Below are 57,304 nucleotides of genomic sequence, written 5' to 3'. Positions count from 1 at the left end.
CGGTGCCGTCGAGCCCCGCGTCGGCCAGGGCCTTCTTGCCCTCGGCGACCTTGGCCTCGAAGTTCTTCTTTGCGGTGGCGGCCTTGTCGGTGGTGCCGGTGGCCTCGGCGATGAGGTCGAGGTTGGTGAACATCTGGCCGATCTGGTCGGAGGCGTCCGCCGACTTGATCTCCAGTACGGGGGCGATCTTCCGCAGTTGCTTCACGGCCGCGTCCGGCAGGTCGGAGCTGGCCACGATGAGGTCGGGGGAGAGCGAGGCGATGGTGTCCATGCTCGGCTCGCCGCGCGTGCCGATGTCCTTCGGCTCGTTCTTCAGCGGGACGGCGGTGTCCCAGGTCTTGTAGCCCTTGACGTCGGCGACGCCGACGGGGTCGACGCCGAGGGTGAGGAGACTCTCGACCTCGTTCCACTCGGTGGCGACGACCTTATTCGCGGGGCCGTCGAGCTTCACCTTCGCGCCGGTGGAGTCGGTGAGGGTGATGGCCTCGGAGGCCTTCCCCTTCGAGCTGTCGGCGGCCGGCTCGGTGGTGCCGCAGGCGGCGAGGGTGAGCGCCGCGGCGGTGGTGGTGGCCGCGGTGAGCAGGAGACGTCTCATGAGGTGGTGCCGAGCCTTTCGCTTCGGGTGGTGCGGGTGTGGTGCCGGCCGATCGGGCGGGTCCGTAGCCGGCCGGTGTGGGGGTCTGTGTCGACGTCGATCCGGATGCCGTAGACGGCGGTCAGCCGCTCGGGGGTCAGGACGTCCTCGGGGCTGCCGTCGGCGACGATCCGGCCCGCTTCGAGCAGCGTGATCCGGTCGGCGACGGCCGCGGCCTGGTCGAGGTCGTGCAGCACGACTCCGACGGCGATCCGGTGGTCGTCCGCCAGGTCGCGGACGAGGTCGAGGAGCTCGACCTGGTAGCGCAGGTCGAGATAGGTCGTCGGCTCGTCCAGCAGCAGGACGCCGGTCTCCTGCGCGAGGCAGCTCGCGAGCCACACGCGCTGCAGCTGGCCGCCGGACAGGTGGTCGGCGGAGCGGTCGGCGAGGTCCGTGAGGCCGGTGAGTGCGAGTGCCCGCCCGACGGCGGCCGGGGCGTCCTGGTCGGGGCGGCCGAAACGGCCCCGGTGGGGGTAGCGGCCGAACTCGACGAGGTCGCGCACGGTCAGTCCGCCGGGCGTGGGGCGACCCTGTGTCAGCAGGGCCACATGGCGTGCGAACTGCCGGGCGGTCAGGGCGAGGCCGTCGGTCTCCGCGTCGATCCTGAGCTCGGCGCGGCGGGCCCGCTGGAGCCGGGCGATCGTCCGCAGCAGCGTGGACTTGCCGCTGCCGTTGGGGCCGACCAGGACGGTCACCTCACCGGGCCGCAGCGTGATCGCCGCGTCGTGCACGACGTCCGTGCCGTCGTACGACACGGTCACGCCCGTGGCCGACAGTTGGTGCCCGCGCAGGCGCGGCCCGGCCGTTTCCTCACCAGATCTCACGTGGCGAAGGTTAGCCTAACCTAATATCGCCTTGACAAGGGGGGCGGCGGGGGGTGGCCACCGGACTCACGGTCGGACGACGCCCGGCGCCCGGCGTGCTCGTCAGTCGTCGCCGGTCGTCCGGTCCATCAGCGCGCTGTACGCCAGTTGCAGCGTGTCCGCACCGGCCAGGGCGGTGAGGGTGCCCATGGCCGTACGGGTCGCCCGTGGCCACAGTGCCTGGCCGGCGGTCAGGGCGGAGGCGACCCACACGCTCATGCAGAACGGGCAGGTGGCGAGTTCGCCCACGGTGTGCCTGCCGTGCTCGGCCTGCGCCTCCTCGTGCAGCTCGGCGGGCCCCTGCGGACCGACGTACCGGGTGAACGGCGCGCGCAGCGGACTGGTCACCGACGCCTTGCTGAGCAGCCGGCTGAGCCGGAAGGTGGCCACCGAGGTCAGGACCACGTCCCACGGCTCGGGCCGCTCCGGCAGCGTGCGCCCGCTGCGTCGTACCGCCGTGGTCCAGGCGGCCGTGTACGCCGCGAAGCCCGTCATGGCCGCGAGGTAGCCGCCGAGCGGACGGTCGTGCCCCGCCGCGTAGGCGCGGCCGGTGCGCCGGAGTGCTCCGTGCAGCCGCCGCACAAGGTGTCTGTCAGTCATGGTCGCCGCGCCCATGGGCCGCCCCCGATCACGTTCCGTTCCCTCGCGGGGCAGGCTCCCCGCCGTCCTGATGACGCAGCCGTACCTCGACAGGGCCGTCTGTCGACCCGGCGGTCCCGGACTCCCGCTCCAGGCGGTCCGGCGGCCACACGACACGGTTCTGCCGCATCAGCCGGCGAGGCGGGGGTGCGTTCATGCGCCGCCGGGTCCCCACCGCCACCGGCGGCAAACGGCCCGGGTCGGGTGACATGCCTGGTCGTCGTCCCGCGGTGGACCGGTGCGAAACCGGCCGTCCTCGCCCGGGCAACCGGCACCCGCGCCCGCCGAGGGCTCGCGTTTCCCCGCAGGGGCGGCGGGCACTCGCCGCGCCATGAGACCAGGACGCCGCCCACTGATCGCCGACAGCTCCCTCGCCCTCCTCGTCAAGGGATACGCATGGCTGCCCGGCCGCAGGCGCCGCACCACCGCCCCGCTCGTGCGCACCCGGCTCATGGGACGGCCGGCCGTCGCCCTGCACGGCCCCGAGGCGGTGCGCTTCTTCTACGACGAGCGGAACGTGGAGCGCCGGTCGGCGCTGCCCGGGCCGGTGCTGAGCACCCTGTTCGGGCACGGCGCCGTGCACACCCTGGACGGGCCGGACCACCGCGTGCGCAAGGAACTGTTCCTGTCCCTGCTCACCGGGGCCGAGGCGGTCGCCGGCCTGGTGGACCGCGTCACCGCCGCGTGGGACGAGGCGGTGGAGTCCTGGCCCGGCCGCCGGGTCGTGCTGTTCGACGAGACGAGCCGCGTGCTCACCCGCGGCGTGTGCCAGTGGGCCGGCATCGTCGTCGAGGACGTCGGACCACTGGCCCGGGACCTGGTCGCCATGGTCGACGGCTTTGCCACGCCCGGGCCGCGTCACCTGCGGGCCCGCCGGGCACGGGCCCGCTGCGAGACCTGGCTGGGACGTCTGGTCGAGGACGTGCGGACGGGGAACGCCACCGCGCCGGCCGGGTCGGTGCTGGAAGGGGTCGTCCGGCACCGGGACGCCGACGGACGGCTCCTCGACCCGCACACGGCAGCCGTCGAACTGCTCAACGTCATCCGCCCGACCGTCGCGGTGTGCTGGTTCGTCACCTACGCCGGTCACGCACTGCGCCTGAGGCCGGATCTGCGGGACCGCCTGACCGGCGACGACCCCGCCCACGCCGTGGCGTTCGCCCACGAGCTGCGGCGCTTCTACCCCTTCGCGCCGTTCGTCGGCGGCCGGGCCCTCACCGATCTGGAGTGGCGCGGCGAACCGATCCCGTCCGGCACGCTGGTCCTGCTCGACCTCTACGGGCAGAACCACGATCCCGCCCTCTGGGAGAGGCCGTACACCTTCGAACCCCGGCGGTTCCTCGAGCGGCCGCCGGAGGGCGACGAACTGGTCCCCCAGGGCGGCGGCGACCGGACCACCGGCCACCGCTGCCCCGGGGAGGACATCACGATCGCCCTGCTGCGCGCCCTCGTACCGCGACTGGCCCGCCTCCGGTACGAGGTGCCCGACCAGGACCTGCGCATCCCGCTGAACCGCATGCCCGCCCGGGTCCGCAGCGGCTTCGTCATGGACGCCGTCCGGTCGCCGGCGCCCGCCCGGGCCGCCACACCTGCGGCATCCTGAGGCCGGCGGGATCCGCCCGCCGGCCGAGGCTCCGTCCGGCCCGTCGAGCCCGGTTACCATGGCCCCTTCGGATTCTGCCCCCCCCGTGGAGCCTGGACCATGCTGAGAGAGGTCACCGCGACCCGCTACGTCGAACCCCTGCGGTCCGGCGGGTCCGTCCCCGGAGTCGTGGAGGCGGACGACCTCGGCATGTACGTCGTCAAGTTCACCGGCTCCGCGCAGGGCCGCAAGGCACTCGTGGCCGAGGTGATCGTCGGGGAACTGGCCCGCGCCCTCGGCCTGCGCTTCCCCGAGCTGGTCCTGGTGCACTTCGACCCGGCCATCGCCGACGACGAGCCGCACCAGGAGGTGCGGGGCCTGCACGCGGCCAGCGCGGGCGTCAACCTCGGCATGGACTACCTGCCGGGCGCCCGGGACTTCACACCGGAGATCGCCCGGGTCTTCCCCGTCGACCCGCTGGAGGCGGGCAGGATCGTCTGGCTCGACGCGCTGACCGTGAACGTCGACCGCACGGCCCACAGCTCCAACCTGATGCTCTGGCCCACCCTCGGCGTCACGCCCCCGCGCCTGTGGCTGATCGACCACGGCGCCGCCCTCGTCTTCCACCACCGCTGGGACGGCTCCGACCCGGAGAAGGCCTACGACTTCAGGCACCACGCCCTCGGCCATCACGGCCCCGACGTCCGGGCCGCCGACGCCGAACTGGCACCCCGGGTCACCGCGGAACTGCTGCGGCGGATCCTCGCCGAGGTCCCGGACGCGTGGCTGGCGGACGAGCCGGGCTTCGCCACCGCCGACGAGGTGCGCGCGGCCTATGAGACCTACCTCCACGCGCGCGTGCGGGCCTCCGCGGCCTGGCTGCCCACCGACTTCCCCAGCCGGGAGGAGCTCGCAGCCGAGGAGGCCCTGAGGACGGCGAAGAACCAGCAGGGACGCCCCGCGTGGCTCAGGCAGGTCCCCGACCTGCACGGCAAGCCCGCCGCTCAGCAGGATTGGTCGGTGCACCTCGGATGACGGATGTTCAGCGCGTCGAGATCGAACTGGAGGGGGACTCCCCGGGCGGCTCGCGGCGGGTCGAGATCGAGTACTGCACCCGGTGCCGCTGGCTGCCCCGCGCGGCCTGGCTGGCGCAGGAACTGCTCACCACCTTCGAGGCCGAACTGACGGAACTGGCCCTGAAACCCGGTACGGGCGGGGTGTTCGTCGTCCGCGTCGGCGATGAAGTCGTCTGGGACCGGCGCACGCAGGGCTTCCCGGAGCCCACGGCCGTGAAGAAGGCCGTACGCGACCGAGTGGCCCCGGGGAAGTCCCTGGGCCACTCGGAGAGGCCGTCCGCGGACTGAGTCAGCCCTTGAGCTGCTCGTACGCCGGGAGCGTCAGGAAGTCGGCGTAGTCCTCGTCGAGGGAGACCTTCAGCAGCAGGTCGTGCGCCTGCTGCCAGTTGCCGGCCGCGAAGGCCTCGGCGCCGATCTCGGCCCTGATGTTCGCCAGTTCCTCGGCGGCGACGCTGCGGGCCAGCTCGGCGGTGACCTGCTCGCCGTTGTCGAGGACGACCTCCGCGTTGATCCACTGCCAGATCTGGGAGCGGGAGATCTCGGCGGTGGCCGCGTCCTCCATCAGGTTGAAGATGGCGACGGCGCCCATGCCGCGCAGCCAGGCCTCGATGTAACGGATGCCGACCTGGACGGCGTTGACCAGACCCGCGTACGTCGGCTTCGCGTCCAGCGAGTCGACGGCGATGAGGTCGGCTGCCTTGACGTCGACGTCCTCACGCAGCCGGTCCTTCTGGTTCGGCTTGTCGCCGAGTACCTTGTCGAAGGACTCCATGGCGATCGGCACCAGGTCGGGGTGGGCGACCCAGGAGCCGTCGAAACCGTCGTTCGCCTCGCGGTCCTTGTCGGCGCGGACCTTCTCGAAGGCGACCTTGTTGACCTCTGCGTCCCGGCGGGACGGGATGAAGGCCGCCATGCCGCCGATGGCGTGCGCGCCGCGCTTGTGACAGGTGCGGACGAGCAGTTCGGTGTAGGCACGCATGAACGGGGCGGTCATGGTCACCGCGTTGCGGTCCGGCAGCACGAACCTGGCGCCGCCGTCACGGAAGTTCTTGACAATGGAGAACAGGTAGTCCCAGCGGCCCGCGTTCAGCCCGGAGGCGTGGTCGCGCAGCTCGTAGAGGATCTCCTCCATCTCGTACGCGGCGGTGATCGTCTCGATGAGGACGGTCGCGCGGACCGTGCCCTGCGGGATGCCGCAGTACTCCTGCGCGAAGACGAACACCTCGTTCCACAGGCGGGCCTCCAGGTGGGACTCCGTCTTGGGGAGGTAGAAGTACGGCCCCTTGCCGAGGTCCAGCAGGCGCTGGGCGTTGTGGAAGAAGTACAGGCCGAAGTCGACGAGGGCGCCGGGCACCGGGGCGCCGTCGGCGTCGACGAGGTGACGCTCGTTCAGGTGCCAGCCACGAGGGCGCATCACGACCGTGGCGAGCTCCTCGTTCGCCTTCAGCGCGTACGACTTGCCCGACCCCGGGTCGGTGAAGTCGATGTTCCGGGTGTAGGCGTCGCTCAGGTTGACCTGCCCGAGGACCACGTTCTCCCAGGTGGGCGCGGAGGCGTCCTCGAAGTCCGCGAGCCACACCCGGGCGCCGGAGTTCAGGGCGTTGATGGTCATCTTGCGGTCGGTGGGACCGGTGATCTCGACCCGGCGGTCGTTCAGGGCGTCCGGGGCCGGGGCGACCCTCCAGGAGTCGTCGGCGCGGATCGCGGCGGTTTCCGGGAGGAAGTCGAGGGTGGAGGTGCGGGCGATCTCGGCACGGCGCTCGGCGCGGCGGGCGAGGAGCTCGTCACGCCGGGGCGTGAACCGCCGGTGCAGCTCGGCCACGAAGGCGAGCGCCGCTTCGGTCAGGACCTCCTCCTGCCGGGGCAGGGGCTCGGCGTCGACGATGGCCAGCGGGGACGGCGCTGGAGCGGACATGAACGGTCACTTCCTTCAGCGAGCTGTGAAGACGAGCCGGCGTGCTCGGCACCGGGTGCCAGTCTTCCCGAATACGGCGTTCCGCGCCCTGAGAGCCCTCGGGCGCTTCTGAACAGTGGATACTAGTTTCCTCATGGTGGAAGTTCAATCGTCTGTTGATGTCGAGATTCTCTGAGTCGAGGCAAGGTGGCGCTGCGTGCCACCCCGTTCACTCCAGGTGGACCAGGTCGGCTTCGGTGTCGATGTCGAAGGGCCGGGCCACGTCCCCGCACTCCACGAGGCGTACGGCCGACCGGTGCTCCCTCAGATAGGTGCGTGCCCCCCGGTCTCCCGTCGCAGTCGCGGCGATCCCCGCCCAGTGGGCGGCGCCGAACAGCACCGGGTGGCCGCGCACGCCGTCGTACGCGGCGGAGGCGAGCGTCTCCTCGCCCCGGTAGGCCGTCAGCACGCGGGTCACCGCCTCGGGCCCGATGCCGGGCTGGTCCACCAGGGACACCAGGGCGGCCCGGGCGGGCGTGCCCGCGAGCGAGTCGAGCCCGGCGCGCAGCGAACTCCCCATCCCCTGCTCCCAGTCGGGGTTGTCGACCAGGACGCAGCCCGGCAGCGAGGCGCGGGCGCGCACGTCTTCGGCCCGTGCGCCGAGGACCACATGGACGGTTGCGCAGCCGCCCTCCCGCAGCACTCGCACCGCATGCTCGACGAGGGGCCGTCCCCGGTGGGTCAGCAGAGCCTTGGGCCGTCCGCCGAGCCGCCGCCCGCCACCGGCCGCGAGCAGCAGGCCCGCAACCGCCCCCGTCCCGTCCGTCGTCTCCCGTGTCGTCATGGCTCCTGCATACCGCACGCCCCGTACAGGGGTGCGACGGCGCGGGGCGCGGGTCGGACAGGCGTGCGCTCCGGGCCAGAGAGTCACGCAGCGAAACAAGTCGATGACGCAATGGACTGGCGCCCGGTGGTCCGCGTCGTTTACTGTCGCCCGCACCGACCGGCCGGGCACCCGACTGCCGCCCGGTGTGGGGGACTTCGCGTCGGAAGGGCATGTGCACGACGAGGTGCGAGGGGGAGGACTGTGTTGCGGAGCGTCGAGCAGAAGCGGCAGGGGCCCGTGGCCGGCGGTGGTGAGGACCCACGCGTGACGGAGCTGTGCTCCGCCGTGTCCCGGTTACGCCGCCGACTGGCCGCCCATCCCGGCGAGTTCGCCGACCGGACCATCGCCGAGGAGGAACTCGCCGCGATGGCCGCCATGGCCGCGGACGGCATCCCCGAGATCCCCCGCCTGCGCCGCTCCCTCCTGCTGGTCGCGGGCGCGATCGGTTCGGTGAGCGCCCTGTCCGCGGAGCTGGCGGACGTGCGGCGGGCGGCGGATCTCTTCGGGAGTCCGGTGCGGGGGCAGGGCTAGGGGGCTGCTGACGGATCTCCGCGACGCCACGGAGATCCGTCAGAAGCCCCCTGGGGGCCTGTCACGAAAGAGGCGTCGCCGCCCGGCGGCAGGCGCCGCGGCACCTTCACGGCCGCTTTCGCAACAGGCCTCAGGATGTTCGGGACCCCGGAGCCGGTGCGGTCACGCGGGGCTCTGGCTGGCGAGCGCCTCGGACAGTTCCCCCGCGACCTGCTGGAGCACCGGCACGATCTTGTCCGTCGCCGCCTCGGTCACCCGCCCCGCCGGACCGGAGATGGAGATGGCCGCCGCGGTGGGGGAGTCGGGCACCGGGACCGCGAGGCAGCGGACCCCGATCTCCTGCTCGTTGTCGTCGATGGCGTAACCCTGCCGGCGCACGTCCTCCAGGGCTGCGAGGAAGCCGTCGGGCGTCGTGATCGTCTTCTCCGTCGCGGCGGGCATGCCGGTGCGGGAGAGCAGCGCCCGCACCTCCTCCGGCGGGAAGTCGGCGAGCAGGGCCTTGCCCACGCCCGTGGAGTGCGGCAGCACCCGCCGGCCGACCTCGGTGAACATACGCATCGAGTGCTTCGACGGCACCTGCGCCACGTAGACGATCTCGTCCCCGTCCAGCAGCGCCATGTTCGCCGTCTCGCCGGTCTCCTCGACCAGGCGCGCGAGATACGGCCGCGCCCAGGTGCCCAGCAGCCGGGACGCCGACTCGCCGAGGCGGATCAGACGCGGGCCGAGCGCATAGCGGCGGTTGGGCTGCTGACGTACGTACCCGCAGGCCACCAGCGTGCGCATCAGGCGGTGGATGGTCGGCAGGGGCAGGCCGCTGCTCGCGGACAGCTCGCTCAGGCCCACCTCCCCGCCCGCGTCCGCCATCCGTTCGAGCAGGTCGAAGGCGCGCTCCAGGGACTGGACGCCGCCGTTGGCGGAGGACCGGGCGGAGTCGGTGGTGCTGGCGCTGGACGTCGGCACGGCGCGTTCCTTTCGGGGCGGGCGGGAAGGGCAGAAGCCTACCCGGCGGGCGGTTGACTCCCCGTTCGTACGTAGCTACGTTCTGCTTGTTGGAAGTTTAATTCCGCTTTGTGGAAACGTCTAGGGGTGTTCGCCTGGAGGGCGCCGCAGCCCAGTGTGCCCTTGACGACGCGAAAGAGGGAGTGAAGACTCCTTCAACAGAAAGTTGAATTCCGTTACGCGGAAGTGGCTGGAAGTAAGGGGTCCGGGTGTCCGACGCTGAACTGGTGCTGCGCTCGACGCGAGTCATCACCCCCGAGGGAACGCGGGCCGCATCCGTCGCGGTGGCCGGCGGCACGATCACGGCCGTCCTCCCGCACGACGCGCCGGTACCGCGGGGCGCCCGCCTGGAGGACCTGGGCGACCACGTCCTGCTGCCCGGCCTGGTCGACACGCACGTGCACGTCAACGACCCCGGCCGCACCGAGTGGGAGGGCTTCTGGACCGCCACCCGCGCCGCGGCGGCCGGCGGCATCACGACCCTCGTCGACATGCCCCTCAACTCCCTCCCGCCGACCACGACCGTCCCGCACCTGCGCACCAAGCAGCAGGTCGCCGCCGACAAGGCGCACATCGACGTCGGCTTCTGGGGTGGCGCCCTGCCCGACAACGTCAAGGAGCTCCGCCCGCTCCACGAGGCCGGCGTGTTCGGCTTCAAGGCTTTCCTGTCACCGTCCGGTGTGGACGAGTTCCCGCACCTGGACCGGGACTCCCTCGCCCGCACCATGGCCGAGATCGCCGCCTTCGACGGCCTGCTCATCGTGCACGCCGAGGACCCCCACCGCCTGGCCTCCGCCCCGCAGCAGCCGGGCCCGAAGTACGCCGACTTCCTCGCCTCCCGCCCCCGGGACGCCGAGGACACCGCCATCGCCCGGCTCATCCGCGAGGCGAAGGCCCTCGACGCGCGCGTGCACGTGCTGCACCTTTCCTCCAGCGACGCCCTGCCGATGATCGCCCGGGCGCGGGCGGAGGGCGTCCGCATCACCGTGGAGACCTGCCCCCACTACCTGACCCTCACCGCCGAGGAAGTCCCCGACGGCGCCAGCGAGTTCAAGTGCTGCCCGCCCATCCGCGAGGCAGCCAACCAGGACCTGCTCTGGCAGGCCCTCGCCGACGGCACCGTCGACTGTGTCGTCACCGACCACTCCCCGTCCACGGCCGACCTGAAGACCGACGACTTCGCGACGGCCTGGGGCGGCATCTCCGGACTCCAGCTGAGCCTGGCCGCGGTGTGGACGGAGGCCCGCAGGCGCGGTCACGGTCTGGAGGACGTGGTGCGCTGGATGTCCGCGCGCACCTCCGAACTGGTCGGCCTCGACGACCGCAAGGGCGCCATCGCCGTGGGCCGCGACGCCGACTTCGCCGTCCTCGACCCCGACGAGACCTTCACCGTCGACCCGGTCGCCCTCCAGCACCGCAACCGCGTCACGGCGTACACGGGGAAGACCCTGCACGGCGTCGTGAAGTCCACCTGGCTGCGCGGGCAGCGCATCGTCGCCGACGGCGAGTTCACCGAACCGAAGGGGCGGCTCCTCACCCGGACCCACTGAATCCCACACCGGACCTCGAAAGGCAGATCTGATCACCGTGACGGCGATTCCCAGCTTCACCGGCGACGCGAACCCCTACGGAGGCGGCGACCCGTACGCGGACTACCGCACCGCCGACTTCCCCTTCACCCAGTACACCGACCTCGCCGACCGGCGGCTCGGGGCCGGTGTCATCGCCGCTAACGACGAGTTCTTCGCCCAGCGCGAGAACCTGCTGGTGCCCGGGCCCGCCGTGTTCGACCCCGAGCACTTCGGGCACAAGGGCAAGATCATGGATGGCTGGGAGACCCGCCGCCGGCGGGGTGCCTCCGCCGACCACCCCTGGCCGGCCACGGACGACCACGACTGGGCGCTGGTCCGCCTCGGCGCCCCGGGCGTGATCCGCGGGATCGTGGTCGACACCGCGCACTTCCGCGGCAACTACCCGCAGGCGGTGTCCGTCGAGGGCACCTGCGTGCAGGGCTCCCCGTCGCCGGAGGAACTCCTCGGGGGCGACGTGAAGTGGACGACCCTCGTCCCGCGCACCGCGGTCGGCGGCCACGCGGCGAACGGTTTCGCCGTCGCCGTCGAGCAGTGCTTCACGCACCTCAGGGTCAATCAGCACCCCGACGGCGGCATCGCCCGCCTGCGCGTCCACGGCGAGGTCGTCCCCGACCCCGCGTGGCTGGAGGCGCTCGGCACCTTCGACGTCGTCGCCCTGGAGAACGGCGGCCGGGCCGAGGACGCCTCCAACCGCTTCTACTCGCCCGCCTCCAACACCATCCAGCCGGGCCGCTCACTGAAGATGGACGACGGCTGGGAGACCCGCCGCCGTCGCGACCAGGGCCACGACTGGATCCGCTACCGGCTCGCCGCCCAGGCGCAGATCCGCGCCCTGGAGATCGACACCGCCTACCTCAAGGGCAACAGTGCCGGCTGGGCCTCGGTGTCCGTCAAGGACGGCGAGGACGGCGAATGGCGGGAGATCCTGCCCCGCACCCGCCTCCAGCCCGACACCAACCACCGCTTCGTCCTGCCGGAGCCGGCCGTCGGCACGCACGCGCGGGTGGACATCTTCCCGGACGGCGGCATCTCCAGGCTCCGCCTGTTCGGCTCCCTCACCGAGGAGGGCACGAGCCGACTGGCGGCCCGCCACCAGGAACTGGGTGGCTGACGCGCCGGCCCGGACCCGCGGGCGCACCGGCCGGACAGCAGCGGTGCGCCCCGCGTCCCGCGCGGGCTCACGGTTCCGGGCGCGGCTCACATCGGGGTTGCCCGGGGCGCACCGCCCGGACAGCAGTAGTGCGTCCTGGGTCCCGCGCGGGCTCATGGCTCTGGGCGCGGCTCACATCGGGGTTGCCCGGGGCGCACCGCCCGGACAGCAGCGGTGCGTCCCGCGTCCCACGCCGCGTCAGGGCCTCACGCGGCGTGGCCTCCGTCCACCGCGAACTCGGCTCCCGTGACGTAGGTCGCCGCCGCCAGGTAGGCGACCATCGACGCCACCTCCTCCGCCGTTCCGAACCGTCCCAGCGCCGTCATCGCCGCCTGGCCCGCCGCGAACGGCCCGTCCGCCGGGTTCATGTCCGTGTCGATCGGGCCGGGATGGACCAGGTTCGCCGTAATCCCGCGCCCGCCCAGCTCCCGGGCCAGCGCCCGGGTCAGACCGGCCAGGGCCGCCTTGCTCGTCGTGTACAGCGTCCCGCCGGGCCCGGGCACCCGCTGGGCCATGCAACTGCCGATCGTGATGATCCGCCCGCCCTCGGACAGCCGCGCGGCGGCGGCCTGGGAGGCCAGGAAGACGGCGCGCACATTGATGTCGAGGACCCGGTCGACGTCCGCGAGCGTCAGGGTGTCCAGCGGCCCGAGCACCCCGACGCCGGCGTTGTTGACCAGGACGTCGAGCCCGCCCAGCGCGTCCGCCGCCGCGTGCACCACCTCCGCCGCCTCCTCGGCCCGCGCGGCGTCCGCGCGCAGCGCCACCGCCCGGCGCCCCAGCGCCTCCACGGCCCGTACGACGTCCCGGGCCGCCTCCTTGCCGTTCACATAACCGACGGCGACGTCCGCGCCCTCCCGGGCCAGCCGGACCGCTGTCGCCGCGCCGATTCCGCGGCTCCCGCCGGTCACGAGAGCCACCTTGCCGTGCAGGGTTCCTTGAGAAGTCATGGGTTCATCCCACCGGCCGCGCGGCACCGGCGCTGGCGGCGAACGGACGTCGAGGTCCCCGGCCCGGAGCACATCCGGAACCTTTCCCTCCGTCTCTTCCGTTCTCCGGTCGTGACACTTCAGCAAGAGATCGTCGGCAACGCCATGCAGATGGCAGTCGTCAGCCTCCAGCCCGGTCAGACGGTGTACTGCGAGGCCGGGAAGTTCCTGTTCAAGACCACGAACGTGACCATGGAGACCCGCCTGGGCGGCCCGTCGGGCGGCGGGCAGCCCCAGCCCGGCGGCAGCGGCTCCGGCGGGATGGGCGGGCTGCTGCGTCAGGCCATGGGTACGGCCATGCAGGCGGGCCAGCGCGTCCTGGCGGGAGAGTCGCTGGCCTTCCAGTACTTCACCACCGGGGGCGGCGAGGGCACCGTCGGCTTCGCGGGCGTCCTGCCCGGGGAGATGCGCGCACTGGAACTGGACGGCACGCGCGCGTGGTTCGCGGAGAAGGACGCCTTCGTGGCCGCCGAGTCCACCGTCGACTTCGGCATCGCCTTCCAGGGCGGCCGTACCGGCAGGAGCGGCGGCGAGGGCTTCGTCCTGGAGAAGTTCACCGGGCGCGGCACAGTGATCATCGCGGGAGCGGGAAACTTCATCGACCTGAACCCGGCCGACTTCGGCGGTCGCGTCGAGGTCGACACCGGCTGCGTCGTCGCCTTCGAGGAGGGCATCCGGTACGGCGTCCAGCGCGTCGGCGGCCTCGACCGCCAGGGCCTGATGAACGCCGTCTTCGGCGGCGAGGGCCTGTCGTTGGCCACCCTGGAGGGCAACGGCCGCGTCATCCTGCAGTCCCTCACGATCGAGAGCCTCGCCAACGCCCTGAGGAAGGCCCAGGGCGGCGACAAGCAGGGGCCGACGGGAGGCTTGTTCTCGACGAACGCCCAGTGAGCGGGCGTACGGCCGGGCGATTCGGGGCGCCTTTCCGCACGGCGGCGGCGCCCCCGTCCGCTGTCTGCCGACGCTCGACCTCGTCGGCATCCTTCAGGGTGAACTCCCCGCGAACAGACGGGGCTTCACAGGAAATTCTCCTGGCTTGTCATTGACATGCCAGCGTCTACGCGCGTCATCATGAACGTCATGAATTTCCCCCCACGCGCCTCGCGGCTCGGCGCAGCAGCCGCCCTCCTGTCCACCCTCCTCGTCGGCGGAACCGTCTCCGCCACCACGGCCGACGCCGCCCCCACCGCCGTCGGTGACATCTGCTACAGCGACCTGCCGTCCCAGGCCCACGACACGCTCGACCTGATCGAGCAGGGCGGCCCCTACCCGTTCGACCAGGACGGCACCGTCTTCCAGAACCGGGAGGGCGTCCTGCCGGGCAAGTCGTCCGGCTACTACCACGAGTACACGGTCATCACCCCGGGCTCCTCCACCCGCGGTGCCCGGCGCATCGTCACCGGTGAGCAGAACCAGGAGGACTACTACACGGCCGACCACTACGAGTCGTTCGACCTGGTCGACCACGGCTGCTGAGCCCCGGCGCGACCCGGGGGCCGGACGTCCGCAGGCGTATCAGACGGACTTCCGGCTCCCGGCCGCCGCGAACAGGGCGACCCCCAGCACGAGCAGCGCGACACTCGCGTAGATCTCGTAGCCGTCGAGGAACCCCAGGCGCTGTACCAGGCCCCAGTTCCAGCCGGTTAACTCGTGCACCAGGCCCGCCACGCCCTGGACCAGGGCGAGGAAGCCGAGAATCTCCAGTACCTGTTTCATGCCGGCAGCCTCGTCCCGCGCACCCCCCACGCACATCGGCCGCGGGAGCGTCGCACGGCGACGGAAGTTCCCCCTGCCGCGCGGCGGCGGCATCGAAAGTATGCGTCGTGACGACTTCGGTCGGCGATCCCGCCCGAGCACGGGTGGGAGGGGCGCCGACTGCGTAGATTGGTCGCTCGTGACGGGTGACGACGTGGGGCACGCCTCCCCGGTGCCGGTGGGGGAGACACCCGCCCTGTTCACCGGACGCAGATGGTTCTTCCCGTCGGCCCTCTTGCACGAACTCGACCCCGACGCCGCACGGGCCGGGCGGCGGCCCCGGCGCACCGCCCGCGACTGGGTCGTCGACTTCTCCTGCTTCCTGCTGGCCGTACTGGTGGGCGCGATGGCCGCCGACGCCCTCGCCGACAACCCGCACGTGTCGAACGAACTCGCCGTCGTCGATCAGGTGGCGGGCGCACTGGCCTGTGCGGCCATCTGGCTGCGGCGCCGCTGGCCGCTGGGGCTGGCCGTGGCGCTGACCCCGGTCGGCTTCCTCTCGGACACCTCGGGCGGCGCGGGCCTCATCGCCCTGTTCACGCTCGCCGTGCACCGCCCCTTCCGCTCCGTGGCCTGGGTGGGCGGCGTCAACATGGCGCTGGCGCCGCTCTACTACTGGATACGCCCCGATGCGGACCTCCCCTACCTGGTGACCGTGCCCTTCGTCGAGGTGCTCACCGCGGCGACCGTCGGCTGGGGCATGTTCGTACGGGCCAAGCGGCAGCTCATGCTGAGCCTGCGGGACCGGGCCCGGCGCGCCGAGACCGAGGCGTTGCTGCGGGCCGAGCGGGCCCAGCGGCTCGCCCGCGAGGCCATCGCACGGGAGATGCACGACGTGCTCGCCCACCGGCTCACCCTGCTGAGCGTGCACGCCGGCGCCCTGGAGTTCCGGCCCGACGCGCCTCCGGCACAGACGGCGCGGGCGGCGGGCGTGATCCGGGAGAGCGCGCACGAGGCGCTCCAGGACCTGCGGGAGATCATCGGTGTGCTGCGGGCGGGCGAGGCCGACGACACGGGCCGGCCGCAGCCGACCCTCGCGGCGCTGGACACCCTGGTCGCCGAGTCCCGCCAGGGCGGCATGAAGGTCTCCCTCGACCACCGCGTCGAGAACCCCGCCGGCGTCCCGTCCTCGGTCGGCCGCACCGCCTACCGGATCGCCCAGGAGGGCCTGACCAACGCGCGCAAGCACGCCCCCGGAACTGAGGTCACGGTGACCGTCACCGGCACACCGGGCACCGGGCTCAGCGTCCGCGTGCACAACCCGCCCCCCGAGGGCGAGGTGCCACCCGTCCCCGGCTCAGGGCAGGGACTGATCGGCCTCACGGAGCGGGCGACCCTGGCCGGAGGCCGGCTGGAGCACGGCCCCACCCCGCAGGGCGGGTTCGAGGTGCGGGCGTGGCTGCCGTGGGGGTGAGCACCCGGCCGCCCCTTTCCTGCCCGCCCCCCTTCCCGTCCGGCCGCTCCCTTCCCGTCCGGGGCCCTTCCTCCCCGTCCGGGACCCTTCCTGTCCGTCCGGCCCCTTCCCGTTCGGGGCCCTTCCTGTCTGTCCGGCCCCTTCCCGTTCGGGACCCTTCCCGTCCGGGGCCCTTCCTGTCCGTCCGGCACCTTCCGTTCGGGCCCGCCGCCCGGCCCGGCCGTGATTACGTAACGCTCATGACTGCGATCAGACTGCTCCTCGTCGACGACGATCCGCTGGTGCGGGCCGGGTTGTCCTTCATGATGGGCGGCGCCGACGACATCGAGATCGTCGGCGAGGCCGCCGACGGAGCCGAGGCGGAGACCCTCGTCGACCGCACCCGCCCGGACGTCGTGCTCATGGACATCCGGATGCCGACGGTGGACGGTCTCACGGCGACGGAGCGGCTGCGCACCCGCGAGGACGCCCCGCAGGTGGTGGTGCTCACCACCTTCCACGCCGACGAGCAGGTGCTGCGCGCGCTGCGCGCCGGCGCCGCCGGGTTCGTCCTCAAGGACACCCCGCCGGCCGAGATCGTGGCGGCGGTGCGCCGGGTCGCGGCCGGGGACCCGGTCCTGTCGCCCACGGTCACCCGTCAGCTGATGCGGCACGCCGTCGGCAACGCCGCCGACACGCGCCGCACCCGCGCGCGCGAACGCATGACCGTCCTCAACGACCGTGAGCGCGAGGTCGCCGTCGCCGTCGGCCGGGGCCTGGCCAACGCCGAGATCGCGGCAACCCTCTACATGAGCGTCCCCACCGTGAAGACGCACGTCTCACGCATCCTGGCCAAGCTCGACCTCAACAACCGCGTGCAGATCGCGCTGCTCGCGTACGACGCGGGGCTCCTGGAGGAGGAACCGGAGGAGCACTGACCGGCGGACCCGGGCGTCAGGCGAACGCCGGAGAGGGCCCGCCGGGGATCTCGGCGAGGTGCACCGGCCTGCGCTCGCGCCGCGACAGCTCGCACGCCTCGGCGATCCGCAGCGCCTGCAGCGCCTCGCGACCGTCGCAGGGATTGGCCCGCTCGCCCCGGACCACCTCGACGAACGCGTTCAGCTCCGCCTCGTAGGCGGGGCCGAACCGCTCAAGGAACCCCGTCCACGGCTTGTCCGCGGCCGGCGGCCCGGTCGGCTCGGTGGACGCGATCGGCGTACGGTCGTCCAGGCCGACCACGATCTGGTCGAGCTCCCCGGCGAGCTCCATCCGCACGTCGTAGCCGGCCCCGTTCATCCGGGTCCCGGTGAGCGTCGCGAGCGTGCCGTCGTCCAGGGTGAGGAGCGCCGCGGCGGTGTCGACGTCGCCCGCCTCGCGGAACATCCGGGGGCCGGCGTCCGACCCGGCGGCGTAGACGTCCGTCACCTCCCGGCCGGTCACCCAGCGCAGGACGTCGAAGTCGTGGATCAGCGTGTCCCGGTACAGCCCGCCGGACAGCGGCAGCCACGCGGCGTCCGGCGGCGCCTGGTCGCTGGTCAGCGCCCGCACGGTGTGCAGCCGCCCCAGCCGGCCGGACCGAACGGCCTCGCGCGCACCCGTGTACCCGGCGTCGAAGCGGCGCTGGAAGCCCATCTGGAGAACCGTCCCGGCCGCCTCGACCTCGGTGATCGCGCTCAGGCTGCCCGGCAGGTCCAGTGCGATGGGCTTCTCGCAGAACACCGGCAGACCCGAGCGTGCTGCCCGACCGATCAGTTCGGCGTGGGCCGACGTGGCCGTCGTGATGACCACGGCGTCCACCCCCCAGCGGAAGATCTCCTCCACGCCGGGCGCCGCCGTCTCGCCCAGCCGGTGCGCCAGTTCCTGGGCCCTGGCCGGGTCCGCGTCCGTCAGGATCAGGGAGCCGACGTCGCGATGCCGACTGAGCGTGTTCGCGTGGATGGTGCCGATGCGGCCCGTACCGATGACGCCGATGCGCATGAGAACAAAGTGCGTGCACAGCCCGCCGCTGTCAATCTGTATGTCCGGACAATCTGACTACACGACTTCCCGTCAACAACGCACGGGGCTACGCTCGGCCCGTGCCGAAACCAGAAGTGGACCCGACCGTGCAGCTCGAGCTGAGCGTGGACCGCAGCTCTCCCGTGCCGTTGTACTTCCAGCTGTCCCAGCAGCTGGAGGCCGCGATCGAGCACGGCACGCTGACCCCCGGCAGCCTGCTGGGCAACGAGATCGAACTCGCCGCCCGGCTCGGCCTGTCCCGGCCGACCGTCCGCCAGGCGATCCAGTCGCTCGTCGACAAGGGCCTGCTCGTACGCCGCCGCGGCGTGGGCACCCAGGTCGTGCACAGCCAGGTCAAACGCCCGCTGGAGCTCAGCAGCCTCTACGACGACCTGGAGGCGGCGGGCCAGCGCCCGGCCACCAGGGTCCTCGTCAACAAGCTGGTCCCCGCCTCAGCCGAGGTCGCCGCGGCACTCGGCGTCGCCGAGGACAGCGACGTCCACCGCGTCGAACGCCTCCGTCTCGCCCACGGCGAGCCCATGGCCTACCTGTGCAACTTCCTGCCCCCCGGCCTCATCGACCTCGACACCGACCAGCTGGAAACGACCGGCCTCTACCGGCTGATGCGCGCGGCGGGCATCACCCTGCACAGCGCCCGCCAGTCGATCGGCGCCCGGGCGGCGACGGCGGAGGAGGCGGAGCGCCTCGCCGAGGAGACGGGCGCGCCGCTGCTGACCATGCAACGGGTGACGTTCGACGACACCGGTCGAGCAGTGGAATACGGCACACACACGTACCGCCCGACGCGCTATTCGTTCGAGTTCCAGTTGCTGGTACGCACCTGATTTTTCAGGGGCGCGGGGGACTGCGCGAGCAACCAACCATTCCCCGGTACTCGGCAACGATCCGCGCCACCCCGCCCCTGCCCCGCTCCGCACACGGCCCCGCCGTGAGGCAGAATCGGCGGCGATGAGCACCTACCGCGACTTCACCGCCCCCATCGGCTCCCGCCGTGCCACGGCGCTCCGCACCGTCGGCACCCGGGAGCGCCGCTCGCACCTGACGGCCCCCCGCGTGCCCACGGTCGGCATCGACATCGGCGGTACGAAGGTGATGGCGGGCGTCGTCGACGCAGACGGCAACATCCTGGAGATGCTCCGCACGGAGACCCCGGACAAGTCCAAGAGTCCCAAGGTCGTCGAGGACACCATCGCCGAGCTGGTCCTGGACCTCTCCGACCGGCACGACGTGCACGCCGTCGGCATCGGCGCGGCCGGCTGGGTGGACGCCGACCGCAACCGGGTGCTGTTCGCCCCCCACCTGTCCTGGCGCAACGAACCGCTGCGCGACCGCCTCTCGGGCCGGCTCTCCGTCCCCGTCCTCGTGGACAACGACGCCAACACCGCCGCCTGGGCCGAGTGGCGTTTCGGCGCCGGAAGCGGCGAGGACCACCTCGTCATGATCACCCTCGGCACCGGCATCGGCGGCGCGATCCTGGAGGACGGCCAGGTCAAGCGCGGCAAGTACGGCGTCGCCGGCGAGTTCGGCCACATGCAGGTCGTGCCCGGCGGCCACCGCTGCCCGTGCGGCAACCGCGGCTGCTGGGAGCAGTACAGCTCCGGGAACGCCCTGGTCCGCGAGGCCCGCGAGCTGGCCGCCGCCGACTCGCCGGTCGCCTACGGGATCATCGAGCACGTCAAGGGCAGCATCGGCGACATCACCGGCCCGATGATCACCGAGCTGGCCCGCGAGGGCGACGCCATGTGCATCGAGCTGCTCCAGGACATCGGCCAGTGGCTCGGCGTCGGCATCGCCAACCTCGCGGCCGCACTCGACCCCTCCTGCTTCGTGATCGGCGGTGGCGTCTCGGCCGCCGACGACCTGCTGATCGGCCCGGCCCGGGACGCCTTCAAGCGGCACCTCACCGGCCGCGGCTACCGCCCGGAGGCCCGCATCGTCCGGGCCCAGCTCGGCCCCGAGGCCGGCATGGTCGGCGCCGCCGACCTCGCCCGGCTGGTCGCCCGCCGCTTCCGCCGCGCCAAGCGCCGCCGCGTGGAGCGCTACGAGCGCCTCGAGCGGTACGCGCAGTCGCTCCGCAGTACCCAGGAGACGCCGTGACCGCCTCCCTGCCCCACCAGGGCCCCTGGCCCGACGGACCGGACCGTCCGGTCGAGGACCGCCGCCACATGATCCGCCGCAGGTCCCTCACCCTGCTGATCATCGTGCTGCTCATCGGCATCCCGGCCGGCTACCTCGTGATCTCCGCGAACCAGAGCCGTGACAGCGGCAAGGACAAGGAGGCGAAGTACTCGGCGACCGGCCTCACCGCGGGCTGGCCCTCCAAGCTCCAGCGCCGCATCTACCAGGTGCCCGTCCCGCACCCGGCGTGGCACGTGGCGTACTACGAGACCAACAACTGGAAGACCAGCCGCCTCTACACCCAGTTCGAGACCAACGCGGCCGGCCTGGACGCCTATCTGACCGGCCTCGGGGTGACGCGCAAGGACCTGAAGCAGGGTGACGTCACCATCGGCGCCCGCGACCGCGGGATCACCGGCTGGAAGTTCGCCCCGAACGACTCCTGGTACGGCTTCGTCCACCGGCAGAAGAACCCGGCACCCACCCACGACGTGGTCGTCGACCTGTCCAACCCGGCCTACCCCTGGGTGTACGTGGTCTCCCGGACCGTGCCCTGACCCTGCCGGGCCGTGCGCCGGGGCTGCCCTGGCCGTGTCCCGGCCCTCCCGGACCCCTGCTCCGGACCCGACGCCGGGGCCGATTGTCAGACCCCGCCCGTAGAGTCGGAGACAACTGATCCGACACACGGGGCGGGAGGTGGCAGGACGTATGGGAGAGGCGGCTCCGATGGCCGAGCGGGCGCGGGAGACGACGGTCCCGGTCCGGCTCCCGGCCGTCTTCCTGCCCGCACCCCTCCCGCGCGAGGGGCGCATCGCCTTCTGGGACCCCGAGGGCGGCCCCCTCCCAGGGGACGCGGAAGGCACTGCGGACGCCGATGACACCGAGCTGACCGTCGTACGACGGCACGGCCCCACCGGGGTACGGCGGCGCACCACCCCCGCGCTGACCCTTCCGCTCGACGCCGCCCTGCCGCTCCTCGTGCGCGCCCGGCACGATCCCGCGGCCCACCCCGCCACGGCCTGCTGGGGCGCTGCCGCCCTGCACGCCTTGCGGCTGACCGCCCGCGGCCGGCTGCTGCCCGGCCTGACCGCCACGGGCCACGACGCCTGGCGCGCCGGCCCCCTCGACCCGGACGACGTCGCACACCTGCGCGCGGTGGCCGCGGCCCTGCCCCACGAGGGCCATGCCGTGCCGCTGCCCGGCCCCGGCCCGATCCGGCTGCCCGACCCGGAAGCGCTGGTGCGGGCCTTCCTCGACGCCGTGGCCGACACCCTGCCCCGCACCCCGGCCGCACCCCACACCTCCGGTCGGCCCTTCGCCGCCCGCGAGGCCCAGCATCTGCCCACCGCCCACGACTGGGCCGCCGAAGTCGCCGCCGGGATGGACGCCGGCGTCCGCATCTCGCTCCGCCTGGACCTTTCGGCGTACGACCTGTTCGACGACGCCTCCGACGGGGGTGCCCGCAGCGCGGGCGCCGCGATCGTCCAGGTGCACAGCCTCGCCGACCCCACCCTCGTGGCCGACGCGGCGGCCCTGTGGGCGGGTGCGGCCGACGACGCCTTCGGCCCCCGCGCGCGCGTGGACGCGGCCCTCGCCGTCCGCCGCGCGGCCCGCGTCTGGCCTCCGCTGGACCGGCTCGCCGACCAGGACGTGCCCGATGTGCTGGCCCTGACCGAGGACGAGGTCACCGACCTGCTGGGCATCGCGGCGACCCGGCTCGCCGCGGCGGGGGTCGCGGTGCACTGGCCGCGGGACCTCGCACAGGACCTGTCCGCAGCGGCGGTGGTCCGTCCGGCCCCCGGCTCGGCGACCGACGGCACCGGCTTCTTCGAGAGCGAGGACCTCCTCCAGTTCCGCTGGCAGCTGGCGCTCGGCGGCGATCCGCTCACCGACACCGAGATGGACGCCCTCGCCGAGGCCCACCGCCCGGTCGTCCGGCTGCGTGACCAGTGGGTGCTGGTCGACCCGGCGCTGGTCCGCAAAGCCCGCAAACGGGACCTGGGCCTGCTGGACCCGGTCGACGCGCTGTCCGTCGCCCTCACCGGCACCGCCGACGTGGACGGCGAGACGGTCCCGGCCGTCCCGGTGGGCGCGCTGGCGGCCCTGCGCGACCGCCTGACCGCGGGGATCCGGCCCGCCGAGCCACCCCCGGAGCTTCAGGCGACCCTCCGGGACTACCAGCTCCGGGGCCTTGCCTGGCTCGAGTCGATGACCTCCCTCGGTCTCGGCGGCTGTCTCGCCGACGACATGGGCCTCGGCAAGACGGTCACCCTCATCGCCCTGCACCTGAAGCGGGCCCGCAGCGAACCCACCCTGGTCGTGTGCCCCGCCTCCCTGCTGGGCAACTGGCAGCGGGAGATCACGCGGTTCGCCCCCGGCGTGCCCGTGCGCCGCTTCCACGGCCCGGACCGCGGCCTGGACGGGCTGGACGGCGGCTTCGTCCTCACCACCTACGGCACCATGCGCTCGGCCGCCCCGGCCCTGGCCGAACGGGCCTGGGGCATGGTCGTCGCCGACGAGGCGCAGCATGTCAAGAACCCCTACTCGGCCACCGCCAAGGCACTGCGCAGCATCCCCGCCCCCGCGCGCGTGGCCCTGACCGGCACGCCCGTCGAGAACAACCTCTCGGAGCTGTGGGCCCTGCTCGACTGGACCACCCCGGGGCTCCTCGGCCCGCTGAAGTCCTTCCGCGCCCGGCACGCGCGCGCCGTGGAGAACGGCGAGGACGAGGAGGCGGTGGAGCGTCTGGCCCGGCTGGTCCGGCCCTTCCTGCTGCGCCGCAAGAAGTCCGACCCGGGCATCGTGCCCGAACTGCCGCCCAAGACGGAGACCGACCATCCGGTCCCGCTCACCCGCGAACAGGCCGCGCTGTACGAGGCGGTGGTCCGCGAGTCGATGCTCGCCATCGAGACGGCCGAGGGCATGCCCCGCCGGGGTCTGGTGCTCAAGCTCCTTACGTCGCTGAAGCAGATCTGCGACCACCCCGCGCTGTTCCTCAAGGAGGAGCACACCCCGGCCTCCGGCGACCGGCTCGCCGCCCGCTCCGGGAAGCTCGCCCTGCTGGACGAGCTGCTGGACACCCTGCTGGCCGAGGACGGGTCCGCCCTCGTCTTCACCCAGTACGTCGGGATGGCCCGCCTGATCACCTCGCATCTGGCGACCCGGGCCGTCCCGGTCGACCTCCTCCACGGCGGCACGCCGGTCCCCGAGCGGGAGCGCATGGTCGACCGCTTCCAGGCCGGTTCGACACCGGTCCTGGTGCTGTCGCTCAAGGCGGCCGGCACCGGCCTGAACCTCACCCGGGCGGGCCATGTCGTGCACTTCGACCGCTGGTGGAACCCGGCCGTCGAGGAGCAGGCGACCGACCGTGCCTACCGCATCGGCCAGACTCAGCCCGTGCAGGTGCACCGCCTCATCACCGAGGGCACCGTCGAGGACCGCATCGCCGAGATGCTCCAGTCCAAGCGGGCCCTGGCCGACGCCGTCCTGGGCTCCGGCGAGTCCTCCCTCACGGAGCTGACGGACCGGGAGCTGTCCGACCTGGTGTCGCTGCGGAGGTCGTCATGACGCCCCGCCAGGACCGCGCATCCGTCCCCGGGGAAGACGCGACGGGCGCCCGACCGGCCGACGAGCGCGCCCGACCGGCCGACGAGGCCCGCCGCGCGCTGCGCGAGGCCCGCGAGCGGGCGGTCCAGGACCCGGCGCGTCCCGAGCCGTCCCCGGGCGGGGCGGCCACGGCCCAGGAGAACACAGGCCCGGCCGACGCGGCCCGCGAGGCGCTGCGCAGGGCGGTGTCCGAGCGGCGGGGGAGCGGGCGTCGGGGGAACGGGCAGGGGGGCGAGGCCGCCGACTCCTCCGAAGGCGTCGGCGTGCCAGGTGATGCCGATACGCCCCCGGTCACCCGCGCCCCCGATGCCGCCGAAGCCTTTGAGGGCGATGGTGGGCAGGAGGACACGACAGCCACCGGCGTGAACAACGGGCCGCAGGACACCCGGGCGCCCCACATCGCCGGCGGGCCCCGCATCGCCGGCGGGCCCCGCATCTCCGGCGCGCCCGGCAGCGCCGGTACACCTGAGGACACCCCGGCGGCCGTGAAGCCGCAGCCGTGGGAATCCGGCGACCCGCGGACGAGCCCGGCGGAGACCACCCCGGCCGGTGCGGCCGCCGCGCGCCCTGCCGACCGGGCGGGCGCCGAACCGCGGGCGGCGGACGTCGCGCGCGAGGCGCTGCGTGCGGCGCGGGACGACGCGCGTCGGGCCCGGGAGGAGACCGAGCGGGAAGGCGCCCGCCGCAGGCGCCGGGCCCGGCAGAGCGCCGTGGACGAGAGGGCGGCGGCTGTGCGGCGGGCGGGCGCGGACGGCCCCGGCAGGGGCGCGCGGGACGTACGGCAGTTGCTGTCCGACGCCTTCCGGATGCCGGGCACGGACGTCGACGACCACGAGCCGGAGACCGGGCAGGGTGGCGGCCCCCCTCGCACGGCCGGCCTGCTGCACGGTCCCGCCCGCAGAGCCCCGCAGACGCAGCCGGGCGGACACGGCCCGGCCCCAGAGCCCCCGGAGACGCCGGAGAGCCGTCCCGAGCCTCCGACCTCCCCGAACGGGACCAGCGACCCGGCCCCCACCCGCCACACGGACAACCCGGCGACGTCGGCTCAGGACCACGACCGACCCCCTCGGCCCGCACGGCCGAGCGCACCGGCCGTCGGCCCGGCCTCCGCCCCCGAGCCCCCGGCCGCCCCGGCTCCGGTCTCCGAGCCCCCAGCCTCCGCCCCGGCCCCGGTCACCGAGCGCCCGGTCTCCGGCGCGGCTCCGGTCTCCGAGCGCCCGGCCTCCGAGCCCCCGGCCTCCGGGTCCCGCGCTGTCCGGTCCTCCCGATCCCCCCGTTCCATGGGTGCCCCCGCCCGCGATCACGAACTCCGCCGTACCTTCCCGCCGTTCCCGCCCCGGGACGGTGACCGTTTCGCCGAGAGCTGGTGGGGAAACGCCTGGGTCGGGGCGCTGGAACAGGGCGCGCTGGATGCGAAGCGGCTGGAGCGCGGGCGGGGATACGCGGGGCAGGGGCACGTCGACGCCATCACGGTGACGCCCGGACTGGTGCTCGCCTACGTCCAGGGCAGCCGCCCCCGCCCCTACCGCGTCCAGGTGCGGCTGCGCACGCTCGACGACACCGACTGGGACCGCTTCCTGGACGCCGCCGCCGACCGCCCCGGCCACATCGCGGCGCTGCTCGACAAGGAGATGCCCCAGTCCCTCGCGGAGTGCGGCGTGCCGCTGCTGCCCGGCCCCGGAGATCTGGAACCCCACTGCAGCTGCCCCGACCGCGCCCACCCCTGCAAGCACGCGGCCGCCCTCTGCTACCAGACCGCCCGGCTGCTCGACGCCGACCCCTTCGTCCTGCTCCTGCTGCGCGGCCGGGGCGAACGGGAGCTGCTCGACGCGCTGTCCCGGCTCAGCGCCACCCGCGCGGCGCGCGCCGCGCAGGACAGGCGCCCGGCGCCCCTGCCGGGCGTGCGGGCGGCCGAGGTCCTCGCCTCGCGCGCCCTCGCGCCCCTGCCCGCTCCACTGCCTCCGCTCGCGCATCCCGAGCAGCCCCCGGCCTACCCGGCGGCCCCCGGCGGCCCGGACCCCTTCGCGCTGGACCAGCTGGCCACGGACGCCGCCGCCCGTGCCCACGCCCTGCTCGCGACCGGCCGCGACCCGGTCGGACAGCTGACCTTCTGGCAGGACGCGGTCCGGCTGGCCGCGGCCCGCCCGGGCGCGGGGCTCACCGCCGGGACGCGGTCGCTGTACGCGTCCCTCGCCGCCGCGGCGGGCCGCACCCCGTCCGAGCTCGCCCGCGCGGTCGCCGCCTGGCGCCAGGGCGGCCTGGAGGGCCTCGCCGTACTGGAGGAGCCGTGGGACCCGCCCGCCGGCCGATTCGACCGGGCCAGGCCCCTGCTCCTCGCCGCCGACCTGCCCGCCTTCCGCCCCTGGCGCAACCACCTCACGCACCCCCACGGCCACCTCCAGCTCCGCCTCGGCCGCGACGGACTCTGGTACGCCTACGAGTCCGAGCCGGGCCGCGACGACTGGTGGCCGAGAGGCACCCCGGACCCGGACCCGGTGGGCGCCCTCACCGGCCTCGGCCTCCCCGGCGACCTGTGAGGCACCCCGGGTGCCGTCGGGCCCCATGGCCGCCGCGTCGGCCGACCGCGTCTCCGGGTCACCGGCGGTGCACGGTCTCCCATGCGGCGGCCAGGACACGAGGGTGGTGACGGCCATTCAGGACGGCGGGCGGGTGCTCGCCGAGACCGAGGAGCCGGGCCACCGCCGTCCAGGCGGTGCGGACGGAGTGCTCGACGGTGCCCGCGACGTCGTCCGGCACGTCGGCGAACGGTCCGATGAAGGCGAGGTTGACGGACCCCTCGGGCACCACCTTGGGCCGGTCGTCGCGGCGGCGGGCCAGCAACTGACTGGTGGCGTACGGCACAAGACAGGGAATGACGGTGGAGGTCGCCCGGACCCGGTCGGCCACGGTCTCGTCGAACGCCAGATGGTGCAAGACCTCGTCGAGGATCTCCCGGCCGGAGCACATCGTCATGGGCTTGGGCGTGTGGTCGCCGGCGCGGCCGGGGTGCAGGGCGTAGCCCCACCAGACCGAGACGCCTTCGGGCTGATCCTGATGGACGGGCCCGCGCGGGGCGGTGATGGTGAGCAGCCAGTTCGAGGCGGTGAGAGTCATCGGGCCGCCGCGGCCGGTCTCGCCGCCGCCGAACCTCTCCAGCGCGTCCAGGAAGGCGCTGTCCCGGGTGGTCACCGTGAACGACTCGCAGCGGGACTCCTTGACGTGCTTGTCGAAGGCGGCCGGGTCGCCGAAGTCCTCGCGCCCCCGGGACACGCGGTGCCAGAGCAGCCAGGCGTCCGAGCGATGGGCGCGCGCGGGCGGTGCGCAGTGGTGCGAGCCGAGGCTGACGGCGTCGTCGATCGAGCCGTTGGTGACCAGGACGAGGTCGTCGGGGCCCACCTCGATCTGCTCGTCACGGCCGCTGCAGGACAGGTGAATGCGCTCGACCCGCGTACTCCTGTGGCCCGGCGCGAAGCCGAGATCGGTGACGTGGGCTCCGGTCCGGACGGTCACGCCCTGTTCGCGCAGCCAGGCGATCAACGGCCGCACGATGGAGTCGTACCGGTTGCAGCGGGCGTGGTGGACGCCCGGCATGGCGGCGTACTCGGGAAGGAGAGGGAGGAAGCGCCTGAGGCAGCGGCGGAACTCGATGGCGCTGTGCCAGGGCTGGAAGGCGAACGTGGTGCACCACAGGAACCAGAAGTTCGTGGTGAAGAAGTGCTCGCCGAAGGAGTCCGAGATGCGCTTTCCGTCCAGGTGCCCCTCGGGGGTGGCCAGGCAGCGGACCAGCTCCAGCCGGTCGCGCTCGGAGAACCCCGTCGAGCGGGTGTCGACGATCTTCCCGTCGCCGTCGACGAGGCGGGCGATGCCTCCCACGGGCAAGTCCTCGCGGCCGGCCGGGACTTCCCGGGCCACCGGCATCAAGGGGCCGTCGAGCGCGGGAATGCCGGACAACAAGTCGTGGGCGTAACGGAATTCGGACTCGAGCATCCGACCGCCGAGCAGGGGGTGGCCGGCGGTGGCCGCGGCGCCCGTGTTCCCGTTGCCGCCGATGGTCCGCTGCTCCTCGAAGAGATGGATGTCCGCTCCGTCCAATCCACCGTCGCGGATCAGGAACGTGGCCGCGGCGAGCGCCGCGATCCCGCTGCCCACCAGATAGGCCTTCGCCATCACACAACTCCTCGTATTCGCCCGCTGATCGGGAACCGCACGGCATCAGCGTGTCCCGCGTCCGTGAGGCCCGTCAGTGGGCCATTGGTCACCCTCGTGGGCTGAACGGCCCGCCGGGGCGGCCGTCCTGTGCAGGCACGGGGAACCACAGAGCCCGGTCGGTGGACCGTCACCGACCGGGCCTGCCCTCACCGCAGGCCTATGCCCGGTGAGAGTCCGTCGCCGTGCCGCTGTCTTCCGCGGGAGCCGGGGTGCCGGCGCCGCCGCGCCACGGCGGGGCGGGCGTCCGATGGCCGTCGTGTGCGGTGTGGGCCGCCTTGTCGAGCCGGCGGCGCAGCCGGTCCTGGAGCCGGTCGACGACCTCACGGCCGGTGCCCTCCTCGGCGAGCACGACGACCTCACGCCGCCCGACGTGCAGCGACGCCGTCGCCGACCACGGACGGTCCACGTGGTGAGCGGCCGCCTTCGCGATCCGCACCTCGCCGGTGAGGGCGGGAACGCCCGGCCGGCCGATGACGGCGTCGATCTTCTCGCGGGCGTACGCCAGAGTGTCCTCGTCCACCTCGCCGTCCGAACGCACCAGTACGCCGGGAGCGGTGGTCCGGACGTCATGGCCGGTCATGTCGCATCCTTTCCTCGAAGTCCGCTGGGACGTCCGGTGTTCAGGCAGCCGGGCCGGGCAGCCACAGGTCGGGACCGAAGACCTCGTAGCGGATGCGCTGTGCCGGAATTCCGGCGCCCAGCAGCTGCGTGCGGACATCGCGCATGAACGGCAGCGGGCCGCACAGGAACACCGTGGCGCCTTCCGGCAGTTCGATGTCGTCGAGGTTCATCAGGCCCTCGCGGGCGCCGGGCTCCTCCGGGCCGGGCCGCTCGTACCAGAAGACCGCGCGGGCCCCCGGCAGTCGCCCGGCCAACTCACGTGTCTCGGTACGCAGGGCGTGGTCGGCGGGGGAGCGGTCGGCGTGCAGGACCAGGACCGGGCGGGTCGAGCCGAGGGCGGCGAGCCGGGCCAGGATGCCTGTCATCGGGGTGCCGCCGATGCCCGCGGAGACCAGGACGACCGGAGCGGTGGCATCGGCAGGCTCGTCGAGGAAGACGTCCCCGAAAGGAGCGGAGAGCGCCAGTTCGTCGCCCTCGTGCACCCCGTCGTGCAGCAGGTTGGAGACCTCGCCGTCCGGCGCTCCGGCCGCCCCGGCGACCCGCTTGACGGTGATGCGCCGCAGATTCCCGCCCGGGTCGGAGGAGAGACTGTACTGGCGCAGTTGGTGCACTCCGTCGGGCATGCGCAGGCGGACGCTGACGTACTGGCCCGCCCGTGCCCGCGGCGCCGGCCGGCCGTCGGCGGGCCGGAGCAGGAAGGAGACCACGTCCGGGGTTTCGGTGCGGCGCTCGACGACCGTCCACTGCCGCCAGATCCGGCCGGGCTCCACGCCCGCGTCCTGGTACAGGCGGGCCTCCCGGCCGATCAGGGCGCCGGCCATCAGCCAGTACACCTCGTCCCAGGCAGCCGCCACCTCGGGAGTGACGGCGTCGCCGAGAACCTCGGCTATCGCGCCGAACAGGTACTTGTGCACGATCGTGTACTGGTCGTCGGTGACTCCTACGGCTGCGTGCTTGTGCGCGATCCGGTCCAGGAGCGTGTCCGGGCGGGCGTCCGGGTCGTCGAGCAGCGCGGTCGCGAACCCGGCGATCGAGCCGGCGAGTGCGCGGCGCTGGGCCCCGCTGGCCTGGTTGCCGCGGTTGAACATCCCGTCCAGCAGCTCGGGCCGGTCACGGAACATCGCGCCGTAGAAGCGTGTCGTGATCTCGTCGAGCGCGCCGGCCACGGCGGGCAGTGTGGCACGGACCACGGCGGCGGATTCTGCGGACAGCATGATGCCTCCCGGACAGGGGCTGATGAGGGGGGGGAGGGCCGCCTCCGATGCGGGCGGCGGCCGTTTCCTGTGTATCAGGCACCGGGCGGCATTTCGGCGGCGTTCACCGGTGCGGGGCGAAGAAGGGCCGAACGGCCCCATGGATCCGGGAACTTCGGTCCCACGACCCGGTCCGCCGCAGGGCCGTACGGCACCGGGAAGACCTCCTGTCGGCTCTGTCCGTGCGGTTCCTCGCGATTCCTCAAGGGGAGCCCAGGTCCTGCTCGACCTTGGCGGGACCATCGGCCCCCGGACCGGGGACCTGCGGTCTCTGCACCGCGGCCTGCCCGCGCCACCACCCTTGCATCGCAACCCGATTCAGGAGGTGGACAGCATGTCCCGCAACGTCACCGTGGGCCTCGACGGCTCGCCGGAGAGCCGTGCGGCCGCCGAGTGGGCGGCCCGCGAGGCCAAGCTGCGCGGCCTGCCGCTGCGGCTGGTGCACGTCTGGGAGCCCGTCCCGGAGCCGATGGCGCAGGCCCCGCTGCTGGGTGCCGAGACACAGGCGCACTGGAGTGAACGGATTCCGCGTGAGGCGGCTGAGGGACTCCGTGAGCGCCACCCCGGCGTGCGGGTGGAGACGGAGCAGATCCCCGGGCGGCCGATGGACGCGTTGGCGAAGACGTCGGAGGACGCCGAGCTGCTGGTCCTCGGCTCACGTGGGCTGAGCGGCGTGGGCGGGTTCCTCGTCGGGTCCGTGGGCATGTCCGTGATCGCGCACACGGACACCCCCGTCGTCCTGGTACGGGCCGGGGAACAGGCCGCCGACGAACATGAGAAGGACCCCGCCGGTCTTCCGTCCGCCGCCACGCCGTACCGGCCCGTGGTGCTCGGCCTCGACACGGGCCGGCCCGATGACACGGTGATCGCTTTCGCCTTCGAGGAGGCCGCCCGTCGCGAGACCGCCCTGCGGGTCGTGCACGGCTGGAACCTTCCGCCCTATTTCGCCTACGGCCTGCCCGTCGACCTGGAACTCAACGCCGAACTGGGGAGGCAGGAAGCCGCCGCCCTCACCGCGGTGCTGCGGCCCTGGAGGCAGAAGTACCCGGATGTCCGGGTCGTCGAGGAGTCCCGCTCCGGCAGCCCCGCCCACCACGTCATCGACGCGTCCCGCGAGGCGTCCCTCGTCGTCGTCGGCCGCCGGGTCCGCCGCAACCCCTTCGGCGTCCACATCGGACCCGTCACGCACGCGGTACTGCACCACGCGACCGCCCCCGTGGCCGTCGTCGCGCACGACTGACCGAGCTCGGTGGAGGAGTGGAGATCATGAACGCGGCTGGCGAGCGATCCCTCGGCGGGCCCTTGGTCGTGGGCGTGGACGGTTCCGAGCCGAGTCTGCGGGCCGTCGACTGGGCGGCCGACGAGGCCGCGCTGCGCGGAGTGTCGCTGCGGGTGGTGTACGCCTGCCTGTGGGAGCGGTACGAGGGTGCTGCCCTCGCCCGGGAGCTCGGCAGGCCGACGGCGCTGCCCCTGGCCCGGGACGTGGTGGGCGCCGCCGCCGAGCGGGCCCGCGGCCGGCACCCAGGCCTGCGCGTGAGCACCGCTGTGGTGTTCGAGGAGCCGGAGTACGCCTTGGTCCGCGAGGGGCGCGACGCCTCCGCGCTGGTGGTGGGGACCCGCGGCCGCAGCGGCGTCGCGGAGATGCTGCTCGGTTCCGTGAGCCTGGCCGTCGCCGCGCATGCCGACTGCCCGGTGATCGTGCTGCGCGGCAGCCACGACAACCAGGCGACGCCGCCGGTGCGCGGTCGGGTCGTCGTGGGCGTCGGCGAGGACGCGAAGGCCTCGCCGGCGGTGAGGTTCGCCGCCGAGGAGGCGCGGCGACGCGGGGTGCCTCTGGAAGCCGTACGGGCCTGGCGCTGCCCCGCACACGAGAGCACCGACCATTCGCTGCTCGCCGGGGAACCCGCGCGGCTGCACGAGGAGCGGGCCGTCGAGCAACTCGAAGCGGCGCTGCAGGAGCTCCCGGCGGGTGTCGAGGTGCGGCGGCGCACCGTCGAGGGGCACCCCCGCCGGGTGCTGGCGGACGCCTCGCACCGTGCCGACCTCCTGGTCGTCGGCACCGAGCGCCGCGAGGGGCACATCGGCCTCCAGCTCGGCCGCGTTCCCCACGCGATGCTGCACCACTCCGCCTGCCCGATCGCGATCGTGCCGCACCAGAGGTACGACGCCTGACCGGCGCCTTCAGAGGCTCCCCGATGCCGGCACCTGTGCGAAGGCCTGGATCACCGGGGAGCCGTCGCGGTGTGACAGGGGCCGTTCTCCGGGGCGGCCGGGACCGATGGCCCCCCCGATCCCCGTCCTTCGCGGTACAGGATGGAAAGCCGCAGTACCGCTGTACCAGGCTGAAGGCAGGTGTCTCATGTATCCCAACGACGGTTTCCGCGAACTCGGTCGGCAGGAGTGTCTGCGGCTGATGACCAAGGTGCCCGTCGGCCGCATCGTCTTCACGCGCCGGGCCCTGCCCGCGGTACTGCCGGTGAACTTCAGCCTCGACGAAGACGGCGCGGTACTGCTGCGCACCTCCGCGGCTTCGGATCTGGTCCGTGCGGTCGACGGCACGGTGGTCGCCTTCGAGGCGGACGACGTCGACGCGGCCCGGCAGTCCGGCTGGAGCGTCGTCGTCACGGGCTCTGCCACGGTGGTGACGGACGCCGCCGAGCACGAACGCCTGGCCCGCACCGGCCCGATCTCCTGGGTGCCCGCGCCGCAGGAGGTCTTCGTCCGCATCGAGCCCGAACTGGTCACCGGGCGTGAGCTCGTCGGCGGACGCACCCTGTACGGGGTGGAACTCGGCGCTTGACGGTCTCCCTCGGCCTCACCGGCGAGAGCCCTCTCGCCCGGCCCGGGGCCGTTCGTCCCGATGGGACGGGCCGCACGGCGTGCGGACGGGTTCCATCGGCCCCTGCCCCCGGCCGCCGCGCACGACGAGCATCTCTAGTGGGCCCGCCGTGGGACCGGCCCCCGGCCGACCGGCGTGGGTTCACCACCGCCCTCGGCGTCACGCCGAAGGAAACACCCCGCGCACGGAAACGAAGGAAGAAGACCATGACTGATCGTCATGTCGTCGTCGGAGTGGACGGTTCACCGGCCGCGGTACGGGCCCTGGACTGCGCCGCCGAGGAGGCGGCGCGCCGCTGCCTGGCGTTGCGCGTCGTCCACGCCGTGGCCGACCGCGACGAGGCCGGACCGGTACTGGCGTCGGCCGCCGCACGGGTCCGCGAACGCCGTCCCGGGCTGCGGGTGGAGACCAGGGCCGTGGAGGACGCCGCCGTGCGGGCGCTGGCGAGGGAGAGCGAGGGCGCGGCCCTCACCGTCGTGGGCACCCGGGGGTTCGGCACCGTCTCCGGCCTGCTCGCGGGCTCGGTGAGCTGGCGCCTTGCCGCCCACGTGCACGGTCCGCTGCTGGTCGCCCGCGGGGACCACCCCCGCGACGAGGGACGCGAGGTACTGCTCGGCGTGGAGAGCGACGCCGACGAGGCCGCGGCCGCCCATGCCTTCCGGGAAGCGGCACTGCGCGGCGCCCGGCTGCGGGTGCTGCACGCCTCGACGCACCGGCACACCAGGCCCGAGCTGCCCGCGTTGCTGGCCGCGACCAGCCGGGGCCAGGAGCGCCAGGCGCTGATCGACCGGGCGGAAGAAGCCGTGCCGCGGTACACCGTCGCCCGGCTGCGTGAGGAATATCCGCAGGTGGCGGTCGACAGCCGCACGGTTCGCACGGACCCGGCCCACGCCCTGCTGGCGGGCACGCGCGAGGCCGGCCTCGTGGTCATCGGCATGTGCCGGAGAGCGGTCCGGCTGGGGCCACCGGTCGGCCCGGTCGCGCACGTGCTGCTTCAGAACTCCCACTGCCCGGTCCTGCTCGTGCCGAAGGCCGGATGACAGGCGTCCGCGAACCCGGGATGGCCCGGTCGGCCCTATCGGGCGCCCGGCGGCCGGGGGAGTGTGTAAAGGCACGGACCCGAACGCCCCCACCGAACCCCGACCCGGAAGGGACCCGATGATGTCCGTCGACACGCAGCGGACGCCAACCCCGCTCTCCGACGACGAGCTGAGGTTGCTGGACGTCCACTGGCGCGCCGCGAACTACCTGTCCGTCGGCCAGATCTACCTGATGGCGAACCCCCTGCTGACCGAGCCGCTGCGCCCGGAGCACGTGAAGCCGCGGCTGCTCGGTCACTGGGGCACCTCACCCGGGCTGAACCTCGTGTACACCCACCTCAACCGCGTCATCCGGGCCCGGGACCTGGACGCCCTGTGCATCTGGGGCCCCGGCCACGGCGGCCCCGCGGTGGTCGCAGGCTCCTGGCTGGAGGGCTCGTACACCCAGACCTACCCCGACGTCACCCGCGACGCGGCCGGCATGGCCCGGCTGTTCAGGCAGTTCTCCTTCCCCGGCGGCGTACCCAGCCATGTCGCACCCGAGACCCCCGGCTCCATCCATGAGGGCGGCGAACTGGGCTACTCCCTCTCGCACGCCTACGGAGCGGCCCTCGACAACCCGCAGCTCCTGGTCGCCTGTGTGATCGGCGACGGGGAGGCGGAGACCGGCCCGCTGGCCGCCTCCTGGCACTCCAACAAGTTCCTCGACCCCGTCCACGACGGTGCCGTCCTGCCGATCCTCCACCTCAACGGCTACAAGATCGCCAACCCGACGGTCCTCGCGCGGCTCTCGGAGCCCGAGCTCGACGACCTCCTGCGCGGCTACGGCCACGATCCGATCCACGTCGCAGGCGCCGACCCCGTCGCCGTGCACCGCGCGATGGCCGAGGCCATGGACACCGCGCTCGACCGCATCGCCGCCGCACAGCGCGCCGCCCGTGAGGAGGGCGCGACCGAGCGCCCCCGCTGGCCGGTGATCGTGCTGCGCACCCCCAAGGGCTGGACCGGCCCGGCCGAGGTCGACGGCCTGCCGGTGGAAGGCACGTGGCGGTCCCACCAGGTCCCCCTGTCCGCCGTCCGCGACAACCCGGAACACCTGAGGCAGCTGGAAGCGTGGCTGCGCTCGTACCGGCCGGAGGAACTGTTCGACGAACACGGCCGCCCCACCCCCGACGTCCTGGCCTGCGTCCCGGACGGCGCACGCAGGCTCGGTGCCACCCCGCACGCCAACGGCGGGCTGCTGGTCCGCGAACTGCCCCTGCCGCCCCTGGAGCGTTACGCCGTCGAGGTCGACAAGCCCGGCGCGACCCTGCACGAGCCCACCCGCGTCCTCGGGGACTTGCTGGAAGACGTCATGCGGGCCACCGCTGACCGGCGCGACTTCCGCCTGGTCGGCCCCGACGAGACCGCCTCGAACCGGCTGCAGGCCGTCTACGCGGCCAGCGGTAAGGCATGGCAGGCCGAAACCCTGGAGGTGGACGAGCATCTCGACCGGCACGGCCGGGTGATGGAGATCCTGTCCGAACACACCTGTCAGGGCTGGCTCGAGGGCTATCTGCTGACCGGCCGGCACGGGCTGTTCTCCTGCTACGAGGCGTTCGTGCACATCATCGACTCGATGGTCAACCAGCACATCAAGTGGCTGCGCGTCACCCGCCGCCTGCCCTGGCGCGCCCCCGTCGCCTCCCTCAACTACCTGCTGACCTCGCACGTCTGGCGGCAGGACCACAACGGTTTCTCCCACCAGGACCCCGGCTTCGTCGACCACGTCCTCAACAAGAGCCCCGAGGCCGTGCGGGTCTACCTCCCGCCGGACGCCAACACCCTGCTCTCGGTGGCCGACCACGCCCTGCGCAGCCGCGACTACGTCAACGTCATCGTGGCCGGCAAGCAGCCCTGCTTCGACTGGCTGTCCATGGAACAGGCCAAGGCGCACTGCGCGCGTGGCGCGGGCATCTGGGAGTGGGCGGGCACCGAGGACGGCTCCCGCGAACCGGACGTGGTGCTGGCCTGCGCCGGTGACGTGCCCACCCAGGAGGTGCTGGCCGCGGCCCAGTTGCTGCGCCGGCACCTGCCCGGGCTGGCGGTCCGCGTCGTCAACGTGGTCGACATCGCCCGGCTGATGCCGAGCGAGGAACACCCGCACGGCATGAGCGACTTCGAGTACGACGGCCTGTTCACCACCGACAAGCCGGTGATCTTCGCCTACCACGGCTACCCCTGGCTGATCCACCGCCTGGCCTACCGCCGCACCGGCCACAAGAACCTGCACGTGCGCGGCTACAAGGAGATCGGCACCACGACCACGCCGTTCGACATGGTGGTCCGCAACGACCTCGACCGCTACCGCCTGGTCATGGACGTCATCGACCGCGTCCCCGGCCTGGCGGTACGCGCCTCGGCCGTACGCCAGCGGATGGAGGACGCCCGGCTGCGCCACCACGACTGGATCCGCGCCCACGGGACCGACCTGCCCGAGGTCGCCGACTGGTCCTGGGACGGCTGACGGCTTCCGGCACCCCGTTCGCCGACTGGTCCCGGGGGGCTGACGGTCTCCGGTATCCCGTTCGCCGACCACCACCTCGTCCGCGTCGTCGTCCGCATCGGTCTCGCCAGGGCGGGCGCCGGCGCGACCCGGGGTCCCCGGCCGGGCTCAACGGCCCGGCACGTGAGGGACTGATGGCGCGCCCCGGGTGCGCCGACAGGCCCTCCCCGCGGGCGGCGCGGGCGACGAGCATCGGCAGTGCAGAGATTCTGCGCGCGGAGTGAGGGAGAGACCGGCGATGACGGCAACGGTGACGGCTGGACCCCGGGCGACGGCCGAGGCATGGCGAGGTTTCGCCGGCACGCTATGGCGGGACCGGATCGATGTGCGCGACTTCATCCAGGCCAACTACACGCCGTACGAGGGCGACGCCGGTTTCCTGACCGGCCCGACCGAGCGCACCCGCACGGTCTGGGGCAAGGTCAGCGCCCTGTTCCCCGAGGAGCGGCGGCGCGGCATCCTCGACGTGGACACCGCCACCCCGTCGACGATCACCTCGCACGCGCCCGGCTACATCGACCCGGACCGTGAGCTGATCGTCGGCCTGCAGACCGACGCCCCCCTCAAGCGCGCGATCATGCCCAACGGCGGTCTGCGGATGGTGGAGAACGGCCTGAAGGCGTACGGCTACGAGCCCGACCCCTTCGTCACCAAGGTCTTCGGCGGCTACCGCAAGACCCACAATGACGGAGTCTTCGACGCGTACACCCCCGAGATGCGGGCCGCCCGCAAGGCCGGGATCATCACCGGCCTCCCGGACGCCTACGGCCGCGGCCGGATCATCGGCGACTACCGGCGCGTCGCCCTGTACGGCACCGACCGGCTCATCGAGGCCAAGCGCGCCGAGCGTGCCCTGCTCGACGCACAGCCGTCCGGCCCTGACGTCATCCGCGACCGCGAGGAGCTGGCCGAGCAGATCAGGGCGCTGGGCGAACTGGCGCGGATGGCGGCCACGTACGGCTGCGACGTCACCCGGCCCGCCACCACCGCGCACGAGGCGGTGCAGTGGCTCTACCTCGGTTTCCTGGCCGCGGTGAAGGAGCAGAACGGCGCCGCGATGTCGCTGGGCCGCACCTCGACGTTCCTGGACGTCTACCTCCAGCGCGATCTGGACGAGGGGACCATCGACGAGACCCGCGCCCAGGAGCTGATCGACGACTTCGTGATCAAGCTGCGGATCGTACGCTTCCTGCGCACCCCCGAGTACGACGCCCTGTTCTCCGGCGACCCCACCTGGGTGACCGAGTCCATCGGCGGCGTCGGCGCCGACGGCCGTCCGCTGGTCACCCGCAGCTCCTTCCGCTTCCTGCAGACCCTGTACAACCTCGGCCCCGCCCCGGAGCCCAACCTCACGGTGCTGTGGTCACCACGGCTGCCCGAAGGGTTCAAGCGCTTCTGCGCGCAGGTCTCCATCGACACCAGCGCGATCCAGTACGAGTCCGACGAGCTGATGCGCCCGCGCACCGGCGACGACACCGCGATCGCCTGCTGCGTCTCCGCGATGGCCGTGGGCAAGCAGATGCAGTTCTTCGGGGCCCGCGTCAATCTCGCCAAGGCCCTCCTGTACGCGATCAACGGCGGCCGGGACGAGATGACCGGTGAACAGATCGCGCCGGCAGCGCCTCCGCTGACCCGCGATCACCTCGACTACGAGCAGCTGCGGGCCGCGTACGACCACATGCTCGACTGGCTCGCGGCCACGTACGTCGACACCCTCAACGTCATCCACTACATGCACGACAAGTACGCCTACGAGCGCATCGAGATGGCCCTGCACGACCACCCCGTGCACCGCTTCATGGCCTGCGGCATCGCCGGCCTCTCGGTCGCCACCGACAGCCTGTCCGCGGTCAGGTACGCCCGCGTGAAGGTCGTCCGCGACGCCACCGGACTCGCCGTCGACTACGAGATCGAGGGCGACTATCCGGCCTACGGCAACAACGACGACCGTGCCGACGCCATCGCCGCCGACCTGGTGGGGTCGTTCATGGCGAAGGTCCGCAGGCATCCCGCCCACCGGAACGCCGAGCACACCCAGTCCGTGCTGACCATCACCTCCAACGTCGTGTACGGCAAGCACACCGGCAACACCCCCGACGGCCGCCGCGCCGGCCGGCCCTTCGCACCCGGCGCCAACCCCATGAACGGCCGCGACCGGCACGGCGTGGCGGCCTCGGCCCTCTCCGTGGCCAAGCTCCCGTACGAGGACGCTCGGGACGGCATCTCGCTGACCACGACGATCACGCCCGAGGGACTCGGGCACGATCCGGCCGAGCGGGCGGGCCACCTGGCCGGCATCCTGGACGCGTACATGGCCTCCGGCGGCTTCCACATGAACGTCAACGTCCTGGACCGCACGACACTCGAGGACGCCATGGAACACCCCGAGAAGTACCCGGAACTGACGGTCCGGGTCTCCGGGTACGCCGTCAACTTCGTCCGCCTGACGCGCGAGCAGCAGCTCGACGTGATCAGCCGCACCTTCCACGGATCGCTGTGAACACCACCGTCGAGCCGGTGACGGGCCGGGTCCACTCCTGGGACCTGTCCACGGGGGTGGACGGTCCGGGGACCCGGTTCGTGCTGTTCCTCAGCGGCTGCCCGCTGCGCTGCCTGTACTGCGCCAACCCGGACACCTGGCACCTGCGTGACGGCAGGCTCTCCACCGTCGACGAGGTGATGGCCGAGATCGAGAAGTACCGGCCCTTCATCACCACCGCCGGCGGGGGAGTGACCCTCACCGGCGGCGAGGCCCTGCTCCAGCCCGCCTTCACGGCCGGGATCCTCCGCCGCTGCAAGGAGCTGGGACTGCACACCGCCCTGGACACCTCCGGTTTCCTCGGCGCCCGGGCGACCGACGCACTGCTCACCGACACCGACCTGGTCCTGCTGGACATCAAGTCCTTCGACATCCGCACCTACCGGAGGCTGACCGGCGGGGACCTCGCCCCCACCCTCACCTTCGCCACCCGCCTGGACCGGCTCGGCGTCCCGGTGTGGATCCGCTACGTCCTCGTGCCCGGCTGGACCGACGACCCGGCGGCCGTCGACGGGCTCGGCGCGTTCCTCTCCGGGCTGGGCAACGTCGACCGGGTGGACGTCCTGCCGTTCCACAAGCTCGGCGCCCACAAGTACGACGCGCTGGGCATCCCCTTCCCGCTGCGCGACACACCGGCACCGGATCCGGAGCTGACGGAGCGGGTGCGCGAGCAGTTCCGGGAGCACGGTATGCGGGCCCTGTGAACGTCGGGCCCCCTCAGCGGCGTTGCAGTACCTCGGCGATGCGCATGAACCCGTCCGTGCCGTGGCCCAGGCCGATGACGCGGCGGGCCATGCCCTCCGCCGCGCGCATCACAGCCGCGTCGATGCCGTGCCCTTCGGAGGTCTGCACGACGTGGGCCATGGACGAGGCCGCCGAGGTGATCGGGTTGCCCTCGCCGGAGAGGTCGCCGCTGCCCACACTCTCCGCCGCCTGCTCGAAGAGTGGCGGGAGGATCGCGCCTATCCCCTTGGCGAACGGGGCCAGCTCCCGCACGGAGACACCTTCGGCCTCGGCCACCGCCAGGGCGTGGGCACAGCCCGCCATGGCGGTCCAGAAGATGTCCAGCAGCGCGATGTCGTAGGCGGCCGCCCGGCCGATCTCCTCGCCGAGGTGGGTGTGGGTGCCGCCCAGCGCGTTCAGGATGGGCAGATGTTTGCGGTACAGCCTCTCGGGGCCGCTGTGGATGAAGACCGCGGCAGGCGTTCCGATGGTCGTGGTCGGTGTCATGATGGCGCCGTCCAGGTAGTGAATGCCGTGCCCGGCCGCCCAGACCGCCGTCGCGCGGGCCCGGGCCGGGGTGTCGGCGGTCAGGTTCACCACCGTGCGGCCCTTGAGCGCGTCGGTCACCGCCTCGCGCCGCACCACGGCGTCCACGGCGTCGTAGTTCACCACGCAGACCACGGTCAGCCCACTCGCGGCGACCGCCTCTTCAGCGGAGCGGGCGCCGAGCGCGCCTCGCTCGACCAGATCGCGGTCCCTGCCCGGTGTCCGGTTCCACACCGTCGTCCGCAGGCCCGCATCCAGGAACGCGCCGGCCAAGGCGCGGCCCATCGGCCCAAGACCCAGCACCGTGACAGCAGACTGTTGGGAGTGTGAAGACATGATTGTTCAGCCTCTGTAGAAGTATCGGAAGAGATAACGAAAGAAATAACGAAAGAATGACGAAAGGGGCTCACGTGACGCGAAGTCGCGCCGGTGACACGAACGTCTGCGGAGTGACCGCCGCGATCGCCGTGATCGACGGCAAGTGGAAGACCGCTCTGCTGTGGCTACTGGAATCCGGTCCGTGGCGCCCCGGGGAGCTGCGGCGCCGACTGCCGGGCCTCAGCGAGAAGGTGCTGACTCAGGCGCTCCGCGAGATGGAGGCCGACGGATTGGTGCACCGTGCGGTGCATGACGAGCTACCGCTGAAGACGGTGTACTCCCTCACCCCCTTCGGCCGCGAGCTCTCGCAGGTCCTGGGGCCCGTCTCGGACTGGGGCCACCGCCGCCTGGAGCAGCTCGCCCAGGCACAGTCGGCCTCCTCACGCATGGTCACTCCCGCCCCCCTCGGAAACGGCGCCCCTCACGACGCCGTGTGACCAGGTTCCGTTCTGCCTCCCCGCACCGACAAGTACCCACAAAAAAGTGGGTACTGAGGGCGGTGGTCGCTTGGAACTGGAGTCGCCGCGTGCGGCGAAGGACGGGACTGGCGAACTTGATCAACCGATGCTGATGGCTGACTACGCGAAGATCGCAGCCGAAGAGCGGAAGGTCTCGCTGTAGACAGCCGCTGGTGCTTGGCCTCACGCATGGTGGTTCTTGCGTCTACGGAGACCGATCACGGCCGACCCTGCCACGTCGAGTGATGCGGTGTCAGGCCGATGAAGGTCCATCCCCTTCGAGTGGGTGGGAGAGCGGCGGTACGCGAACGGGAACACGCCAGGCAATGTGATGTGACGTGAATCACAGACGATTGTCGAGAGAATGAGTGTCGAATCAGCTCTCTCCCGTCGCAGGTAGGTGAACAGACTCACTCGAGCAACAAAGGAGGCCCGAGATGCCTTCGGACTCAACGCTGGACTCGGCACCCGAGGACACTCCCGCGCAGTACGTGGTCGGTCGGTTCAACGAACAGGAACAGGCCGTGCTCCGGGTCTGGGCGGAGAACCATCCGATGCCGTGGACGAAGGCGCCCGCCTTGGTACAGCAGGACGAAGCGCGGGGAGAGCACAACCGGCGCAAGCTGAAGCGTGTCGCCAAGGAGTGGCTCAGGTACGGGATCAGCCGCCGGGAGCTTCCGTGAGCACGCCTTCCGACCGGTCGCAGGAGCCGCTGATGACCGTTCGGGCCGCGGTCATCCTGATGCTGGCCACGCAGATCGCGGTTGCCGTCGGCGTGTTGACCGTGCTGGCCGGAAACGCTTGGGCTGTAGGGGTGCTGGCTGCCGGAGGCTCCTTCGCCGGCACCGTCGCCTTCGCCCGGTCCGTGATCGGCTGAACCGGCCCGGACGAACGGGCGTATTTCTGCTTCCCGGTGACTGTTAATCAGCCCCGAGTCGGCGAGGTGGGGTTGAGGGTGACGCGGTGCAGGCCGTTGCCTGAAGGGCAGCACATCGCAGGCGCTCAAAGCTTGAACTCGCCTGTCGCAGGTCATCAGGTGTTCCGGTCCAGCGGGAGCGCATGGTGCGCCCCCTGTCGCCTCACCAGCCGGCACACCTGAACGGTGTGCTTCAGTTGAGGGCGCCCGGGCTATGACGGACACCGCCAATGCCCTGGCGACGGCAAGAACCCTGCCTGCTTGCAACCTTGCCCGGAATTCAGCAGACAGGGTCCTGTCCTTCGAGCCGCCAAGGGGGCCCACGCGTCGGAATGTCCGCTGGGCTGGGCTGGGCAGGCGGCGGGTTCATCGCGGTTGCGCCGCTGGTGCTCCGTATCGAGCAGGCCTTGGGCCTGCTGTGAAGACGGTGGGGTGGGACGCGCCCAGGTGCGTCCCACCCCACCGCTCGCTCGGACGGACCGCGCCACCGGGCGGCGTCCCGGGACGGTCGCTCTCCTCGCCGGCACCACGGGACGGCGATGCGGTAGTAGGTTCCCGTCACGCACAGAGCAAGATCCGGGGGGATCCATGAAGTGGGCCATGAGTGATGACTACGCAGCCCTGCTGACCACTTTGATCGTGGCGATCTTCGCTGTGGGGACCATCCAGACCTACACGCTGATTCGGCTGCTGGGGCAGAAGCAGAACGAAGACGCCCGCCGAAGGGCCGAGGCGCAGCACCGCGTGCTGCAGGCTCTCAGGGACGGGCAGGCTCCCGATGAGCAGGATCTGACGGATGCCTACGTACCCGCTGTCGACCGGATCGGCTTGCCCCGCAAGGAACTGGCCGTCTACACGGCCGGCGTCACCTGGACCGGCATGGTCATCGTTCTCGGCATGCAGCAGATCAAGATCCTTCGCTGGGCTGGGTCCGCTGCTCACCCTGAGAGTCCGGAGCTGGCAGAAGGCTCCTTCTTCCTGGTGTCGATCGCCATCGCCGTCCTGTTGGTCGAAGGCGTGGTGCGTGCGCTTGCCCAGGGCCATCTGGAGTACAGGGCGATCACAGCTCCTCTGCGGCAGTACACCAAGGCGGACCACAAGGCGATGCGGCAGGTGGTCAAGCGGTATCGGAGCACCGGACAGGTGCCGACGCCGCCGGCTCCGCCGTCCAGCCCCTGACACGCCGCGGGCGAGCGGAGGGAATGCCCCCGGATCCTCGCAGCCATGCTCTCAGCACCACCGGCAAGGCCTTTCGTCGGCTGAGGCCAGGGGAGCGAGGCGGGGTCACTTCAGAGGAGCCTGTGCTGCTGCAAAAGGCGGGGGCGTTCGCGAAGGGGGTCTCTCAGTCGGTGCGGGAAGCACCGGACTCGCCGGGTGTGCTTGGCCGGCCGTAATAGGCCGCTCGCATGATCTCTTCCATGTCGTCGAGCATCGGCATCCGCGGATTGGCCGGCGCGCACTGATCCTCGTAGGCGTTCAGCGCCTGCTGGGACAGCGCGCCGAGGAAGCTGCGCTCCTCCACGCCGAGAGCCTCGAAGGACGCTTCGATGCCGACCGCGTCCCGCAGACGTTCCATGGCGTCGGCGAGGGACTCCACCCCCTCGGCCGGGGTGGCGGCGGCCAGCCCGAGGCTTCGGGCGATGTCCTGGAAGCGTTCGGGAGCGCGGTAGTTCTCGTACTTGGGCCAGCCGGTCAGCTTGGCCGGGACCGTTCCGTTGTAGCGGATGACATGGGGGAGAAGCACGGCGTTGGTGCGGCCGTGGGCGATGTGGAACGTGGCGCCGAGGGTGTGGGACATGGCGTGGACGATGCCGAGGAAGGCGTTGCCGAAGGCCATGCCCGCGATGGTGCCCGCGTTGTGCATCTTCTCCTGTGCGTCCGGGCGGGCCGCACGGTCGTTGACCGCCGCCTCGATGTTGCCGAAGACCAGACGGATCGCGTGCAGGGCGAGCCCGTCGGTGAAGTCGTTGGCGTAGACGGACACATATGCCTCGATGGCGTGCGTCAGGGCGTCGAACCCGCTGTCGGCCGCCAGCGCCGGAGGCAGCCCGGTGGTGAGGAGCGGGTCGACGATGGCCACGCTGGGCGTGAGCGCGTAGTCGGCCAGCGGGTACTTCTTGCCCGTCGCCGGGTCGGAGATCACCGCGAACGGAGTGACCTCGGCGCCGGTGCCGGAGGTGGTGGGCACACACACCAGGCGCGCCAGCCTGCCGAGCACCGGGAAGCGGAAGGCGCGCTTGCGAATGTCGGAGAACTTGTGCCGCATGTCCGCGAAGTCGATGTCCTTGCCGTCGGCCTGCTGCTCGTAGAGCAGCCACATCACCTTGGCGGCGTCCATGGGCGAACCGCCGCCCAGCGCGATGATCGTGTCCGGACGGAAGTCGCCCATGAGGCGGGCCCCTCGGCGGACGGAGTCGATGCTCGGCTCCGGCTCGACATTGTCGATGATCTGGACGGTCACCGGCTCACGACGGCGCTGCAGGACGTGGGTGACGCGGTCGACGAAACCGAGGCGGGTCATGGTGGCGTCGGTGACGATCGTGACGCGGTGGACCCCACGCATGTCCGCGAGGTAGCGGATGGCCTGCGGCTCGAAGTAGATCTTCGGCGGGACCTTGAACCACTGGAGGTTGTTGCGACGGGTGGAGACCCGCTTGACGTTCAGGAGTTGGGGAGCGGAGACGTTGTTGGACACCGACGTGCTGCCCCAGGAGCCGCAGCCCAGGGTCAGGGAGGGCAGCAGGTTGTTGTAGATGCCGCCGATGGCCCCCTGCGAGGAGGGGGAGTTGACGATGACCCGGACGGTCTTCATGCGCTTGCCGTACGCCTCGGCGAGTTCGCGGTCCTCGGTGTGGATGACGGCGCTGTGGCCCTGGCCGTGGAACGCGACCATGTCGGCGGCGAGGTCGAAGCCCTGCTGCGCGGAGCCGGCACGCAGCACGGCGAGGACCGGGCAGAGCTTCTCGCGGGTCAGAGGCTCGTCCGGGCCGACCCGTCCGGCCTCGACCAGGATGACCGAGGTCCCGGCGGGGACGGCGAACCCGGCCTGCTCGGCGATCCATTGCGGGCTCCGGCCGACGGCTGCGGCGTTCACCTTCGGTTCGCATCCACCCCCGTCCTCGGACCGGGGGTGTCCCCCGTGCGAGGCGTCGGCGGGGAAGAGGAACCGCTCCAGCTTCGCCTTCTCCTCGGCGGTGGCCAGATGGGCGTGCAGGGTGCGGAACTCGGCGAGGGCGGCGTCGTAGATCTCCCCGTCCAGGATGACGGCCTGCTCGGAGGCGCAGATCATGCCGTTGTCGAACGACTTCGACAGCACCAGGTCGTTGACGGCCCGGCGCAGCTTCGCGCTCGTGTGCACATAGGCGGGAACGTTGCCGGCGCCCACGCCCAGCGCGGGTTTCCCGGCCGAGTAGGCGGCCTTGACCATGGCATTTCCGCCGGTGGCGAGGATGAGGGAGACACCGGCGTGGTGCATGAGTGTCCTGGTGGCCTCGACGGACGGGGTCTCGATCCACTGGATGCAGTGCTCCGGGGCTCCCGCGGCCACGGCGGCGTCCCGCACGATCCGGGCCGCTTCGGCGCTGCACCGCTGGGCGGAGGGGTGGAAGGCGAAGACGACCGGGTTGCGGGTCTTCAGCGCCATCAGCGCTTTGAAGATGGCCGTGGAGGTCGGGTTGGTGACGGGCGTGATCGCGCACAGCACGCCGACCGGTTCCGCGATCTCGACGATGTCCTCGATGTCGTCGCGGCCGATGACACCGACGGTCTTCATGTGTCCCATGCTGTGCGTGACGTGCTCGCACGCGAACATGTTTTTCGCGGCCTTGTCCTCGAAGACACCGCGTCCGGTCTCCTCCACCGCGAGCCGTGCGAGCGCGGTGTGCCGGTCCAGGGCGGCGACCGACGCCTTGTTGACGATGTGGTCGACCTGTTCCTGGCCGAGCCCCTCGTAGTCGGCCAGTGCCTTGAGCCCGTTCGTGACCAGCCGGTCGACGGCGACGGTGATGTCCGACGGCACCTCTGCGGCGACGGCGATGTCCGACGTCGCCTCGGCGGTGACGGTGTTCGCGGGTCGGTCGTCGTGACGGGTCATGGGGGAGCCTCCGAAGGGGGGACGTGAAGCCGCACGGGCTGCGGCCGTACCGGAGCGGCGCTTCGGGAAGCGGCCGGGCTCCACCGGTAGCGTCTCTCCGGCACCACTCCGCCGCGCAGGTCCTCGCGGTCCCGGGCGGGCGGCCGAACGGCCCGAGTCACCCGGGCCGGGTGGCCCAACTCCCCTGCCGGCCGAGGCAGATCCCCGCAGGCGATGAGCCCGGCGAGAGCGTCACCTGCTGTCGCCGGCCTCCACCTCGGGCAGGGCGGCACGTCCGGCCTCAAGTCGTGCCACCGGGACGCGGAACGGTGAGCAGGAGACATGGTCGAGTCCGGCGGCGTGGAAGAAGTGCACCGACTCCGGGTCGCCGCCGTGCTCCCCGCAGACACCGATCTTCAGGTCGGGCCGTGCGGCGCGGCCCTCGGCGACGGCGATGCCGACCAGGCGGCCCACGCCGTCGCGGTCGATCGTCTCGAACGGGGACACCTTGAAGATGCCCTTGTCCAGGTAGGCGGAGAAGAACGCGGCCTCCACGTCGTCGCGGGAGAAGCCCCATGTGGTCTGGGTCAGGTCGTTGGTGCCGAAGGAGAAGAACGCCGCCTCTTCGGCGATACGGCCCGCGGTGAGGGCGGCCCGGGGCAGCTCGATCATCGTGCCGACCGGGCACTCGACAGCGACGCCCGTGGCTTTGCTCACCTCGGCCAGAACCTGTTCGACCTCCTCGCGGACGAGTCGAAGCTCCTCGACCGTGTCGATCAGCGGCACCATGATCTCCGCCCGCGGATCGCCCCCGGCCTGCCTGCGTTCCGCGACGGCCTCCGCGATCGCCCGCACTTGCATGGCGACCAGTCCCGGCGCCACCAGACCCAGGCGGACGCCCCGCAGGCCCAGCATCGGGTTCTCTTCGTGCATGCGGTTGACGGCGTCGAGCAGTTCGATGTCGTGCGCACCGGCCGGGGAGCCCTTGGCTTCGGCGGCGGCGATGCGTACGGCGAGTTCGGTGCGGTCGGGCAGGAACTCGTGCAGCGGCGGGTCGAGGAGACGGATGGTGACCGGCAGGCCGTCCATCGCCTCCAGGATTCCCACGAAGTCCTGCCGCTGAAGGGGGAGGAGGGCGTCCAGAGCGCGTTCACGTTCGGTATCGGTCCGCGCCAGGATCATCGCCTCGACCAGCTGCCGGCGGTCGCCGAGGAACATGTGCTCGGTGCGGCAGAGACCGATGCCCTCGGCTCCGAACCGGCGGGCACGGGCGGCGTCCTCGGGAGTGTCCGCGTTGGCCCGGACCCCCAACCGCCGTACGCGGTCGGCATGGTGCATGGCGCGGACCACGGCCTCGACCACACCCCCGGAGCCCTCACCGGTCTCGAAGTACCGCATCACCGCGGAGTCCACCAGCGGAGCCGCGCCCAGGTGGACGGCGCCCTCCGAGCCGTCGACGGAGATGACCGTGCCCTCCTCGACGGCGGTGTCCCGCACGGTGAAGCGGCGCCCGCGCGGGTCGACGCCGATGTCCTCGGCACCGCACACGCACACCTTGCCCATGCCGCGGGCCACCACCGCCGCGTGGCTGGTCTTTCCGCCCCGGCTGGTGAGCACCGCCTGGGCGGCGACCATGCCGGGCAGGTCGTCGGGGGTTGTCTCCTGCCGTACGAGAACCACCTTCTCCCCGGCGGCGGCACGCCGCACCGCCTCGGCGGAGTCGAAGACCACGGCACCGACGGCGGCGCCGGGCGAGGCGGGGATGCCGTGCGCCAGCGCCGGGCCGACCGCGCCGGTGTCGAAGCGCGGGAACATCAGCCGGGCCAGGGCTTCCCCGCCGACTCGTGCCAGTCCTTCGTCCGGGGAGATGAGTTCCTCGTCGATCAGTCCGGCGGCGATCGCGAACGCGGCCTCCGCGGTGCGCTTGCCCACCCGGGTCTGCAGCATCCACAGCCGGCCGCGCTCGATGGTGAACTCGATGTCGCACAGATCGCGGTAGTGGGTCTCCAACAGGCCCATGTGTTCGCGCAGTTGGACGTACGCTTCCGGGTTCAGGTGCTTGAGCTGCTCCAGCCCGACGGTGTTGCGGATGCCCGCGACGACGTCCTCGCCCTGGGCGTTGGGCAGGTAGTCGCCGTACAGTCCGCGGTGCCCGGTGGCCGGGTCACGGGTGAAGGCGACACCGCTGCCGGAGTCGGGTCCGAGATTGCCGAACACCATGGTCTGCACGTTGACGGCGGTACCCAGGTCGTCGGCGATGCGCTCGCGCCGGCGGTAGACGCGGGCCCGCTCGCCCTCCCAGGACTCGAAGACGGCCAGGACCGCCCGGCGCAGTTGCTCGGCCGGGGACTGCGGGAAGTACTCGCCGGTCTCGCGGCGGATCAGTCCCTTGTACGCCTCGACGAGTCCGGAGAGATCCATCGCGTTGAGTCCCAGGTCGTCCACGGCGTCGCGGGCTTCCTTCAGGCGGACCATGGCGTCGTCGAACAGTGCACCGTCGACACCCATGACGGTGCTGCCGAACATCTGCACGAGACGGCGGTAGGAGTCCCAGGCGAAGCGTTCGTCGCCGGAGGACTTCGCCAGGCCCAGGACGGAGTCGTCGTTGAGGCCGATGTCGAGGATCGTCTCCATCATGCCGGGCATGGAGAAGCGGGCGCCGGAACGGACGGACAGCAGCAGGGGGTCGTCCGGCTGCCCCAGCCGCCGCCCGGCGGCCCGTTCCAGGACGGCCAGGCGATCGGAGATCTCGCGGATCAGACCCTCCGGTTCGGAACCGGTGGTGAGGAAGGCGCGGCAGGCCTCGGTGGTGACGGTGAAGCCGGGCGGTACCGGCAGACCCATGCGGGTCATCTCGGCCAGGTTGGCGCCCTTGCCGCCGAGCAGGTCGTCCATGTCACGGCCGCCCTCGGTGAACGCGTACACGTAACGGACCATGACAGTGCTGTTCCTTCCCGCTTCACAGGGGGCGGCTCACATATCGAAGACGACCCGTGCCTCGACCCGGCCGGTCAGGACGTCGGCGAGGGCCTCGTCGACACTCGGCGTCTCCCAGCCGGACAGGCAGTGATCGCAGCGCCCACGCGCCCGGCCCGGCCAGGGCACCGCCACGCGCTGCCCGACCGCCGGACGGCTCACGCCCTCGCCGAGCGCCTCGACGGTGCCGACGCCCTCGTGGCCGGGGACGAACGGCGGGGTCGGCGTGCCGGGCCGGTCGCCGCGCGTGGCGTGGATGCCGGTGTGGCACAGCCCGGACGCCTCGAGCCGGATGCGGACCCGACCGGGCCCCGGTGCCGGATCCGGCCGTTCCTCGATCACCAGCGGCGCGCCGAAGGACCGGACGACTGCTGCCTTCATGGACTCCTCCTCGGACCCCGTCGGCGTGGTGTGGTTCAAAGGGTCGACCGCCGCCCGGCGCCGCGGCAGGTGCTGGACGTCCTCGCAAGGGGGGCCGGTCGGCCCTGAACCGTGCACGGCACCGGACCCCGGCCCGGCGGAACGCGCTCACTCCCGTGGGACGAGCCACGCCGTGTGGTGGCAGCATGACGCTTGAGGGCGACGGCGCCCGCGTGCGGATCCGGCAAGCCGGACGTCGCACGGACCCCCGGCCGGTAGGGCCGACCGGCCCTGGCCCTTCGGCCCGGGATCGCGCAAGATCTGCGGTAGACATGGACCGGGCGCACTCACGGGCGAAGCCCGGTGCGGGATTCAGACGCAGAACAAGGAGTATCCGATGGCGGACGGCGAGCAGCCCGGCCCCGACAACCCGATCCGGGTCTTCCTGCTGGACGACCACGAGGTGGTGCGGCGTGGGGTGCACGACCTGCTGGACGACGAGCCGGACATCACCGTGGTCGGCGAGGCCGCCAATGCCGAGCAGGCCCTGACCCGCGTGCCCGCCCTGCGCCCCCAGGTCGCGGTGCTGGACGTGCGCCTGCCGGACGGCGACGGGGTGACCGTGTGCCGGGAGCTGCGCTCACGCATGCCGGAGCTGGCCTGCCTGATGCTGACCTCCTTCGACGACGAGGAGGCCCTGCTGGACTCGATCATGGCGGGTGCCTCCGGGTACGTGCTGAAGCAGATCCAGGGCTCGGACCTGGTGTCTGCCGTACGCACGGTGGCCGCCGGTCAGTCCCTGCTCGACCCCAGTGCCACCGCCAAGCTGATGGCCAGGCTGCGTCAGGGCCAGGAGCCGGAGCCCGAGCCCGACGCCCTGCCGGGCCTGACCGACCGGGAACGGGAGATCCTGGCCCTGATCGGCGAGGGCCTCACCAACCGGCAGATCGGCCAGCGGCTCTACCTCGCCGAGAAGACCGTGAAGAACCACATCTCCCGGCTGCTGGCCAAGCTCGGTGTGGAGCGGCGCGTCCAGGCCGCCGTCATCGCGACCCAAGCCCAGGACCGGCTGAAGCAAGAAGGTCACTGACACCCGTACCGCCGCGACGGGCTCCTCGCCCGGGGGGAGCGCCAGAGTGGTGACCGCCCCGGAAGGGCGTGCCGTCGGCCTCCCCGCCCGCGGTGCGTCCACGATTCGGTGAGACGCCCGATGCCCCTCGGGCGGACACTGGAACTGGCTCGTCGGGCGCGGACCGATCGCGGTCGCGACCGGGGTGCCGGCCCGTCCGGCACGTGGCTCACCGGGGGTACACGCCGAGGCGGACCCGCGGTGCGTCCGCGACAGGTGAGGAGGACGCCATGGCTGCGCGGCAGCTTGACCGGAAGACCGTGACGGGGCTGGTGGCCGAGGCCGCCGCGGCGCCCTCCATGCACAACGCGCAGCCATGGCGCTTCCGCTACCTGACTACAGAGGCCGTCCTTCTGCTGCGCGCCGATCCCGAGCGTGCCATGCCCCGCTCCGATCCCGACGACCGCGCCCTGCACATCGGCTGCGGGGCCGCGCTGTTCAACCTGCGTGTCGCCGCCGCGCACGCGAACCTCCGCCCTGAGGACCGGCTGCTGCCCGAGCCACAGGATCCCCTGCTGCTCGCTGCCGTCCAGCTGGCCGGCGAGGCCGGGCGCCGGCGGGACGAGGACCTGGCGCGGCTGCACCCGGCGATCCGCGAGCGGCACACCAGCCGCCACCCCTTCGCCGACAAGGACCTCCCCGAGAACGTGCGGGCCACCCTGCAGGATGCTGCCGAGCGGGAGGGGGCCGTACTGTTCTTCCCCGGACTGTGGCACGCCGAGACCGTGCTCGACCTGATCCGCGACGCCGAGAGCCGGGACGCCTCGGACCCGGAGACGAGCGAGGACCTGGCCCGCTGGACCCGGCTCGGGCCGGAGGCGGACACGGCGGTCGACGGCGTCCCCGAGTACGCGTTCGGCCCGCGTAGACGCGACGGCAAGGCCCCCGTGCGCGACTTCGCCGGACGCCGGCGTGTGGCGGACCGCGGAGCCACCACGTTCGAGCACAGCCCGCACCTGGCGCTGCTGAGCACTGCCGGGGACGGGCCGGCCGACTGGCTGCGAGCAGGACAGGCGTTGGAGCGTGTCCTGCTGGAAGCGACCCTCGCCGGCCTGGCCACGTCCCTGACGTCGCACGCGTTGGAGGACCGCGCGCTGCGGTTGCTGACCCGCGACCCCGCGTCGGGGACGGGCCAGGTGCACATGGTGCTGCGCCTGGGGTACGGCCCGAGGGGCCCGGCCACGCCCCGCCGCCCGGTACGGGACGTGCTGGAGATCGTGTAGGCACGCTTACTGCGGGAGCGCGGGTCCGTGGCTCATGCGGCTCGCCGGGAGCCGGAGGCGGGCCGGGCCCGGCCCCCGCGCGTCATGGCCGCGGACGGTGCGGCTCGCCTCCGGTAGACCAGGTACGGGCGGGCGAGGTAGCCGACGGGGGCGCTCCACACGTGCACGAGCCGCGTGAACGGCCAGGCGGCGAAGAGCAGGAAGGCGGTCAGGGCGTGCAGTCGGAACAGGAGCGGCGCCCCGGCGACGGCTTCGGGCTCCGGCCGCAGGACGAACAGGCCGCGGAACCAGACGGAGACGGTGGAGCGGTAGTCGTACCCGGCGCCGAAGACGTTGTGGGCGAAGGTGGCGGTGATGCCGAGCAGTACGGTGGCGCAGAGCAGCGGGAAGAGGAACTTGTCGCTGCGGTCGGTGCCGAGGCGGATCCGGCGGGTCAGCAGGCGGCGGGCGCACAGCATGGCGAGGCCGGTGACCATGGCGACGCCCGCCACGGAACCCGCCCAGACGGCCGTGGTGTGGTAGGCGTGCTCACTGATACCGACGGCCTCGGTCCACGCGTCGGGAACGGCGAGCCCCACGACATGCCCGGCGATCACCATGAAGGCGCCCAGGTGGAACAGCGGGCTGCCCCAGCGCAGCCACCGGTGTTCGAGGAGCTGGGTGGTGCGGGAAGTCCAGCCGAACTGGTCCTGCCGGTAGCGCCACACATGCCCGACCACGAACACGGCGAGGCAGATGTACGGGACGGCGACCCACAGCAGCAGATCGACGCCGCTTGCCGAGGCGGCGGCCAGGGGGGAGAGCGCGGCGTTCATCGGGAGCCTTCCGTACGGCGGGTCGGAGTGGGCGGCACACGGGTCGGAGTGGGCGGCACACGGGTCGGCGGGGCGGGCATGGGCGGCACGAAGGTTGCCGGAGGCGCGAACTCGCCCTCCCCGTAGGTCCCGTAGGGGTCGAGACCGACCTCCTCGTTCGGTGGGCCATCGGCGACGAGTCGGGCCAACGCGGCGCGGTCGGCCTCGGTGGGCGGTGGCAGCAGGCTGAGCAGCGCGGCCAGCACGTGCCGGTAGGGGGAATCGGCGTCCGTCAGGGCGTGGTGGATCAGCTCCAGCCCGCGGCGGTGCCGGCGCAGGGGCGCCTCGCCGCCGCCGGGGCCCGCCAGGGCGGCGAACTCCAGCACGACCGGGAGGTGGTCGGGCAGTTCGCCCCCGTCGGTGCTCCAGCCGGCGGCCCGGTACTGCTGGTTCAGGGTGAGCAGGGCCATGCCGCGGCGGCGGGTGTCGCCGTGCAGGTAGTAGGTGAGGTACAGGCTGCTCTTGCGGCGCAGGTCGAACATCTCGACGTAGTGCCGCTCCAGCGCCTCGGGGTCCTGTGCGGCGAACCAGTCGGTGAACCGGGCCAGGTGTTCCGCCCCGGGCGTGGCCGGCAGGGCCTCCACCACGGCCGTCAACTCCGCTCGGGCCGCGCTCAGTTCGGAGTCGGGATACTGCAGGAGCAGTGACACGAGCCGCAGCGTCAGCGCCCGGCCCGCCCTCTCCTCGGGTGTGAGCCGGGCCGGGCGGCGTACGGCTGCCCGGACGCGGGTGCGGACGAGGGCGGGAATGGTCGCGGGCAGCGGGCTCACGGTCGGCCTCCGGCAGTGGTGTTTCGGCGCAGGGTCGGGATGCCGAGCATGATCTTCCGGGGTGCGGGATCACCGGACGTCTCGACCGGGCAGCGGTTCTCCATCGCGGTCAGCGCGGCGGCGTCCTCCTTGTGCGCGGCGGGGACGACATACCGGTCGGTGTACTTGGCGACGGCGAGGAGCCGGTGCAGGTCCTCCGCCTCACGCGTGGTGAGGCCCACGGCCGTCAGCACGGCTTCGTCACCCTTCTCGCCGAGGGTGCGTTCGCGCATGTACGAGCGGAGTGCGGTGAGCTTCATCAGCACCCCGGCGACGACGTCGGTGTCCCCGGCGGTGAACAGTTCGGCCAGGTATTCCAGGGGGATGCGCAGCCGGGTGACGGCGGCGAACACATGGTCGGGGTCGTCCTGGTCGCCGCCCGCGGCGTCGACGGCGTCGAGGACGGGGGAGAGCGGAGGGACGTACCAGACCATCGGCATCGTCCGGTATTCCGGGTGCAGCGGCAACGCCACCTTGTAGCGCGTGACCAGGTCGTACACGGGGGAGCGGCGGGCGGCGTCCAGCCAGTCCTCGGGGATGCCCGATTCCCGTGCGGCGGCGATCACTTCGGGGTCGTGCGGGTCCAGGAAGACGCCGCGCTGGGCGTCGAGGAGGTCCTTCTCGTCAGGGGTGGCGGCGGCCTCGCCGACCCGGTCCGCGTCGTACAGCAGCAGCCCCAGGTAGCGCAGGCGACCCACGCAGGTCTCGGAGCAGACGGTGGGCTGTCCGGCCTCGATGCGGGGGAAGCAGAAGGTGCACTTCTCGGCCTTGCCGGTGGCGTGGTTGACGTAGACCTTCTTGTACGGGCATGCCGTCACGCACATCCGCCAGCCGCGGCAGCGGTCCTGGTCGACGAGGACGATGCCGTCCTCGACCCGCTTGTACATGGCCCCGGAGGGGCATGCGGAGACGCAGGCCGGATTGAGGCAGTGCTCGCACAGCCGCGGCAGGTGGAAGAGGAAGGTCTGCTCGAACTCGAACTTCACCTTCTCCGCCCAGGCCCCGGACAGATTGGGGTCGCCGCCGGCGTGCTCGGGCGCGCCGCCCAGGCCGTCCTCCCAGTTCGCGCCCCAGGTGATCGCGGTGGGCCTGCCGGTGAGGACCGAGTGCGGGCGGGCGACCGGGACGTCCTTCTGCGCGGGGGCGCTGACCAGGTTGTCGTAGTCGTAGGTGACCGGCTCGTAGTAGTCCTCGATGGACGGCAGGTCGGGGTTGGAGAACAGCGACAGCAGCCGCTTGATCCGGCCGCCGGAGCGCAGGACGAGGCGTCCGCGCTTGTCGAGCATCCAGCCGCCCTTCCAGTGCTGCTGGTCCTCGTAGCGGCGGGGGTAGCCCACGCCGGGCTTGGTCTCGACGTTGTTGAACCAGGCGTACTCGACGCCGGTGCGGTTGGTCCACGTCTGCTTGCAGGTGACGGAGCAGGTGTGGCAGCCGATGCACTTGTCGAGGTTCATCACCATCGCCACTTGGGCCATCACCCGTCCGACAGTGGCTTCGCCACGGGGCATGTCAGTACTCCACTTCCTGGCTGCGGCGGCGGATGACGGTGACTTCGTCGCGCTGGTTGCCGGTCGGGCCGTAGTAGTTGAACGCGTAGGTGAACTGCGCGTAGCCGCCCGCGAGATGGGTGGGCTTGAGCAGCAGCCGGGTCAGGGAGTTGTGGATGCCGCCGCGCTTGCCGCTGACCTCGGTCTTCGGCACGTTCACGTTGCGGTCCTGGGCGTGGTACATGTACACGGTGCCCTCGGGCATCCGGTGGGTGACCACGGCACGGGCCGCGACGACGCCGTTGCGGTTGTACGCCTCGATCCACTCGTTGTCCTTTACGCCGATCTTGTCGGCGTCCTCCGTGGACATCCAGATCGTGGGCCCGCCACGGGACAGGTCGAGCATGTACTTGTTGTCCTGGTAGTTCGAGTGGATGGACCACTTGGAGTGCGGGGTCAGATAGCGGACGGTGACCTCGGCCCGGCCGTCCTCGGCGAGGTGCTCGTCGCCGTAGTGCTTGGGTGTGTTCAACGGAGGCCGATACACGGGCAGTTGTTCGCCGAGTTCGGTGATCCAGTCGTGCTGCACGAAGAAGTGCTGGCGGCCGGTGAGGGTGTGCCAGGGCTTGAAGTGCTCGGTGTTGATGACGAACGGTGAGTAGCGGCGGCCCCCGGTCTCCGAGCCCGACCACTCGTAGGAGGTCATCACCGAGCGGGGCTGGGTCCGGGTGTCGGCGAAGGTGATCCGCTCCGCCTCGCGCTCCGAGGCCAGTTCGACCAGGCCCTCGCTGCCCGTCTGCCGCTCCAGGGCGCGGAACCCCTCGGTGGCCAGGCGGCCGTTGGTGGTGCCGGAGAGGGCGAGGATCGCCTCGCACATGTGGCTCGCGGTGGCGAGCGAGGGCCGTCCGGCGGCGACCCCGTCGCGCACGGTGCCGTTGCGGCGCCGGAGGTCGTCGATCTCCTGGTCCGGGTGGACGGTGACGCCCTTGGTGGTGGTGCCCAGGGTGTCGAGCAACGGGCCGACGGCGCGCATCTTCTGCCCGATGACGGCGTAGTCCCGTTCGACGACGGCCAGTTTGGGCATGGTGCGGCCCGGGATCGGTTCGCACTCGCCGGCCTTCCAGTCCCGGACCGCCCCGCCGGGCTGGGCGAGTTCGTCCGGGGTGTCGTGCAGCAGTGGCACGGCGAGGACGTCGGTGCGGGTGCCGAGATGCTCGGCGGCCAGCTCGCTGAAGCGGTCGGCGATGGTCAGGAACGTGTCGTAGTCGGTGCGGGCCTGCCACGGCGGGGCGATGGCCGGGGTGAAGGCGTGCACGAAGGGATGCATGTCCGTACTGGACAGGTCGTCCTTCTCGTACCAGGTCGCCGCCGGCAGCACGACATCGGCGAGCAGTCCGGTCGACGTCATCCGGAAGTCCATGCAGACCAGCAGGTCGAGCTTGCCTTCCGGTGCTTCCTCCCGCCACACCACGTCCTTGGGCCGGTGCTCGGGCGGGGTCTGCGCGGAGCGGACGGCCGCGTCCGTGCCCAGCAGGTGCCGCAGGAAGTACTCGTTGCCCTTGCCGGAGGAGCCGAGCAGGTTCGCCCGCCAAACGGTCAGCACACGAGGAAGGTTGGCGGGATCGTCGGGGTCCTCGACGGCGAACCGCAGCCGCCCGGCCTTCAGCTCGTCGACGATGTGCTCGGCGACCGGACGGCCCGCCGCTGCGGCTTCGTCCGTCAGGTCGAGCGGGTTGCGGTTGAAGCCCGGGTGACCGGGAGTCCACCCCAGCCGCACCGCCTGCGCCAGACAGTCCGCGAACCCCTTGCCCCGGAACCGCCCCTTCCCCAGCGGGGAGGCCAACTCCTCGGGTCCGAACGCCTCATACCGCCACTGGTCGGAGTTCAGGTACCAGTAGGAGGTGCCCGCCATGTGCCGGGTGGGACGCTGCCAGTCGAAGGCGAACGACAGATGCTGCTGCCCGGTGACCGGGCGGACCTTCTCCTGGCCGACGTAGTGGGCCCAGCCGCCGCCGTTGACCCCCTGGCAGCCGGTCATGGTCGTCAGTGCCAGGAAGGCGCGGTAGATGGTGTCCGAATGGAACCAGTGGTTGGTGCCGGCGCCCAGGGCGATCATGGAACGGCCGTTCGTCCGCTCGGCGTTGCGGGCGAACTCCCGGGCGATACGGGCCGCCTGCCCGGCCGGTACGGAGGTGATCGTCTCCTGCCAGGCCGGGGTGCAGGGCTCCGAGGCGTCCTCGTACGAGGAGGGCCAACTGCCCGGGAGACCGGGACGCCGCACCCCGTACTGGGCGAGCAGCAGGTCGAAGACCGTGGTGACGAGGCGGCCGCCGACCCGGCGGACCGGAACACCGCGCAGCATCACCGATCCGCCCTCGGTCGTCCCCTCGTCGAATCGGGGCAGGGCGACGGTCGCGGTGTCCTCAGCCGACTCCAGCAGGCTCAGCTCGGGTACGACGTCGCCCAGATCGAGGTTCCAGCGGCCTGGGGCGGGGGCCCCCCCCCCCCACCCCCCCCCCCCCCCCGGGGCCCCCCCCGACACCAGGCGCCGGGCCACCACAGAAGAGCGGTATGCCGGGTGCTCGTCGGCGCGCCCCCAGC

Annotated in this window: 47 protein-coding genes and 1 pseudogene (1 of these 48 only partly in view); 28 read left to right on the top strand and 20 right to left on the bottom strand. The window is 72.3% G+C overall.

What is annotated here, in order from left to right:
- The 3 genes from ACIQU3_RS17740 to ACIQU3_RS17730 all read right to left on the bottom strand — a co-directional run.
- On the bottom strand, nucleotides 1-595 hold the 5' portion of the coding sequence (locus ACIQU3_RS17740; protein ID WP_403739389.1) for an ABC transporter substrate-binding protein. Its footprint begins 389 nt before the window's first position; the window shows 595 of its 984 coding nt (coding positions 1-595); its start codon is at nucleotides 593-595; its stop codon lies beyond the left edge, outside the window.
- Nucleotides 592-1,458, bottom strand: coding sequence for an ABC transporter ATP-binding protein (locus ACIQU3_RS17735; protein WP_403739386.1), 867 nt, complete (start codon nucleotides 1,456-1,458; stop codon nucleotides 592-594). The genes ACIQU3_RS17740 and ACIQU3_RS17735 overlap by 4 nt, the downstream gene beginning before the upstream one ends.
- Nucleotides 1,459-1,560: 102 nt before the next feature.
- On the bottom strand, nucleotides 1,561-2,097 hold the full coding sequence (locus ACIQU3_RS17730) for a DUF1360 domain-containing protein (RefSeq protein WP_403739383.1): 537 nt from the start codon (nucleotides 2,095-2,097) through the stop codon (nucleotides 1,561-1,563).
- 370 nt (nucleotides 2,098-2,467) lie between these two features.
- Here ACIQU3_RS17730 and ACIQU3_RS17725 point away from each other — a divergent pair, with 370 nt between their 5' ends.
- From ACIQU3_RS17725 to ACIQU3_RS17715, 3 genes are all read left to right on the top strand, one after another.
- Nucleotides 2,468-3,739: a cytochrome P450 gene (locus ACIQU3_RS17725; protein WP_403739380.1), complete on the top strand. Its 1,272-nt coding sequence runs from the start codon at nucleotides 2,468-2,470 to the stop codon at nucleotides 3,737-3,739.
- Between the two features lie 99 nt (nucleotides 3,740-3,838).
- Nucleotides 3,839-4,753: a HipA family kinase gene (locus ACIQU3_RS17720; RefSeq protein ID WP_403739377.1), complete on the top strand. Its 915-nt coding sequence runs from the start codon at nucleotides 3,839-3,841 to the stop codon at nucleotides 4,751-4,753.
- A complete protein-coding gene (locus ACIQU3_RS17715) occupies nucleotides 4,750-5,082 on the top strand; it encodes a SelT/SelW/SelH family protein (protein ID WP_403739375.1) in 333 nt (110 codons plus the stop codon). Before ACIQU3_RS17720 ends, ACIQU3_RS17715 begins: the two co-directional genes overlap by 4 nt.
- Nucleotide 5,083: 1 nt before the next feature.
- On the opposite strand, the gene aceB is transcribed toward ACIQU3_RS17715, so the two are convergent.
- Both aceB and ACIQU3_RS17705 read right to left on the bottom strand, forming a co-directional pair.
- Nucleotides 5,084-6,709 carry a malate synthase A gene (aceB, locus tag ACIQU3_RS17710; RefSeq protein WP_403739373.1) on the bottom strand — a complete coding sequence of 542 codons (1,626 nt, stop codon included), beginning with the start codon at nucleotides 6,707-6,709 and terminating at the stop codon, nucleotides 5,084-5,086.
- Nucleotides 6,710-6,917: 208 nt separating this feature from the next.
- Complete coding sequence (locus tag ACIQU3_RS17705) at nucleotides 6,918-7,532, bottom strand: NTP transferase domain-containing protein (RefSeq protein ID WP_403739370.1); 615 nt, start codon at nucleotides 7,530-7,532, stop codon at nucleotides 6,918-6,920.
- A gap of 243 nt (nucleotides 7,533-7,775) precedes the next feature.
- Between ACIQU3_RS17705 and ACIQU3_RS17700 the strand changes: the two genes are divergently transcribed.
- Nucleotides 7,776-8,105: a DUF5955 family protein gene (locus tag ACIQU3_RS17700; protein WP_403739368.1), complete on the top strand. Its 330-nt coding sequence runs from the start codon at nucleotides 7,776-7,778 to the stop codon at nucleotides 8,103-8,105.
- Between the two features lie 162 nt (nucleotides 8,106-8,267).
- Here ACIQU3_RS17700 and ACIQU3_RS17695 read toward each other — a convergent pair whose 3' ends face one another.
- A complete protein-coding gene (locus ACIQU3_RS17695; RefSeq protein ID WP_403926115.1) occupies nucleotides 8,268-9,065 on the bottom strand; it encodes an IclR family transcriptional regulator in 798 nt (265 codons plus the stop codon).
- 248 nt (nucleotides 9,066-9,313) lie between these two features.
- Here ACIQU3_RS17695 and allB point away from each other — a divergent pair, with 248 nt between their 5' ends.
- Complete coding sequence (allB, locus tag ACIQU3_RS17690) at nucleotides 9,314-10,654, top strand: allantoinase AllB (RefSeq protein WP_403739362.1); 1,341 nt, start codon at nucleotides 9,314-9,316, stop codon at nucleotides 10,652-10,654.
- Between the two features lie 37 nt (nucleotides 10,655-10,691).
- Nucleotides 10,692-11,807, top strand: coding sequence for an allantoicase (gene alc, locus ACIQU3_RS17685; RefSeq protein ID WP_403739359.1), 1,116 nt, complete (start codon nucleotides 10,692-10,694; stop codon nucleotides 11,805-11,807).
- Nucleotides 11,808-12,052: 245 nt separating this feature from the next.
- On the opposite strand, the gene ACIQU3_RS17680 is transcribed toward alc, so the two are convergent.
- The gene (locus tag ACIQU3_RS17680; RefSeq protein ID WP_403926112.1) at nucleotides 12,053-12,796 is read right to left on the bottom strand and encodes an SDR family oxidoreductase; all 744 of its coding nucleotides are present in this window, start codon (nucleotides 12,794-12,796) and stop codon (nucleotides 12,053-12,055) included.
- A 111-nt stretch (nucleotides 12,797-12,907) separates the two neighbouring features.
- Between ACIQU3_RS17680 and ACIQU3_RS17675 the strand changes: the two genes are divergently transcribed.
- Both ACIQU3_RS17675 and ACIQU3_RS17670 read left to right on the top strand, forming a co-directional pair.
- Complete coding sequence (locus ACIQU3_RS17675) at nucleotides 12,908-13,726, top strand: AIM24 family protein (protein WP_403739350.1); 819 nt, start codon at nucleotides 12,908-12,910, stop codon at nucleotides 13,724-13,726.
- Nucleotides 13,727-13,915: 189 nt separating this feature from the next.
- Nucleotides 13,916-14,311, top strand: a complete 396-nt coding sequence (locus ACIQU3_RS17670; protein ID WP_403926109.1) for a ribonuclease — start codon at nucleotides 13,916-13,918, stop codon at nucleotides 14,309-14,311.
- A gap of 39 nt (nucleotides 14,312-14,350) precedes the next feature.
- Here ACIQU3_RS17670 and ACIQU3_RS17665 read toward each other — a convergent pair whose 3' ends face one another.
- On the bottom strand, nucleotides 14,351-14,551 hold the full coding sequence (locus tag ACIQU3_RS17665) for a hypothetical protein (RefSeq protein WP_403926106.1): 201 nt from the start codon (nucleotides 14,549-14,551) through the stop codon (nucleotides 14,351-14,353).
- A 178-nt stretch (nucleotides 14,552-14,729) separates the two neighbouring features.
- Here ACIQU3_RS17665 and ACIQU3_RS17660 point away from each other — a divergent pair, with 178 nt between their 5' ends.
- Complete coding sequence (locus ACIQU3_RS17660) at nucleotides 14,730-16,004, top strand: sensor histidine kinase (protein ID WP_403926103.1); 1,275 nt, start codon at nucleotides 14,730-14,732, stop codon at nucleotides 16,002-16,004.
- Nucleotides 16,005-16,243: 239 nt separating this feature from the next.
- Entirely contained in the window at nucleotides 16,244-16,921 is a 678-nt protein-coding gene (locus tag ACIQU3_RS17655; RefSeq protein WP_403926100.1) for a response regulator, read from the top strand.
- A 16-nt stretch (nucleotides 16,922-16,937) separates the two neighbouring features.
- On the opposite strand, the gene ACIQU3_RS17650 is transcribed toward ACIQU3_RS17655, so the two are convergent.
- Nucleotides 16,938-17,960, bottom strand: a complete 1,023-nt coding sequence (locus ACIQU3_RS17650) for a Gfo/Idh/MocA family oxidoreductase (RefSeq protein WP_403739331.1) — start codon at nucleotides 17,958-17,960, stop codon at nucleotides 16,938-16,940.
- 128 nt (nucleotides 17,961-18,088) lie between these two features.
- Between ACIQU3_RS17650 and ACIQU3_RS17645 the strand changes: the two genes are divergently transcribed.
- From ACIQU3_RS17645 to ACIQU3_RS17625, 5 genes are all read left to right on the top strand, one after another.
- Complete coding sequence (locus ACIQU3_RS17645) at nucleotides 18,089-18,826, top strand: GntR family transcriptional regulator (RefSeq protein ID WP_361110500.1); 738 nt, start codon at nucleotides 18,089-18,091, stop codon at nucleotides 18,824-18,826.
- A 124-nt stretch (nucleotides 18,827-18,950) separates the two neighbouring features.
- Nucleotides 18,951-20,099 (top strand): ROK family glucokinase, encoded by a 1,149-nt coding sequence (locus ACIQU3_RS17640; protein WP_403926097.1) that lies wholly within the window; start codon nucleotides 18,951-18,953, stop codon nucleotides 20,097-20,099.
- On the top strand, nucleotides 20,096-20,677 hold the full coding sequence (locus ACIQU3_RS17635) for a sugar kinase (RefSeq protein ID WP_403739325.1): 582 nt from the start codon (nucleotides 20,096-20,098) through the stop codon (nucleotides 20,675-20,677). Before ACIQU3_RS17640 ends, ACIQU3_RS17635 begins: the two co-directional genes overlap by 4 nt.
- A gap of 151 nt (nucleotides 20,678-20,828) precedes the next feature.
- Nucleotides 20,829-23,687, top strand: a complete 2,859-nt coding sequence (locus ACIQU3_RS17630; RefSeq protein ID WP_403926094.1) for an SNF2-related protein — start codon at nucleotides 20,829-20,831, stop codon at nucleotides 23,685-23,687.
- The gene (locus ACIQU3_RS17625) at nucleotides 23,684-26,263 is read left to right on the top strand and encodes an SWIM zinc finger family protein (protein WP_403926091.1); all 2,580 of its coding nucleotides are present in this window, start codon (nucleotides 23,684-23,686) and stop codon (nucleotides 26,261-26,263) included. The genes ACIQU3_RS17630 and ACIQU3_RS17625 overlap by 4 nt, the downstream gene beginning before the upstream one ends.
- A gap of 58 nt (nucleotides 26,264-26,321) precedes the next feature.
- Here ACIQU3_RS17625 and ACIQU3_RS17620 read toward each other — a convergent pair whose 3' ends face one another.
- The 3 genes from ACIQU3_RS17620 to ACIQU3_RS17610 form a co-directional block, all read right to left on the bottom strand.
- Complete coding sequence (locus ACIQU3_RS17620; RefSeq protein ID WP_403926088.1) at nucleotides 26,322-27,893, bottom strand: oleate hydratase; 1,572 nt, start codon at nucleotides 27,891-27,893, stop codon at nucleotides 26,322-26,324.
- 199 nt (nucleotides 27,894-28,092) lie between these two features.
- Nucleotides 28,093-28,515 (bottom strand): hypothetical protein, encoded by a 423-nt coding sequence (locus tag ACIQU3_RS17615; RefSeq protein ID WP_403926085.1) that lies wholly within the window; start codon nucleotides 28,513-28,515, stop codon nucleotides 28,093-28,095.
- Nucleotides 28,516-28,555: 40 nt separating this feature from the next.
- Complete coding sequence (locus ACIQU3_RS17610; protein ID WP_403926082.1) at nucleotides 28,556-29,770, bottom strand: globin domain-containing protein; 1,215 nt, start codon at nucleotides 29,768-29,770, stop codon at nucleotides 28,556-28,558.
- Between the two features lie 373 nt (nucleotides 29,771-30,143).
- Between ACIQU3_RS17610 and ACIQU3_RS17605 the strand changes: the two genes are divergently transcribed.
- From ACIQU3_RS17605 to pflA, 7 genes are all read left to right on the top strand, one after another.
- Nucleotides 30,144-31,049, top strand: coding sequence for a universal stress protein (locus ACIQU3_RS17605; RefSeq protein ID WP_403926079.1), 906 nt, complete (start codon nucleotides 30,144-30,146; stop codon nucleotides 31,047-31,049).
- Between the two features lie 26 nt (nucleotides 31,050-31,075).
- Nucleotides 31,076-31,981, top strand: coding sequence for a universal stress protein (locus ACIQU3_RS17600; RefSeq protein ID WP_403926076.1), 906 nt, complete (start codon nucleotides 31,076-31,078; stop codon nucleotides 31,979-31,981).
- Between the two features lie 187 nt (nucleotides 31,982-32,168).
- The gene (locus ACIQU3_RS17595) at nucleotides 32,169-32,609 is read left to right on the top strand and encodes a pyridoxamine 5'-phosphate oxidase family protein (protein ID WP_403739300.1); all 441 of its coding nucleotides are present in this window, start codon (nucleotides 32,169-32,171) and stop codon (nucleotides 32,607-32,609) included.
- Between the two features lie 245 nt (nucleotides 32,610-32,854).
- Entirely contained in the window at nucleotides 32,855-33,688 is an 834-nt protein-coding gene (locus tag ACIQU3_RS17590; protein ID WP_403739297.1) for a universal stress protein, read from the top strand.
- 121 nt (nucleotides 33,689-33,809) lie between these two features.
- Nucleotides 33,810-36,194 (top strand): phosphoketolase, encoded by a 2,385-nt coding sequence (locus tag ACIQU3_RS17585; protein WP_403739294.1) that lies wholly within the window; start codon nucleotides 33,810-33,812, stop codon nucleotides 36,192-36,194.
- Between the two features lie 277 nt (nucleotides 36,195-36,471).
- On the top strand, nucleotides 36,472-38,733 hold the full coding sequence (gene pflB / locus ACIQU3_RS17580; protein ID WP_403926073.1) for a formate C-acetyltransferase: 2,262 nt from the start codon (nucleotides 36,472-36,474) through the stop codon (nucleotides 38,731-38,733).
- Nucleotides 38,730-39,476: a pyruvate formate-lyase-activating protein gene (pflA, locus tag ACIQU3_RS17575; RefSeq protein ID WP_403926070.1), complete on the top strand. Its 747-nt coding sequence runs from the start codon at nucleotides 38,730-38,732 to the stop codon at nucleotides 39,474-39,476. The genes pflB and pflA overlap by 4 nt, the downstream gene beginning before the upstream one ends.
- A gap of 13 nt (nucleotides 39,477-39,489) precedes the next feature.
- Here the strand turns inward: pflA and ACIQU3_RS17570 are convergent, their stop codons facing one another.
- Nucleotides 39,490-40,377: an NAD(P)-dependent oxidoreductase gene (locus tag ACIQU3_RS17570; RefSeq protein ID WP_403926067.1), complete on the bottom strand. Its 888-nt coding sequence runs from the start codon at nucleotides 40,375-40,377 to the stop codon at nucleotides 39,490-39,492.
- Nucleotides 40,378-40,451: 74 nt separating this feature from the next.
- On the opposite strand from ACIQU3_RS17570, the gene ACIQU3_RS17565 reads away from it, so the two are divergent.
- The 4 genes from ACIQU3_RS17565 (at nucleotide 40,452) to ACIQU3_RS17550 (ending at nucleotide 42,972) form a co-directional block, all read left to right on the top strand.
- On the top strand, nucleotides 40,452-40,856 hold the full coding sequence (locus ACIQU3_RS17565; protein ID WP_403739282.1) for a winged helix-turn-helix transcriptional regulator: 405 nt from the start codon (nucleotides 40,452-40,454) through the stop codon (nucleotides 40,854-40,856).
- 458 nt (nucleotides 40,857-41,314) lie between these two features.
- Entirely contained in the window at nucleotides 41,315-41,560 is a 246-nt protein-coding gene (locus ACIQU3_RS17560) for a hypothetical protein (protein ID WP_403739279.1), read from the top strand.
- Nucleotides 41,557-41,754, top strand: a complete 198-nt coding sequence (locus tag ACIQU3_RS17555; protein ID WP_403739276.1) for a hypothetical protein — start codon at nucleotides 41,557-41,559, stop codon at nucleotides 41,752-41,754. Before ACIQU3_RS17560 ends, ACIQU3_RS17555 begins: the two co-directional genes overlap by 4 nt.
- A 639-nt stretch (nucleotides 41,755-42,393) precedes the next feature.
- Nucleotides 42,394-42,972, top strand: coding sequence for a hypothetical protein (locus ACIQU3_RS17550; protein ID WP_403739273.1), 579 nt, complete (start codon nucleotides 42,394-42,396; stop codon nucleotides 42,970-42,972).
- Nucleotides 42,973-43,135: 163 nt separating this feature from the next.
- Here ACIQU3_RS17550 and adhE read toward each other — a convergent pair whose 3' ends face one another.
- The 3 genes and pseudogenes from adhE to ACIQU3_RS17535 all read right to left on the bottom strand — a co-directional run.
- Nucleotides 43,136-45,886 (bottom strand): bifunctional acetaldehyde-CoA/alcohol dehydrogenase, encoded by a 2,751-nt coding sequence (gene adhE, locus ACIQU3_RS17545; protein ID WP_403926064.1) that lies wholly within the window; start codon nucleotides 45,884-45,886, stop codon nucleotides 43,136-43,138.
- A 231-nt stretch (nucleotides 45,887-46,117) separates the two neighbouring features.
- Nucleotides 46,118-48,802: a pyruvate, phosphate dikinase gene (ppdK, locus tag ACIQU3_RS17540; RefSeq protein ID WP_403926061.1), complete on the bottom strand. Its 2,685-nt coding sequence runs from the start codon at nucleotides 48,800-48,802 to the stop codon at nucleotides 46,118-46,120.
- Between the two features lie 108 nt (nucleotides 48,803-48,910).
- Nucleotides 48,911-49,222 (bottom strand): annotated as a pseudogene (locus tag ACIQU3_RS17535) (alcohol dehydrogenase catalytic domain-containing protein); the annotation flags it as partial.
- A 376-nt stretch (nucleotides 49,223-49,598) separates the two neighbouring features.
- Here ACIQU3_RS17535 and ACIQU3_RS17530 point away from each other — a divergent pair.
- The gene (locus ACIQU3_RS17530) at nucleotides 49,599-50,291 is read left to right on the top strand and encodes a response regulator (RefSeq protein ID WP_403739266.1); all 693 of its coding nucleotides are present in this window, start codon (nucleotides 49,599-49,601) and stop codon (nucleotides 50,289-50,291) included.
- A 269-nt stretch (nucleotides 50,292-50,560) separates the two neighbouring features.
- Complete coding sequence (locus ACIQU3_RS17525) at nucleotides 50,561-51,553, top strand: Acg family FMN-binding oxidoreductase (protein WP_403926058.1); 993 nt, start codon at nucleotides 50,561-50,563, stop codon at nucleotides 51,551-51,553.
- Nucleotides 51,554-51,585: 32 nt separating this feature from the next.
- Here the strand turns inward: ACIQU3_RS17525 and narI are convergent, their stop codons facing one another.
- The 4 genes from narI to ACIQU3_RS17505 form a co-directional block, all read right to left on the bottom strand.
- On the bottom strand, nucleotides 51,586-52,368 hold the full coding sequence (gene narI, locus ACIQU3_RS17520; RefSeq protein WP_403739261.1) for a respiratory nitrate reductase subunit gamma: 783 nt from the start codon (nucleotides 52,366-52,368) through the stop codon (nucleotides 51,586-51,588).
- Nucleotides 52,365-53,177: a nitrate reductase molybdenum cofactor assembly chaperone gene (narJ, locus tag ACIQU3_RS17515; protein ID WP_403739258.1), complete on the bottom strand. Its 813-nt coding sequence runs from the start codon at nucleotides 53,175-53,177 to the stop codon at nucleotides 52,365-52,367. The genes narI and narJ overlap by 4 nt, the downstream gene beginning before the upstream one ends.
- The gene (gene narH, locus ACIQU3_RS17510) at nucleotides 53,174-54,724 is read right to left on the bottom strand and encodes a nitrate reductase subunit beta (protein ID WP_403739255.1); all 1,551 of its coding nucleotides are present in this window, start codon (nucleotides 54,722-54,724) and stop codon (nucleotides 53,174-53,176) included. The genes narJ and narH overlap by 4 nt, the downstream gene beginning before the upstream one ends.
- A gap of 1 nt (nucleotide 54,725) precedes the next feature.
- Nucleotides 54,726-57,304 (bottom strand): molybdopterin-dependent oxidoreductase (locus ACIQU3_RS17505; RefSeq protein WP_403926055.1); only part of this gene is annotated, 2,579 nt, incomplete at its 5' end.

Origin of the sequence: Streptomyces sp. NPDC101110 (genome assembly GCF_044759525.1) — a bacterium.
In the GTDB taxonomy this organism is placed as follows: Bacteria; Actinomycetota; Actinomycetes; order Streptomycetales; family Streptomycetaceae; genus Streptomyces.
The sequence above is the reverse complement of the archived record's forward strand: the minus strand, read 5'-3'. Positions and strand labels throughout refer to the sequence as shown.

Bases quoted from the DNA above. Each gene is read 5' to 3' on its own strand.
- ACIQU3_RS17730 (WP_403739383.1), bottom strand. From the start codon at position 2,097: ATGACTGACAGACACCTTGTGCGGCGGCTGCACGGAGCACTCCGGCGC.
- ACIQU3_RS17725 (WP_403739380.1), top strand. From the start codon at position 2,468: ATGAGACCAGGACGCCGCCCACTGATCGCCGACAGCTCCCTCGCCCTC.
- ACIQU3_RS17720 (WP_403739377.1), top strand. From the start codon at position 3,839: ATGCTGAGAGAGGTCACCGCGACCCGCTACGTCGAACCCCTGCGGTCC.
- ACIQU3_RS17715 (WP_403739375.1), top strand. From the start codon at position 4,750: ATGACGGATGTTCAGCGCGTCGAGATCGAACTGGAGGGGGACTCCCCG.
- aceB (WP_403739373.1), bottom strand. From the start codon at position 6,709: ATGTCCGCTCCAGCGCCGTCCCCGCTGGCCATCGTCGACGCCGAGCCC.
- ACIQU3_RS17705 (WP_403739370.1), bottom strand. From the start codon at position 7,532: ATGACGACACGGGAGACGACGGACGGGACGGGGGCGGTTGCGGGCCTG.
- ACIQU3_RS17680 (WP_403926112.1), bottom strand. From the start codon at position 12,796: ATGACTTCTCAAGGAACCCTGCACGGCAAGGTGGCTCTCGTGACCGGC.
- ACIQU3_RS17670 (WP_403926109.1), top strand. From the start codon at position 13,916: ATGAATTTCCCCCCACGCGCCTCGCGGCTCGGCGCAGCAGCCGCCCTC.
- ACIQU3_RS17665 (WP_403926106.1), bottom strand. From the start codon at position 14,551: ATGAAACAGGTACTGGAGATTCTCGGCTTCCTCGCCCTGGTCCAGGGC.
- ACIQU3_RS17655 (WP_403926100.1), top strand. From the start codon at position 16,244: ATGACTGCGATCAGACTGCTCCTCGTCGACGACGATCCGCTGGTGCGG.
- ACIQU3_RS17650 (WP_403739331.1), bottom strand. From the start codon at position 17,960: ATGCGCATCGGCGTCATCGGTACGGGCCGCATCGGCACCATCCACGCG.
- ACIQU3_RS17640 (WP_403926097.1), top strand. From the start codon at position 18,951: ATGAGCACCTACCGCGACTTCACCGCCCCCATCGGCTCCCGCCGTGCC.
- ACIQU3_RS17630 (WP_403926094.1), top strand. From the start codon at position 20,829: ATGGGAGAGGCGGCTCCGATGGCCGAGCGGGCGCGGGAGACGACGGTC.
- ACIQU3_RS17625 (WP_403926091.1), top strand. From the start codon at position 23,684: ATGACGCCCCGCCAGGACCGCGCATCCGTCCCCGGGGAAGACGCGACG.
- ACIQU3_RS17620 (WP_403926088.1), bottom strand. From the start codon at position 27,893: ATGGCGAAGGCCTATCTGGTGGGCAGCGGGATCGCGGCGCTCGCCGCG.
- ACIQU3_RS17615 (WP_403926085.1), bottom strand. From the start codon at position 28,515: ATGACCGGCCATGACGTCCGGACCACCGCTCCCGGCGTACTGGTGCGT.
- ACIQU3_RS17610 (WP_403926082.1), bottom strand. From the start codon at position 29,770: ATGCTGTCCGCAGAATCCGCCGCCGTGGTCCGTGCCACACTGCCCGCC.
- ACIQU3_RS17605 (WP_403926079.1), top strand. From the start codon at position 30,144: ATGTCCCGCAACGTCACCGTGGGCCTCGACGGCTCGCCGGAGAGCCGT.
- ACIQU3_RS17600 (WP_403926076.1), top strand. From the start codon at position 31,076: ATGAACGCGGCTGGCGAGCGATCCCTCGGCGGGCCCTTGGTCGTGGGC.
- ACIQU3_RS17595 (WP_403739300.1), top strand. From the start codon at position 32,169: ATGTATCCCAACGACGGTTTCCGCGAACTCGGTCGGCAGGAGTGTCTG.
- ACIQU3_RS17590 (WP_403739297.1), top strand. From the start codon at position 32,855: ATGACTGATCGTCATGTCGTCGTCGGAGTGGACGGTTCACCGGCCGCG.
- ACIQU3_RS17585 (WP_403739294.1), top strand. From the start codon at position 33,810: ATGTCCGTCGACACGCAGCGGACGCCAACCCCGCTCTCCGACGACGAG.
- pflB (WP_403926073.1), top strand. From the start codon at position 36,472: ATGACGGCAACGGTGACGGCTGGACCCCGGGCGACGGCCGAGGCATGG.
- ACIQU3_RS17570 (WP_403926067.1), bottom strand. From the start codon at position 40,377: ATGTCTTCACACTCCCAACAGTCTGCTGTCACGGTGCTGGGTCTTGGG.
- ACIQU3_RS17560 (WP_403739279.1), top strand. From the start codon at position 41,315: ATGCCTTCGGACTCAACGCTGGACTCGGCACCCGAGGACACTCCCGCG.
- ACIQU3_RS17550 (WP_403739273.1), top strand. From the start codon at position 42,394: ATGAGTGATGACTACGCAGCCCTGCTGACCACTTTGATCGTGGCGATC.
- adhE (WP_403926064.1), bottom strand. From the start codon at position 45,886: ATGACCCGTCACGACGACCGACCCGCGAACACCGTCACCGCCGAGGCG.
- ppdK (WP_403926061.1), bottom strand. From the start codon at position 48,802: ATGGTCCGTTACGTGTACGCGTTCACCGAGGGCGGCCGTGACATGGAC.
- ACIQU3_RS17530 (WP_403739266.1), top strand. From the start codon at position 49,599: ATGGCGGACGGCGAGCAGCCCGGCCCCGACAACCCGATCCGGGTCTTC.
- ACIQU3_RS17525 (WP_403926058.1), top strand. From the start codon at position 50,561: ATGGCTGCGCGGCAGCTTGACCGGAAGACCGTGACGGGGCTGGTGGCC.
- narI (WP_403739261.1), bottom strand. From the start codon at position 52,368: ATGAACGCCGCGCTCTCCCCCCTGGCCGCCGCCTCGGCAAGCGGCGTC.
- narH (WP_403739255.1), bottom strand. From the start codon at position 54,724: ATGCCCCGTGGCGAAGCCACTGTCGGACGGGTGATGGCCCAAGTGGCG.